Source organism: Bacillus cereus group sp. MYBK79-1 (genome assembly GCF_051915365.1).
In the GTDB taxonomy this organism is placed as follows: domain Bacteria; phylum Bacillota; class Bacilli; order Bacillales; family Bacillaceae_G; genus Bacillus_A.
On sequence record NZ_JBQAEO010000005.1, the window covers coordinates 1 to 56,830 of the forward strand.

Sequence of the window (56,830 nt, forward strand, 5' to 3'; positions counted from 1 at the left end):
CCCATCATAAGAAATCTCTCCTTTTCCTCTTTTTTATCAGTGTTGACACATAAAAAGAGGTTCAGACACAAAAACAGGCTGTGGAGAAGACTTTCTCCACAGCCTGAGAAACGAAGGTAATGAAATTACCTTCGTTTCTTTTTTTCTTGTATTAACGGGCAGTAAGACCCTCACATTGATTAAAGTTTCACTTTATTATTTTGCCCATTCACTCACTTGCTCTACGCTCATTCGTGGTGCAGGGTGACCTTTTAAAGTTGATTCACCAATTGTAATAAGCATAATTGGTACGTAGCGAGATGAAACATTGAATTCTTCTGTAAGTGCTTGTGGGTTGAAACCACCAATAGCGCAAGTATCCCAGCCAGTGGCTTTAGCTGCAAGCATAAGTTGCATTGCTGCTAAAGATGCATTTGAAAAGGCAGCATCTCTTGGGAATTGCTCACGAGCATATGCAGACTCAATATTTTTAGCTAAGCGCTCTTTTGCTTCTTCTTTCATAAATCCTTGTTCTACAATTGGACCATAAACTGGTTCGACGTTTTTATAAGCTTCTAAATCACCTAAAATAGCGACTACAGCAGAAGCATCAAGAATTTGTTGCTGGTTATAAGCAATTGGATGTAATCGTTTCTGTACATCTTCACCTTGGAATACAAGGAATTTCCAGTGTTGCAAGTTCCAAGCAGAAGGTGCTTGAGCAGCTCCCTTTAAAATCTCGTGTAACTCCGTAGATGAAATTTCTTTCTCTGGGTTGAACGCACGTGTAGATGTGCGTTCATATAGAACATTAAAAAAGTTAGCGTTTGTCATTATATATCCTCCAAATTACATATCAAATAATGAAAAAATACATGTAATATATACTACTTACATTTTGTAAGTTATCGAATTTAAGAATATAATATATTGATTTTAATTGTCAAGTTTTAAAGTGGGAGCTAGGGCATTCATACAAACGATACAATTCCTATAATCATACACTAAAAAAGGAATTTATAGAGTGAAAAAGCGAAGATAACATTCTCAATGAGCTTGTTAACATGTATCCCTCACTCATTAAAGTTTTTAAAGAACAGTCTTTTATAAAATGTTTGTGAGGAATTCAGTAGAACAAGATATATGAAGTGAGTGAAGACTAGTGATGAACATACTACATTTTTTATTAGAGAATACGGTTTTCCAAAATGTATTACAAGATCTTCAGTTAAATGTCCTTTATATAGAAAATGGATGTACACATCAACAAACGATAGAAAATATCCATCCAAAATGTATGTTTATAGCAAATAGTTTTGAAGAAGGAGAATTGTTGTTTCAGAGGACTAAACCACATATTGTAATTATGTATGTAACAGATTTTTCTCAAATAAAATATATTAAGAATATGTATAATCCACAGAGTACTTTTATTGTCATTTGGGATCAACAAATAACCAGTGAGTTTACAGAGGTGCTTACGTTAGGGATCCGTAATATTGTGATAGCCCCTGTGACTCCACAAATGGTGTTAGAGGAAGTGAATAAAAGTTTGTATCAGCTTTCTTTAGTGCGACAAGTAAGTTTGCAACAAGAACTACTTCAAACGATGTTTGATTTTCGAAATGATCTATTATTCATAGTAGAAGACGATGAGATTGTTGATTGCAATACAAATTTTTTAGAGTTTTTTGGCTATGAAAATTTGTTCGCCTACCGTGAGCAACATTTAGTATTTGCTGAACATTTTATTAGAGAAAATGGATACTATTCAACAACTCATGATATAACATGGTTAGATGATACATTAGCATATGATAGAAGAATTAAGATGTCCAACTATGAAGGGGAAGTGTCAACTTTTTTATTACGTGCGACACCATTGCCAGAAGATTTATCGAGATTTATTGTAAAGTGTACAGAGATTACAGAATTAGATGAAATCTATCAAGAACAAGAAAGGCTTGCTATGATAGATTCGTTAACGGAGATTTATAATCGTTTGAAATTCCAACAAATACTAGAAGTAGAATGGGATAATGCGATACGTAATAATGAAAACATAGCACTTATTTTATTTGATATAGATAATTTTAAAACAGTAAATGACACATATGGCCATGATTTTGGTGACTTAGCGTTAATTCAGCTTGCAGAGCTTATGAAATCTAAAGTGGAGCAGCAACATGTATTTGCAAGGTGGGGAGGCGAAGAATTTATTATATTAGTAACGAATACAGTAGAAAAAGAAGCATTTCAGGTTGCGGAATCATTACGATTTTTCATTGAAACAAAGCAATTCTCAGGAATTTCGAAATTAACAGCGAGTTTTGGAGTTGCATTATATGAAAAAGGGATTACAAGAGAAGAATTAATGCAACGAGCGGATATTGCATTATATGAAGCGAAAAAAAATGGGAAAAATCAAGTATGCGTATATAGAAAAGAAAAAAAGTGATTTTTCGCAACAAATTGTTGCGATTTTTTTTTATTGTTCGATAATAGAATGTGGGAGGGATTTTGAACGAAGGAATTATGGAGGAGCAATATGATAAAAAAAATAATGACGATAGCTTCGCTGTCTGCTGTAGTTTGTGTTGGAGTATACTATTTTCTCTATAATCCCAATATAAAGGAAAATACTGTATTAACAACTAAGGTAAATCCTACTATTGAATCAGAAGTACAAGAGAATATAGAAGAAAAAGAAGAACAACAAATTGATTATGCTAGTATATCTCAAAAGTTAGATCAATATTTGATAGGAAAGCAATTTAATGGAACGGTTTTAGTAACAGATAAAGAGCATGTTATATTGAATAAAGGATATGGGTATGCTGATGTTCAAAATAAGATAGAGAATACACCTCAAACAAAATATCGTATCGGTTCTATTACGAAAACAGTCGTGGCCACATCTATTTTACAGTTGCAGGAACAAGGGAAGCTAAATATTCAAGACAATGTAAATAAATATATTCCCTCTTTTCCAGTAGATAAAAATATTACTTTATATCATTTGTTAACACACACATCAGGTTTACCGGAAAGCGGAAAAGGGAAAGTGAATGCTGCTTCTCGTATAAACTTAGTAAATTGGATTGGAAGCCAAAAATTAGAATTTCCACCAGGAACAGGTTGGAGATATACAGATTATAATTATATGGTGCTTGCCTATATTATAGAAAGCATATCAAAAAAGCCTTTAGGAGATTACATAAAAGAAAATATATTTACTAAAGCAGAAATGCATGAATCTGGTATGGGCAATATGGTTCAGGGAGATCCGCATTTTACGAAAGGATATGTTAAGAAAGAGAATGTACTTGAACCTGCACAAAAATTGTTAATGGACTGGTTATACGGATGCGGTGAGATGTATACGACAGTTGGTGATATGAAGAAGTTAGACGAAGCGATTATAAATGGGAAACTTCTTTCTGAACAAAGTATACAAGCGATGTTTTCACCTTCAACAGAAGGAAAATATGCATTTAGTTTTTACATATATCCAGATTATTTTCATAATCATGGTGTACTATCTGGTTGGAACACGTTCAATAATTTTAATAAAGAAAAAGGTACTTTTGTTATTTTATTTTCAAATGTGAAAAATAGTATGGATGATGATTTTAATAACGAGTTCCGAAAGATGGTAAGTGATTTATTAGAACAAAGGGGATGAGAAAATGGAATGTAAAAATGTATCAATAGGTTTCATCGGTATTGGTGTAATGGGAAAAAGTATGGTGCGTCATTTAATGCGAGACGGTCATAAAGTATATGTATATAATAGAACAAAAGCGAAAACAGACTCTTTAGTGCAAGATGGTGCAAATTGGTGTGATACACCGAAAGAGTTAGTAAAGCAAGTGGATGTTGTAATGACTATGGTTGGATATCCACATGATGTAGAAGAAGTGTACTTTGGGATAGATGGAATTTTGGAGAATGCAAATGAAGGCACGATAGCAATTGATTTCACGACATCTACACCAACATTGGCAAAACGTATTAATGAAACTGGTAAAAGTAAGAATATATATACGTTAGATGCACCTGTATCTGGAGGAGACGTCGGTGCGAAAGAAGCAAGACTCGCAATTATGGTCGGTGGCGAAAAAGAAATATATGAAAAATGTTTACCGTTATTTGAAAAACTAGGAACAAATATTCAGTTGCAAGGGCCAGCTGGAAGTGGACAACATACAAAAATGTGCAATCAAATTGCGATTGCTTCTAATATGATTGGAGTATGTGAAGCTGTTGCTTATGCGAAAAAGGCCGGATTAGATCCTGATAAAGTATTAGAGAGTATTTCAACGGGAGCAGCAGGTAGCTGGTCATTGAGTAATTTAGCTCCTCGAATGTTAAAGGGAGATTTTGAACCAGGGTTTTATGTAAAGCATTTTATGAAAGATATGAAGATTGCTTTAGATGAGGCTGAAAAATTGCAATTACCAGTACCAGGTTTAAGTTTGGCAAAGGAATTGTATGAAGAGTTAATGAAAGATGGGGAAGAGAATAGCGGAACACAAGTGTTATACAAAAAGTACATAAGGGGGTAAATGAGATGGATCTTCAAAAATTTGATGAGATGATTGATACTGTACAACGAGCAACTTGTATACAAATTAATGAAAAACAAAAAGAAGCTTTTAAACAAAAATATGATTTTGAACCGGAATTCGAATATGGAAGAGATGAGCAAGGGCATTACGTTATTCGAACTTCAAAAAAGATGCTAGAAGAAATGGAGTTTTATTTAGCATTGAAATATGATCGAGATGGAGTTGACCTTTATATGCAAGCAGAGATTGACGGTATATGTCACGTATCTGTTAGCTATAGTGAAGACGTCTTGCATCTACAAGAATTGTTTCAATTTCTAGAAGAAAATAAATAAAAGTCCTCATTTGAGGACTTTTATTTATTTTTAATTTGACAATTATAAGCTAGAAGCCTGGCGGCATCGTTCGATTGGGAATGGAATAACTTGTGCGATATGATTAGGACCGAATTGTTTTGCACGAGCATGGCGTACTATATAAAATGCACACAGAATTGAAACAGGAATAGCACCGAATAAGCCAAAAAATAAAGCGCTTACACAAGATGCGACAAAACCTAAAACACCAACTTCCAACTCTTCCATAATAGCTCCTAGAATAACAGGAAGTGCTCCACACGTAACCCCTAGTATAAGTGCGATAAGTAAACTCATGATTATCCCCCTCTGTTTGCGATATTCTTTTCCTTATTAGTTAATTGTAGTATATCATATACAAAACAGAATTTTCAGAAAAAATTCAAAAAAAGTTCAATAAATGTTCAAAAAGTGTTAAAAAATTCACTTAAAAAATAGAAGGAGAGATTACTTTTGAATAGAAGGGCTCATATGTTTGAGAAAATAAAAAATCAGGCTTATTTCATTTTTTGAAATAAGCCTGTTCCATAGGAGGATGTATATATGTAGAGTGAATAAAAGGTTGGAAAAGGGGGTCCAAGTCCTTTTATTCAACTAACTACCTTAATAGATTGGAACCCAGCCTTCAGTTGTAACAAAAATACGAATAGCTACAACTTGACGATCATCTTGCAAGGTAAAATAATGTCTTGCATTTTCAGGAACAGATATGAGATCGCCTGGTTCAAGTTCAACGTCAAAGAATTTTCCATCTTTTCCTTCAATGGCAAAGATGCCATGCCCACTAACAATAAAGCGAACTTCATCATCAGTATGATGGTGTTCTTTTTGGAAATTAATTAATAATTCGTCAAGGTTAGGTGTGCTATTTGAAAGGGAAATGACATCATGTGCTTCATAACCTCGGCGCGCTGAAACATCAGCGATTTCTTTTGAAAACACAGCTAATATTTCAGCCTTGTTTTCATCTGTTAACGAATAATTTTCATTTAAATGAGTAGGAAGCTTAGAGATGTTCCATTTCTCATATAAAACGCCTTCCTCTTGTAGAAATTTAGATACTTCCACCTCATTTTCAATGCGAGTATTTATTTCATGAATACGAATTTGCGCCATTAGAAACGCCTCCTTGAATTGATAATAGTTTTATATGAAATTGGAATAAAAACTCATAAGCTTCTAATCTTTTCTTTGCATCAAAGCTATCTCGGCCCCATACGGTAATACCGTGATTACGGATTAATACTGCTCCCGAATCGCCTTGTATATGCTTTCGGAAGTTTTCACCAAGCGTTGGGATATGGCCGTGGTTTTCGATAATAGGAATGTGAATTGTTGCACCTTCTTCCCAAATATCAAGAGCTTTAATAATTTCTTGATTTTGAAGGGTGACTGTATCACTATATAAATTTGTGATGACATTGTTATCAGTTGTATGAACGTGAAGTACGCACCCGGCATTCGTATTGTTATAAATATGTGTATGTAATATTGTTTCTGCTGAAGGGCGTAATTCACTCTCTAATACGGGAACACCTAGATGATCTACTAATAGAAAATCATCTGGAGTAGTTTTTGTTTTATCTTTACCACTTGCTGTAATAAGAAAAGTAAGTGGCTCATGACTAACCTTTATAGAAATATTACCACTCGTTGCAGGAAACCAATTTCGTATTGTTAATTCTTTTTTTATCTCGCTTAAGTCATACCATTGACGAAAAAGTTGTTTCATAATTTCACCTCCAACAAATGTTTTAATGCAGCTTGAACATCGTTAAATGTCTCAAAAGGTGTATAAGCAATATGATTCTCTTCACACTTTGTAATAAGGTAGTCGCGTGCAAATACTTTATCCGCTTGTTTTGCAGCTTGTAAATCAGTAATGGAATCTCCAATCACAATATGGAAGTCATTCGTATCACTTAATTTACGGATTAGTGATGATTTGCATAATCCGCAATGATTTTGACAATGATGATCACAAGGATGAGGCCACTTAACGGTAATGTATTCACTTGAAAAATCTGTTTCATTACAGTAAATTTGCTCTTTTGGAATGAGTCCTTGTAAGAGTGGATAGACGAAGAAGTCCATTCCACCTGATATAACGTAAAACGAAATATTATTTTCATTTACAAATTGTATAAATTCATGAAAACCACTACGGATTTCAGCAGTCTCTATTAAAAATTGAATCATATCATCATGTAGATTAGTAGGTATTAATTGAAATAATTGAGAAACACCTTCTTGAATAGATAGCTCTTGTGATAATATTCTATTCTTTACTTCTTCAGCTTCTGGTGGTGCGAATTTTTCCATAATGGACATAATGTTATCATTATTTGTAATCGTGCCATCGAAATCACAAAATACTTGAATACTCATAATTTCACCTCATGAGAGGGATTTCCCCATATTTGTAGTGCACTATGTAAATTTATGTCATCTACTTCATGGAGAGGTTTATTTTGCAACGTAGCATCAATTGCAGTACGGAAAGCTTTACCGCCGCCCTGCGCCCCATTCGGATGTCCGTGTATCCCGCCGCCAGCATTAATAACAACATCTTTACCAAAATCTCGTACAATAAAGGGAACGAAACCAGGGTGAATACCAGCAGACGGAACAGAAAAACTCTTCTTGAAAAATGCATCGTCTTCAGTTAAATATTTTGAGATAGCAAGAGCCTCCTCTTTTTCTAGTGCAACACTTCCGTATGGAGATGGGAATAATGAAAAGTCCGCGCCAGCATAACGTAGTAGCTTTCCGAGTAATAATGGAGAGGAAACTCCATATAACTTGGATGCTGAGTAAGCACCACTTACAGCAGGGTGTGCCATAATAGGAACTGGGATTTCATCATCTTCTGCAAGTGATTGTAGTACATCTAGTCCGTAAGCAAATACGTTAAATAATAGAATATCTGCTCCAGCTTGTACTGCGCGTTTCGCATTTTCTTTTAAATCAAAAGTCCGTCCTGTTAAATTTACGGCATATAACGTTTTATGTCCGTATGTTTCATATACGGATTCTAAAACTTCTTTTCCAGATACAATGCGTTTCGTAAGCGGTGTTAATGTATTCTCAAATAATATTTCATCATCTTTTACTATATCTACACCACCAATTGCTTGATCGCGTAATTGCGTTTTTAAATATCCAATATTTCGTCCAATCATTCCTTTGAAAATGCTCATTAAAAGGGGACGCTCATGCACTTGTAAAAGGTTTCGAATACCATCTATCCCGAACTTTGGACCAGGAAAATACTCTTTTAACTCGTCTGAAAAAGTTAAGTCGATTAATTTCACTTCGCCATCAAGTGATAGCTTTCCGAATGTAGTTGTTAAAATTGCTGGTAAGTCTGGACTGAAGTTTAATAACGGATATTCGATTTTAATAATCCCACGTTTAACTTTTTTACGTAAATAAGAATTGGTATGTTCTTGTTCAGCTAATTCCTCAATATGAATGACGTTGCCTTTATGCTGTTTTAATTGTTCTTGCAATAAGTGTGGCAAATGAGTCCAAGAGCCAATTGTTAAACCGAGTGCAATTTGCTCAGCTTTTTTTTCTAAGTTATGTGAATCATCATGGATTAAATATGTCGCTATAATTCCGCTCATTGTTATAACCTCCTAGTTAAATAAAAAAACCTCTCAGCTAAGGAGAGGTTTTTTTACAACCAGCTCCTTATCTGTCAGCGTAATGCTGCGAGAATTAGCACCGTGTCTACAATTGTAGATCGGTTGCCGGGTTTCGTCGGGCTCGTCCCTCCACCTGCTCTTGATAAGAAGTATTTAGAAATGTTTAAATTTTTAAGATAACTGAATTTTGTCAGATATTTTTCATATTGTCAATTACTTTTTGAAAAAATTTAATTTATCAATTCGATTAATGGCTTCTCGTAATCTATCTTCTGTATGTAAGAGACCAACACGGACATATCCTTCGCCATGTTCACCAAACCCAACACCAGGAGCAACTGCAACGTGTGCTTTTTCTAGTAAAATATTAGAAAATTGCTCAGAGGTATATCCTTCTGGTACAGGAAGCCATGCAAAGAATGAGCCGGTTGGAATGTTTACATTCCAGCCAATTGAGTGACAAGCTGAAACAAGAGCGTTTCTTCGAGATTCGTAATTATTTACAAGATCTATTACGCAAGACTGTGAACTTAATAGTGCTTCGCGGGCAGCATCTTGAACTGCACCAAAAATACTAACATACATATGATCTTGCAATAGGTTAATTGTTTCAATGACACTTTCATTCCCTACTGCAAAAGCGATACGCCATCCAGCCATATTGAAAGTTTTTGATAGAGTGTAAATTTCAATACCTGTATCTTTAGCACCGTCTGCTTGCAAGAAACTAACAGGTTTTTGACCATCGAATCCAATGGCACCGTAAGCAAAATCATGAACGACTAATATATTATGTTCATTAGCAAAATGAATGGTTTCATCAAAGAAATCTTTTGATGCAGTAGCACCAGTAGGATTATTTGGATAGTTTAAAAACATTAACTTTGCACGATCGGCAATAGAGTCATCAACTTTCGTATAATCTGGTAAAAAATTATTTTCTGCAAGTAGCGGCATTGTTTCAAATTGTGCTTTTGCTAAAGCAACTCCTGATAAATAATCTGGATAGCCTGGATCTGGAACGAGAATCGTATCACCAGGGTTTGTAAAACAAAGTGGTAATTCTACTAATCCAGCTTTTCCACCAAACAAAATAGCAACTTCTGTTTTGGGATTTACTACTACATCATATTCACGTTGATAGAATGTTGCCACGGCTTCTTTTAAACTTTCATGTCCGCGAAATGGCGGATATTTATGATGAATGGTCTTTTCTGCAGCATCTTGTAAAGCTTTTACGATATGCTGCGGTGTTGGTTGATCTGGATTACCTTGACCTAGATTAATAACATCGTGACCAGCTGCTACGACTTTGTTAACTTTTGCAACAAGTGAAGCGAAAAATTGTGTAGGCAATGATGTTACTATCTCAGAATGTTGAAATAATTTCATACTTTCCACCTCTTTTGAAAGTTGTTACAATTCTAGTGACAAATGATATAATCTTTCCAGTATTTTGTAAAGAAAAAATTAAGAATGGGGCTGACAAAATGAAAGTCGCATGTATTCAAATGGATATTGTCTTTGGAGATGTAGAAAAAAATATTGAGAATGCTAAAAATAAAATAAGCGAAGCGATGAAGGAAAGACCAGATGTTATTGTCTTACCAGAACTATGGACAACGGGATATGATTTAACGAGGCTTACTGAAATTGCAGATAGGGATGGATTGCAAACGAAAGAAAAGCTGAAAGAATGGTCGAAGCAATATGGTGTACATATTGTCGGTGGGTCTATAGCGAAGCAAACAGAGCAAGGTGTTACAAATACAATGTATGTTGTAACTAATAAAGGAGAACTAATTAATGAATATAGTAAAGTGCACTTATTTCAGCTTATGGATGAACATAAATATTTAATCGCTGGAAATAGTACAGGTGAATTTAAGCTAGATAATGTAGAGTGCGCCGGCACAATTTGTTATGACATTCGTTTTCCGGAGTGGATGCGCGTCCATACCGCTAAAGGTGCAAAAGTTTTATTTGTTGTAGCAGAATGGCCATTAGTTCGGTTAGCACATTGGCGTTTGTTATTGCAAGCAAGAGCAGTTGAAAATCAATGTTATGTTGTTGCATGTAATAGGGCAGGAAAGGATCCGAATAATGAGTTTGCCGGTCATTCTTTAATTGTCGATCCTTGGGGCGAAGTTGTTGTAGAAGCGAATAAAGAAGAATCCATTTTATTTGGAGAGCTTACTTTTGAGAAAATTAAAGAAGTACGCAAAGGAATTCCAGTTTTTGCAGATCGTCGTCCAGAATTATACAAATAAAATGTTGACAAGCGATTTTTATTCTTGGTATAGTCTTCAACATAAAGTTAAAAATTCTAAAAAATTATACAACTCTTATCAAGAGCAGGTGGAGGGATTTGGCCCGATGAAGCCCAGCAACCGACCGTAATACCATTGTGAAATGGGGCGTTTATGACGCCAAAAGGCACGGTGCTAATTCCAGCAGAAAGTAAAACTTTCTGGCAGATAAGAGGGGAGAAGGTAAACTTCAAACCTCTTTCTTAGTGGAAAGAGGTTTTTCTGTGTTAGAAAAACCTCTGAATTTAAAAGGGGGAGAAGACGATGGGATATTATTCATTAACTGAAACAACAGCTATACAATATGCGAAAGAACATGGTTATTTTGAAAAGAAAGCAAATGTAGTTTGTCATGAAATTGGAGATGGAAATTTAAATTACGTGTTCAAATTAGATGACGGAGAGAAGTCTATTATAATAAAACAAGCACTGCCGTATGCGAAAGTAGTTGGTGAGAGCTGGCCATTGTCTATAAAAAGAGCGACGATTGAAAGTAAAGCATTACAAATTTTTGCGAAGTATGTACCGGAATATGTGCCGGTAGTGTACAGTCATGATGAAGAGTTAGCAGTAACAGTCATCGAGGACTTATCAAGGCTAACAATTACAAGAAAAGGATTAATAGATGGAGAGGAGTACCCACTTTTATCCCAACATATTGGTCGTTTTCTAGCGCATGTTTTGTTTTATACTTCAGATTTCGGGTTAGAATCAGAAGAGAAAAGGGTACTAGAAGGTGCATTTGTAAACCCAGACCTTTGTAAGATTACAGAAGATTTAGTGTTTACAGATCCATTTGGTCATTACGATACGAATGATTATGAGCCAGAGTTACAACTAGCGGTTGATGAATTGTGGAGTGACAAAAATTTAAAGTTAAAAGTCGCACAATATAAATATAAATTTTTAACGAGAAAAGAAGCGCTTATTCACGGTGATTTACATACTGGTAGTATTTTTTCATCGCCTTCTGAAACGAAAGTGATTGATCCGGAATTTGCAACATATGGCCCATTTGGATTTGACCTTGGTCAATTTATTGCAAATCTATTATTAAATGCTCTATCTAGGGAAGAAGAACAGAGAAGTGTGCTATTTTTCCATATTGAGAAGACGTGGAGTTATTTTGTAGAAGCTTTTACGAAGTTATGGATTGGAGAAGGTGTAGAAGCATATACGAAAGAGAAACAATGGTTGCCAATTATTTTGCAAAATATTTTTACGGATGCAGTTGGATTCGTCGGATGTGAGCTTATCCGAAGAACAATTGGCTTAGCGCATGTAGCTGATTTAGATGAAATAGCAAATAAAGAAACGAGAATTCAAGCTAAGAAACAAGCGCTATTCTTAGGGAAAGAACTAATAAAATATGAATCTAAGAGCGCGGATATTCAACTGTTCCGAACGTTATTTCAACAGACAGTTTCTAGAGGGGTAAAAGCATGAGTACAATTGTTACTGTCCCGAGGTCTGTCAGTTGGAAAGGTGATGCCATTGCAGTATTAAATCAAACAAAGTTGCCGCATAGCACAGAATACAAAACGTTAACGACGATTGAAGAGGTATGGAAAAGTATTGTCATGCTAGAAGTACGAGGAGCACCTGCAATTGGAATTGTAGCTGCATTTGGTTTGGCGCTTGCATCAAAAAAATATAACACAGTACATATTGAAGAATTTCAAAAGAAATTTAATAGAGATTGCAATTATTTAGGAACGTCACGCCCGACAGCAGTTAATTTATTTTGGGCAATTGATCGTATGAGAGAATCGATTCGAGAAATCACTACAATAAAAGAAGCACACAAAATATTAGAAGAAGAAGCGCTTCGCATTCAAAAAGAAGATGAAACGGTATGCCGAAGTATTGGAGAACATGCATTATCATGTTTTAAAGACGGTGATAATATTTTAACAATTTGTAACGCTGGAAGTATTGCAACTGCTAGATATGGTACTGCATTAGCACCGTTTTATATGGGGAAAGAAAAAGGTGTACGTTTACATGCGTATGCGTGTGAAACGAGACCGGTTTTACAAGGCGGGCGTTTAACGACCTGGGAATTAAAACAGGCAAATATTAATGTAACACTTATTACAGATAATACGGCAGCTCATGCTATTCAAACGAAAGAAATAAACGCGATTATTGTAGGAGCGGACCGAATTGTCGCAAATGGAGATACTGCAAATAAAATCGGAACAATGAATTTAGCTATATTAGCAAAGTATTTCGATATCTCGTTCTATGTTGCAGCTCCGTTATCTACGTTTGATATTACGAAACAAACAGGTGCAGAAATTGTTATTGAAGAAAGGGATGAAACAGAAGTTACGAAAATGTTTGGAAAACAAGTGGCACCAATTGGAACTGATGTTTATAATCCTGCATTTGACGTAACGCCTAATGAATTAATTACAGGTATTATTACTGAAAAAGGGATTATACGCGGGGATTATAAACTGGAAATTGCATCATTATTTGAAAGACAAGCTAATATAAAATAGCTTGTCTTTTATGCCTAAATGTTTTCTTTTCTCTTATTTATAGAATGAAAGGGGGCAAAAAAGATGGAAGAGTGGATCAGGATGGTAGGTAATGTAGGGTTTCCGATTGTTGTAACATTATATTTACTCCATCGTATTGAAAGTAAATTAGATGGAGTAATTGTTGCAATCGAGAAACTCCCTAAACAATTACTAAAGTAGGAAGGTCCTCGCGATAGAAAGTAAAATAAAGTTTGCTCTTCGTGAGCAAACTTTATTTTTTATCCCGCTATTTGCGGGCAGTAAAAGCCTTCGCTTTATTGAGCAGTATAGCCACCATCGATAACAACGGCTTGCCCAGTTATACCCTTTGCTTTTTCGCTCGCTAAAAACATAGTATAATCAGCGATTTCTTGTACTTGTAATAAGCGCTTTTGTGGGACAAGTGGATAAATGACATCCTCTAAAACATTTTCAAGTGGTACATTTCGTGTTGTAGCTAAATCTTGTAGTTGATTACGTACAAGAGGGGTATCGACATAACCAGGACAAAGTGCATTAACGGTAATTCCGTGCGTAGCTCCTTCTAAAGCGGCAACTTTTGTTAATCCAATTACGCCATGCTTGGCGCTATTATAGGCAGCTTTTCCAGCAAATCCAACGAGGCCATTAATGGAAGCTACATTAATAATACGACCATACTTTTGCTTTTTCATGATCGGGAAGGCATGTTTAATTGCGATAAAAGGAGCGATTTGCATAATTTTAATAAGTAATTCGAACTTCTCGGTTGGAAAATCTTCAATTGGTGAAACGTGTTGCATTCCTGCGTTGTTAATTAATATATGTAATGAACCGAAATGAGTAACTGTTTGAGAAATTGCAGCTGTAATTTCTTCTTCAGATGTAACATCACATTTTAAACCGATAGCTTGATAGCCTTCTTTTTGTAATTGTTCAGCAGCTTCTTTTGCCCGTTCTTCAAGACGATCGGTAATAACAACTTTTGCACCTTCTTTTGCAAAAGCGTTTCCCATTTCATAACCAATACCACTTGCAGCACCTGTTAAAAAGACAACTCGATTTGTAACCATGATGAAAAACATCCCTTCGTAATAAAGTTCTCATATTGCTCTATTTAGAGAGGGGATAATAAAAATCCTGCAAAGATTTGGAAAAATATTGTTAGCTATCTTGCTTTACAAAATAGTCTCTGCTATACTATTTTGTAAAGCAAGATACTTACGCTTATCTATCTTGTAAAACAAGATAGTGGGAGGATTTGAATTATGTCGACAAGTCAAATGCTGAAAGGGATTTTAGAAGGATGCTTACTTGCTATTATTTCTGAAGGTGAAATATACGGTTATGAAATGAGTGAAAAGCTAGCGAAGTATGGCTTTACAATGGCGAGTGAGGGAAGTATTTATCCGTTATTAATACGAATGCAAAAGGAAGGATTAATAACAAGTGTAATGAAGGAATCTCCATCTGGCCCAAAGCGAAAATATTATACATTAACAGAAAAAGGCGAGGAAGCGCTTAATGAATTTATGGATCGCTGGGAAGCGATGCAAAGTAGTGTAGAGCGTCTACTTGAGGGGAAGGGGAGAAAAAAATAATGCTATCAAGTGAAGCACGAAAGTTTTTATTAGAAATGAGATTATTTTTAGCGGCAAAGGGTGTGAAAGAAAGAGATATTGAAAATTTTATAGAAGATGCAGAACTCCATTTAATCGAGGGTGATGGGAAAAGTGTAGAAGATATTTTCGGAAGCTCACCGAAAGAATATGCAAATGAACTTGTAAAAGTAATGGAAAAGGATAGACAGGAAACGTGGAAGCAAATTGGTTTTACAGTAATGAATATCGTATCGTTTTGGATTATTGCTTCTATCCTAATAGTAAATAACGGATTATTACAGATGTCACTTATTCAATGTGTTGGATATAGTTTGTCATTGATTTTAGTTGTTATGGGTCCAAATTTTCTACTTCGCAAAATGACCTTCGTAACAAGTTTTACAAAAACGTGGTTTTTTATGTGGTTTTTAGTTATGATTGCGCCAATGTTTTTAATAGGAGTTGTTACGATATTAGATGTAATATATCCTACAAAAATGTTTACATTCACCCAAACGCAAAGTTATATATTAGCTGGAGCTATTTTTATTATCACAGTAGCGATAAATATGTATTTTGAAGGATGGTTTAAAAACTTATATTTAATCATTCCGCTTTCTATTATGTTAGTGTTTAAAACATTTACATCAGAAGATCTTATGCCAATGTTATTTCAAATTATATGTTTATACGGAAGTTTGTTTATTTTAATTTTCCTTGAAATTATGCTGAAGACGAATAGAAGAGAATCGGTTAAATAAGGGAGGGGCTATCATGCAGATTTCTAAAGAAGGAGAAAAGTTTTTAATTGATACGAAAGTGTATTTAATAACAAAAGGAATTAAAGAAGAAGATGTGGATGCCTTTTTAGAAGATGCAGAACTTCATTTAATAGAAGGTGAGAAAGAAGGAAAGACGGTAAAGGATATATTTGGTGATTCACCAAAAGAGTATGCGAAAGAGTTGGCGAAAGAGATGGAGAAGGATAAAAGCGGGAGTATAAAGAGCATTTTAGGAATGATAATTGGGATAGGTGGATATTGGTTACTTACAAATATTTTATTTGAAAGTCCTAATCATGAATTTGTATTAACGAATGTGCAGTTGATTGGATATCCAATTGTATTAATGGTTACTGTTGCAGGAATTATATTTGCTTTTAAAATTTCATCATTTAAGAGCAAAATAAAAGAATTTAGCATTATTTATATAGCAGCTTTGCTACCGATTTTATTACTAGTATTATTAATGTTTATGAATAAATGGTACGGGACACCTGTATTACAATTAACTACTATGCAAAGTTTTATATTAGCTGGAACTATCTTAATTGTGCTGTTAGTTGCTGAAGCATTTATACTTGGATGGATTGGAATATTAGCTGTTATCATACCGCTATTAATTATGTTTGTATTTAAGGAATTAGGGGAACAAAACCCATATTGGGGAATGCTAGAGCCTTTACTTCTGTACGGAAGTTTATATGTATTAATGCGATGGTCTTTCAAAAATGAAGAACGAAAAAGTGTAAACTAGGAGTTACATAGAAAAAAAGGCTGCCTTGAATATACAAAAATTATTTCCAAAGAAATACTATATTTTGATTTTTAGAAGGATTACATTTATGTTTAGTTGATTATTTGTATTTCTAGCAGCCAGGAATGGGTTTATTAATTAAATAAGGTGTTTTAAACAGTAACATGACAGTTACTGTTTTTTTCTTTGTAATAAAGAGCTTTGTAAAGAGAGCTCTTTTTGTTCGTTTGTTAATAAGGAATGAATATGGACATTTTCAGGGCGCGGGACTATCGGATACATAAGATTTGTTGGAGAAGGATGGTGCTCTGAGCCAGTTGGGGAATGAGGATCTGCGTGAGTAAGCTTTCCGTGAACACGTCTTGTAAATAATATATGACCGATTTCGTGAGCGAGCGTATATATATTTTTCATAGGAGCAGCTGAATTTGTTAACACGATATAACCAGTAAGTTGCTGTTGTTTTGCTAAAGAGTAAGCGCAGGCAATTACGGCTGTTTCTTTGAAATAATCACTGCCAATATAACAAATATAAAGGTCGCATTCAGGAGCTTCATTTACACATGTTTGGAAAAAGGATGATAATTTTTCCTGACTTTGAATAGAGTTTTTATAACTAATTTCACGGTCAGAAAAACGGAAAAGTTCATTTAAAATAATTACTTCTTTAATTTGAAATGTAATCGGGTGCCAAATTGACTCTGCAACTGCTATATCTTTTGCGATACGGTCATTAGAAATATCGGCGCCTGGAGTAATGCAAATGCATATATTGACGTATGGATCCATAAGGAACACCTCAACTGAAAAAATTCTTCCTATAATATATGTTGGGAAAAGGTGCTATGTATGGATAAATGCCTTCTTTATTACATGAATATATAGATGACAAGTCGAAAAAATTTCATAGTTCGATAACATGGTGTGGTCATCTTTTTGATATAGTAAAGAAAAGGGGGAGAATATATGTATACATTAAAAATCGTTTCAGACAGAGAAGCTCTTTATCAATTTGCAAGTTATGTAAGAGTTGTGCAAGGGGTTGAAGATGTATATGTAGAGGTGGGAGAACCTTTATACGAACATCCATTAATGAAATTTTATGTACATATTAAGTTGCAAGAAACATATGAGCAACATAAAGCGTTACAAGAAATAGCAAGATTAGTAGAATTAGGGCGTTTTACATACGTCCATTATCGTAATGATGAAATTGAAGAAGCTTTTGAAGCTGTAAAATATGAAAGTTTTAAGAAATAGAAATGAAAAAAAGGAAGCGAGAGCTTCCTTTTTTTTCTTGGAAATTACATCAACAAAAGGAGAAAAATTTTGTTATGATAAGGGAGGGTGAGGAAAGGAGAGTTTACATATTGGGGTATATTGAAGAGTTACGCAAAGTCGTTGGTACGAGACCACTTATTTTAGTAGGATCAGCAATTATTATATTAAATGAAAATCAAGAAGTATTGCTTCAGTATCGTTCAGATACATATGATTGGGGTGTGCCTGGCGGTGCGATGGAACTAGGGGAAACGACAGAAGAAACTGCTCGTAGAGAATTATTCGAGGAAACGGGGCTAAGTGCAAAAATCATGCAATTTCTTGGTGTTCTTTCAGGAAAGGAAGTATATTTCCGTTATCCAAATGGAGATGAAATTTTTAATGTTATTCATCTGTATCAGGGACATCATGTGAGTGGAGAATTAAAACTCGATCATGAAGGATTACAGCTTCAATATTTTCCGGTAGATAAGTTACCGAAATTGAATGAAACGACAGAGAAAATTTTACAAAAATTTTTATATGCATTAACAGAATAGAAGGTTAATTCCTTCTATTTTTATTATATTAAATATTTTGATTTTTTAGTATGTTTATAGTATGATAGAGGTAGACATACATCTTATGGAATTTCACCTAAAAACTGACTAGGGTACATAAGAGAGGGGCAAGTAAAAAATGCATAATGTTGTTATTACAGCTGCAGTTCGTTCACCAATTGGAACTTTTGGGGGAGCGCTAAAAAATGTAACGCCAGTAGAATTAGCTGTTCCTGTACTTCAGGAAGCTGTAAAACGAGGCGGGGTAGAACCACACGAAGTAGATGAAGTAATTTTAGGTCATTGTATTCAAAGAACTGATGAAGCAAATACGGCAAGAACAGCTGCATTAGCGGCAGGATTCCCTGACACAGTTACAGGTTATACAATCCAACGCCAATGTTCTTCAGGTATGCAAGCAATTATGTCAGCTGCAATGCAAATTCAATTAGGTGTAAGTGATGTTGTTATTGCAGGTGGAGTAGAAGCAATGAGTTCAAGCCCTTATGCATTAAAACAGCACCGCTGGGGACAACGTCTACAGCACGGAGAGATTCGTGATACGGTGTGGGAAGTACTAGAAGATCCAATCCACCATATTATGATGGGTGAAACAGCTGAAAATCTAGTTGACCAATATGAAATTACAAGAGAGGAACAAGATGAAGTTGCGCTTCGCAGTCATACATTGGCACTGCAAGCAATCGAGTCTGGATATTTTGACGAGCAAATTGTTCCTATTACGATAAAAGAACGTAGAAAAGAAATAGTATTTTCGAAGGATGAACATCCACGTGCAGATATTACAGCGGAAAAACTAGCAGGATTAAAACCAGCTTTCCGTAAAGATGGATCTGTAACGGCAGGGAATGCATCTGGCCTGAATGACGGAAGTGCTGTTCTAGTATTAATGAGCGAAGAAAAAGCGAAAGAAAAAGGCTTACAACCGTTAGCTAGAATTGTTGGATATTCAGTAGCTGGAGTAGATCCGAAAATTATGGGTATTGGACCAGCACCAGCAATTCGTAAAGGGTTAGAAAAAGTAGATTGGTCATTAGAAGATGCTGATTTACTGGAAATTAATGAAGCTTTCGCGGCTCAATACCTAGCTGTAGAGAAAGAATTAGGTTTAGACCGTGAAAAAGTGAATGTAAACGGTAGTGGTGTAGGTCTTGGACATCCAATCGGTTGTACAGGAGCTCGTATTACGGTAAGTTTAATTCATGAATTGAAGAGACGCGGGTTAGAAAAAGGAATTGCCTCTCTATGCGTCGGCGGCGGTATTGGGGTAGCATTATTTATAGAAGCACTATAAAAAAGAAGCAGCAATCGCTGCTTCTTTTTTTTTAAGAATCAAATAAATGATGAAATAATCGATCACGATTTTCAAAGAAAAGTTTCGTCGTTTGGTAATGCTCGGTTTCTTCTAATGTAGATTCGTGAATCCCTTCTTGTGTTAAAGAGTATATTGTGGATTCAGGGTAAGCCATTAAAATAGGAGAATGCGTCGCGATAACAAATTGTGAACCTTGTTCCGCTAGTTCGTGCATTCGAATGAGCATGGAAAGTTGCCTCATTGGTGATAGAGCTGCCTCAGGCTCATCTAAAATGTATAAACCTTGTCCTGAAAAACGATTCATAAATAAGGAGAAGAATGATTCACCGTGTGATTGGTTGTGTAGCGAGGTACCGCCATATGAGTCAATAACTGGATTTCCACGTGCTGCTGGATCGGCATCCATTTCATCAATATAAGAAGCAACGTTATAAAATGATTCAGCGCGAAGAAAGAACCCATCGTTTGGCGTATTGAAACTTTTAGAAATTCGAAGGTATTCATGTAAAGATGAATGTGAATCGTTTGTGCTAAAGCGGAAATTCTTCGTTCCACCTTCTGCATTAAATCCTAAAGCGATTGCAATTCCTTCGAGTAATGTTGATTTTCCCGTTCCGTTTTCGCCAATAATGAATGTTACATTTGGGTGGAAAGCTAATGATTGTAATGTTCGGATAGCGGGTAGACAGTAAGGATATGCGGAAAAACTAGGGATATTTTCTTTTTTTAATGTGACATTTTTTAAAAAGGGTACGTCAATCAATATATAAACCTCAATTCATAACGGATTTTGATTCTAAAAAAGCAGCAAACACAAGGGTAAGACAACTTGCAAATAGTATTGTATATTGGAGTGCGCCAAAGCCAAGACCTTCCCAGCCGAAAGTCATTCTCTTCCATATGAAAATAAAAAGAACACTTATAAAACCAACGAGAGCAGGCATATATTTTATAATTTTTAAGTGCTTCCACAGAAAAAAGCCGATGTATGTAAGTACAAAGAAGATAAGTAGAATGAGAAAAAAGGCAAGTGTTAATGACACGTGAACCCCTCCTTATTTTCTGAATATTTCATGTGGATTATAACATGTAAACTACCATATTCCAATGTGAAAATAAATGTTGCATCAAGATCAATTCTCTCGTTATGATAGATGGTATTCTATTGAAAAGATGAAAAGGAGTTAACATATGCCGTTTACATTTGCACATCCAGCAGCAGTTCTCCCTTTTGTGAAGAAGCGTTCTCAATATATTTCAGTAACGGCTCTTATATTAGGGAGTATGGCGCCTGATTTAGAATATTTTTTACACTTTAGACCGTATGGTGTTATTGGGCATACATGGCTGGGGTTCTTATATTTAAATTTACCACTTGTATTTCTGTTAGCATATATGTATCATTACATTTTAAAAAATCCGTTTATAACAAATTTACCTAAACCATTTGCAGGCTACTATACATATGCAGTAGATGAGAGGTGGGGGCTTCATACATGGAAGGATTTCTTTGTATTTTGCTACTCTGCTTTATTTGGTATGTTAACGCATGTCGTTTGGGATGCGTTTACTCATCATACAGGCTATTTCGTTATGAAAATACCATTTTTACAAAGAGAATTATATAGTATTCCAGTGTATAAATATATGCAACACGGGAGTACATGTGTTGGTTTCTTATTACTATTATACGTACTATGGAAGTATAGAGATGAAACAGGAAAAGATATTATGATAGCTTCAGAAAAAAGGAAGTATTGGATTTCGGCAATCATTGTGGCAGCTCTTATATTTATCGTTCACGCGTTCGTAGATCCCTATTTTCATATTTTCCAAATAGGGGGTATAATAGTATCTGGACTGACAAGTTCGTTTTGTGGACTTCTCATTGTTTCTATAGTTTACAAAGCAAGGGACTAATTTATATTAATGAATGATAGTGTTAGGAGAAATTTAATGATGAAAGCATGGAAAAGTATTTTTGTTTTATGTAGTTTTCTTCTTATGTTAAGTGGTTGCTTCCATCAAGAAGAAAAGAAAGCTGAACCAAAGAAGAAAGAATCTATTCCTGAAACGAAAGAATATGGCGGGCGTGAGCTGAAAAAAGTAGGACAAAAAGTGAAAGAAACAGGGTGGGGTACTTTTAAATTAGAACAGATTCATTCTGTGAATCAAACATTTGAAGCAGCACCAATGAAAATTCACGTACAAGATGTGAAAGTAATCTCTTTATCGCAGATGAGTAAAGATGCAAAAAATACATTAAAAGTATATACGGCATTAACTACTGAAGAAGTAAAGCGTAGATTAGGAGATAAAGTAAGTCAAGAAGATGCGGAGTTATATGCATCGCTAAGTGGAACAGAGATTAGTGATACAATTCGTTACGTTGAAATTACATATAAGGTGGAAAATAGCGGGAATAAAAATATGCAATTTTTCTCTATGAATGATGTTGCGATTAATGATAAGCAACATTTTAAAGTAGCAACTCAAAACTTTTTATATGATGAAGATACGCTCGTTGGTACAAAAAATGTATCAAGAGAAGACTACAAGCCAGGTGAAACAAGAGATGGTATTATCGGCTTAATACTTGATGATGGAAAAGAAAAGGTAAAGGATATTAAGTTTACAACAGATAATGTAATCGCAGCAGATACAGAAACGCAAGATGTTGTAACAGAGCCACAAACTTTTAACATCTCACTTTCTGAGTAAGAAGTTTTTAAAAACATGCAAGAAAAAACAGTCAGCACTTAAAATATTATGCTGACTGTTTTTTCTGTTCTTCTATGTATGAATCTACACTTTGAAAAGGCACCTTAATTTTAAACGCATCTTTTTGTTCATTAAATTGCTTTTCATTATAGGGGCCAAAACGTTTATTATGCTTTACGTCAATAATCCAATAATGCTCACTTTTTTTATTTGCAATTGCTGCGTCAGGGTTATTCGGATCTGACTTTTCCTCAGTTTGTTTTGCGATAATGTATTTATCATCCCAACCAATGTCTGTAATTTTTGCAGGGATGTATTGTGTGGCATATACAGCATCTTGCGAAGGAAAAAGCTCAAATGCATTTCCAGAAGTACGTATGAGTTCGTATTCATCGTTAATCGTATACGTTATATGATTTGTATTTCCAGCACAACCGGCTAATAGGAATGCGACGAATAGGATTATCCATTTTTTCAATATGGGAACCTCCTTTACAATGCTGTTGTAACACATTGTACAAGAAAAGTAAGAGAAACGCTAGTTTACAATGTTTTTTAGAAGTGGTACGATGAGACGGGTAAAGAAGGATATGAAGGAGTCGACATAAAAATGAAGTTAAAGATGCATCGTCCAGCGCTTGTAATGAATCGCATAGGTGCTTCCCTAATTGACATGTTTTTAATCTCGGTTATGTATGGTGCAGTAGTAGCTGTTATGACTGGAAATTATAGTGCTATTTTTGATCGCTTTAATATTAGTTTTGGTGATTATAGATATGATCTCGCAGTAGTTTTTATATTAATGGCGATATATTTTATTTTGGTACCCTTTATTTGGAACGGTGTAACACTTGGTAAAAAGGTAACAAGAATAAAATTAATTTCATTGAAGAGTGAAAAGTTAACATTACAAACATTAACGATACGATTTTTTGTATTGTTATTACCGAACATATTACTACTTGGAATTCCGATATTATGTAACGTATATATGATGTTATTCCGCAAAGATAATTGTGGTTTTCAGGATTTAATTACAAAAACGAAAGTAATAAGTCTTGTATAATGAAAAAAGACCTTCTGATTTTATGTATAAAATCAGAAGGTCTTTTTTGTTATACAAATACATTTATATAATAATATCATTTTTGGTTTTAATAGATTGAAAATTAAGAAAATGTTATAATAATTAAAATAATATCTTTATATAATAAGGGGGAAATTGAAATGACTGGAGGTAGTGTAATCTTTTGGGGGATTTTAATTTTCATCGGTTTAGTTTTTGATCAGCGTAATAGTAAGAAAAAAGAAGGAGTAAAAAAGTAACCGTTTACAAATGAATAAGCAACTTTTCTTGCTTGCAGACCAATCTCATAAAGGAGTATACTGAATGACGGTAAGACTTATAGAAGGGGTAATGAAAATGAAGCTTGCAGGAAAAGTTGCTATCGTAACTGGCGGTGGCATCGGTATTGGACGTAATACAGCTCTTTTGTTGGCTAAACAAGGCGCAAAAGTAATTGTGACGGACATTGATCAAGAAAGTGGACAAGCAACAGTGGAGGAAATTACGAATCTAGGCAGAGAAGCACTTTTTGTATCCTATGATATGGAAAAGCAAGGTGATTGGCAACGCGTAATCAGCATTACTTTGAATGCATTCAGTCGCATTGATATGCTTTTTCAAAATGCTGGTTTATATAAAATAGATTCTATTTTTCCACGCCAACAAGAGAACGATTCCAATGTACTTTGTATTAATGACGTTTGGATAGAGATAAAACAATTAACGTCATCTTTTATGAAACAGCAAGAAGAAGTGGTGCTGAGTGACTTACCGATTTTTGGTATTATTGGCACGAAAGGACAATCATTTCATACAGTAGAAGCCCTCGTATAATAATGAAAACCGCCCTCAAAATATGTGGACGGTTTTTTTTGTATGTGATATAGGAAAAATTATTTTTTAACGAATACGTTGTTCAGTTTGACTATCAAAGAAATGCGCTTTATTCATATCAAATGCTAGTTTAATTTGATCTCCAGGTGAAAATGTATGTCTTGCATCAACACGTGCTGCAAAATCTTGATCTCCAAGTTTCATATATAAAATAGATTCAGCACCTAGTAATTCAGCAACTTCGATTTTTGTTGTGAAGGCAGTAGATTGTGAAGCTTCTAAAAATAATAGTTCATCATGCATGTCCTCAGGGCGAATACCTAAAACAATTTCCTTATTTACATAGCCTTGTTCACGTAACATCTTCATTTTTCCTTCAGTTACTTTAATTTTTATTGCATTGTCTATAACGAAATCGGTTTCAGTTAATTTACCACGGAAGAAATTCATCGCTGGAGAGCCAATAAATCCACCAACGAAAATGTTTTCAGGTGTTTCATATACTTCTTTTGGAGTTCCGATTTGTTGAATCTTTCCGTCTTTCATAACAACGAGACGTGAAGCCATTGTCATTGCTTCTGTTTGATCATGTGTTACGTAAATTGTTGTTGTTCCAAGACGGTGGTGTAATTTAGAAATTTCTGAGCGCATTGCAACACGTAATTTAGCGTCTAAGTTAGATAAAGGCTCATCCATTAAGAACACTTTCGCGTCTCGAACGATTGCTCTACCTAACGCAACACGTTGACGTTGTCCACCGGATAATGCTTTCGGCTTTCTATCTAAATATTGTTCCAGTCCTAAAATTTTTGCTGCATCTTTCACACGACGATCGATTTCATCTTTTGGTATTTTTCTAAGTTTTAATCCAAATGCCATATTATCATACACACTCATATGTGGATATAGAGCATAGTTTTGGAAGACCATTGCGATATCGCGATCTTTTGGAGGGACATCGTTCATTAGCTTACCATCAATTGAAAACTCTCCTTTTGAAATATCTTCAAGTCCAGCAACCATTCGTAATGTTGTAGACTTTCCGCATCCAGAAGGACCGACAAATACGATAAACTCTTTATCTTGAATGTGTAAATTGAAGTCTGTTACAGCTGTTACGTTATTATCATATATTTTATAAATGTTTTCTAATTTCAGTTCTGCCATGGTATTTCCTCCTAGAAATAATTATGCAAACGTTTTCTTTGAGTTCATTATAAACTAATAGATTCAAAAAATAAACAAAAAAATAAAACGTTTTCATAAAGGGGAGGAATATTAGTAATTTTCGTATGTTTTCTTAGAAAAATAAGAATAAAAGTTGTAAGCGCTATTTTAAATTAAGATAGAATCTGTTATCATTCATTAATGAAAACGTTTGCGCCTTAAAAAAGAAAATCGAATTATTAATGAAATGGGGTAGCATAATGGAAAAACAGTGGTGGAAAGAAAGTGTAGTATATCAAATTTATCCTCGTAGCTTTATGGATAGTAACGGTGATGGTATTGGGGATCTTCGTGGTATTATTTCGAAGTTAGATTACTTAAAAGAATTAGGGATTGATGTCATTTGGTTATCGCCAGTCTATGAATCTCCAAATGACGATAATGGTTATGATATAAGTGATTATTGTAAAATAATGAATGAGTTCGGAACAATGGAAGATTGGGATGAGCTATTACATGAAATGCATGAACGTAATATGAAACTTATGATGGACTTAGTTGTTAACCATACTTCTGATGAACATAATTGGTTTATTGAATCACGTAAATCAAAAGATAATAAATATAGAGATTACTATATATGGCGTCCTGGAAAAGAAGGCAAAGAGCCGAATAACTGGGGAGCTGCTTTTAGTGGATCAGCGTGGCAGTACGATGAAATAACAGAGGAATATTATTTACATCTGTTTTCTAAAAAACAGCCAGATTTAAACTGGGATAATGAAAAGGTAAGACAAGATGTTTATGAAATGATGAAGTTTTGGTTAGAAAAAGGAATTGATGGCTTCCGTATGGATGTTATTAATTTTATTTCTAAAGAAGAGGGATTACCAGCTGTTGAAACAGAAGAAGAGGGGTATGTTTCAGGTCATAAGCATTTTATGAACGGTCCAAACATTCATAAATATTTACATGAAATGAATGAAGAAGTATTGTCTCATTATGATATTATGACGGTCGGTGAAATGCCTGGTGTAACGACAGAAGAAGCAAAAATGTATACTGGGGAAGAACGAAAAGAACTGCAGATGGTATTCCAATTTGAACATATGGATTTAGATTCAGGAGAAGGTGGGAAATGGGATGTAAAACCATGTTCACTCCTTACTTTAAAAGAGAATTTAACGAAGTGGCAAAAAGCATTGGAGTATACGGGATGGAATAGTCTGTATTGGAATAACCATGATCAGCCGCGCGTTGTATCTCGTTTTGGTAATGATGAAACGTATCGCATTGAATCTGCGAAAATGTTAGCAACAGTGCTTCATATGATGAAAGGAACACCGTATATTTATCAAGGAGAAGAAATCGGAATGACGAACGTTCGATTCGAATCAATTGATGAATATCGAGATATTGAAACATTAAATATGTATAAGGAAAAAGTTATAGATCACGGTGAAGATATAGAGAAAGTGATGCAGTCTATCTATATAAAAGGACGAGATAATGCTAGAACACCGATGCAGTGGGATGATGAAGATCATGCTGGATTCACAACAGGTGAGCCTTGGATTACAGTAAACCCTAACTATAAAGAAATTAATGTGAAACAAGCAATCCAAAATAAAGATTCAATTTTTTATTACTATAAAAAATTAATTGAGTTACGTAAAAATAATGAGATCATTGTGTATGGATCATATGATTTAATATTAGAGAATAATCCTTCTATTTTCGCATACGTAAGAACATATGGAGAAGAAAAACTTCTTATTATTGCAAACTTTACGGCGGATGATAGTGTATTTGAAATGCCTGAGGATATTAGTTATAGTGAATCAGAGTTATTAATACACAATTACGACGTAGAGAGTGAATCGGTAGATAACATTACATTGCGTCCGTATGAAGCGATGGTATTAAAATTGAAATAAGAAAAATCCTTATACCACTTCGGTATAAGGATTTTTTGATTACCATTTTAATATGGAGAATCCATATGGAGGAAGTGTAACTTGTAATACACTTGCTTCCGCTGAAAATTCTTCGTTTGTATAAATATTAATGATTTTCCTTCCAGTAACATGGAGAGGGAGTGAAGCTGTAATGTCACTATTAGTCGGATTTAAAACGAAAAAGATCGTTTCATCTTCATACGTTTTCGTATAAGAAATATAATTATGTTCATCGTTTGCTTCAATGAATTGGAAAGTACCATGTCCTCCAAATGCTTTATACTGCTTTCGTAATGAAATTAATGTTTGTACATGTGTAAATAATAGATGATCTTGTTCTTTCGTATCCCAAACCATACATTTGCGGCAAGCTGGGTCCATACCACCGTCTATACCAATTTCGTCTCCATAATAAATACAAGGAGAGCCGATGAAAGAAAGGTGGAATACATAAAGTAACTGTAACTTATTTTTATCTCCGTTACATGTTGTCAATATTCTTGGTGTATCATGGCTGTCTAATAAATGAAACGCTGCTTCATTTACATTCATAGAGTAGGAATGTAGAGACTCTGTAATTTGTTTCATAAATTCATTTGCCTTAATGGAATCGTTAGCAAAGTAAGACAGTAGAGCGTTTGTAACAGGATAGCTCATTACAGCATCAAATTGATCTCCTTGTAACCATGGTAGTGCATCGTGCCAAATTTCTCCTAAAATATATACTTCAGGATTTAATGCCTTTATCTCGCTTCGGAATTCTCTCCAAAAGCTATGATCGACTTCATTTGCTACATCAAGGCGCCAACCGTCTATGTTGAATTCTCTTACCCAATAACGCCCTACTTCCAGTAAGTATTCTTTTACATCTGGGTGTGCTGTATTTAATTTAGGCATAAATGGTGTAAACGCGAAAGTATCATAATTTGGAAGTGGCTCAGTTCTAATTGGGAACTCATGAATATGGAACCACTCTTTATATGCTGATTGCTCACCATTTTCTAGTACGTCTTGAAATTTATCAAAAAAGTATCCGCTATGATTAAATACGGCATCGAGCATTACTTTTATACCGTGTGTATGACATGCCTGAACGAGTTCTTTGAAAGTTTCTTTTGTGCCAAATTGCGGATCGATTTCCATGTAGTCAATTGTGTCATATTTATGGTTTGAATGTGCTTTGAAAATAGGTGTGAAATATATTCCTGAAATTCCAAGCTTCACAAGGTAATCAAGGTTTTGAATAATCCCAGCAAAATCTCCGCCGAAAAAATTAGTTGGAGTTGGCTCAGCGCTGCCCCAAGGAAGAGTGTTTTCTGGATTTAGTGCACGATCTCCATTAGCGAACCGTTCTGGGAAAATTTGATACCAAACGGTGTCTTTAATCCAAGAAGGTGCTTTGAATACATCATTTGCATGGATAAATGGAAAACAGAAAAAGTTACCAACGTCATCATTTGGAATGGTAGAGAAAAATCCTCGCTCTGCATAAATAAGAGTTTCTGTATCATTTTTTAATTCGAATCCATAACGTAAGCGCTTAAATTTTGGTTCGATGGAAATAGACCAATAATCAAATAATGCAGTAGAACCAGTTTTTTTCATCGATGTACTTGATGAAATCCATTTCCCATCTTTCCATTCGTAAGGATCACCGTAAATAAGAGTGGCGCTTTGTACATCGTCTCTTTTCGTACGTATTCGGATATGAATCGTTTTTTCATTGTAAGCGTATGCGTAATTATCTTTTGGCCTATGATAAATGGCTTCTTTAAGCATATAGAAAATCCCCCTTTAATATCTCCATACTTATTCTTCCCTTACGTATAATAATAAAGCATAAGTTGCAAACGATTTCCTTTTGCATAGCTTTAATATTGCTTATAAGAGTAGTATTCATTTCATATAAAGTCAATGTATAAGGAGTGTAGTAATAATATTTTAAAAATTAATATTTGCAAAATGATTAAAAGAATGTATAATGATAGACAAATAGCGCAAACGTTTTCATAGATTAAGATAATGTTTGCGCTTCTATTAAACTATTCAATGCAAACGTTTTCAATTAGTGAGGTACATATACAACTTAGGGAGGTTTTTGGGATGAAGAAAGCATTATCATTATTAACGGTTTCAGCATTATCAATTGGTATGTTATCTGCATGTGGGCCGAAAGATTCAGGGAAGAAAGAAGAAAGTAAAGCAAAGAAAGATTATGATCTTCTCGTTTGGGAAGATGATAAAAAAGGTGTTGGTTTAGAACCAGCAGTGAAAAGCTTTGAGGAAAAATATAAAGTAAAAGTAAAAGTTGTTGAAATGCAAATGACAGATCAAGTGAAGAAGTTACGCCTTGATGGACCAGCGGGGACTGGACCAGATGTTGTAACATTGCCACATGATCAAATCGGAAACGCAGTAACAGAAGGGTTACTTTCTGAAGTGAAAGCTGACGATGCTTTAAAGAGTAAATTTACTGAGTCATCAATACAAGCACAGACATATAACGGAAAACTATATGGTTTACCAAAAGCAATTGAGACACCAATCTTTATTTACAATAAAAAATTAATGCCAAAAGCACCAGAAACGATGGACGAGCTATTTAACTTCTCAAAAGAATTTACGAAAGATGGCAAGTACGGATTTTTAACATTAGGAGATAACTTCTACTTTGCTAATGCATTCATGGCAGGTATGGGTGGTTATGTATTTGGTGAAAAAGATGGAAAGCCAAATGCAAGTGATGTTGGATTAAATAATAGCGGAGCAGTACAAGGTGCGGAATACCTTCAAAAATGGTACAAAGAAAAGTTATTCCCGAAAGGTATTATCGGTGAATCTGGTGGACCTGCTGCTGATGGACTATTTAACGAAGGAAAAGCAGCATCTATTATGAATGGTCCATGGGCGTTCCAAGCAATGGAAAAGAACGGAATTGATTATGGCGTTGCTCCAATGCCAAAATTACCAAACGGTCAACCAATGAAAACATTTGTTGGGGTTAAAGGATGGCATGTAACAAGTTTCTCTAAACAAAATGATTTAGCTACAAAGTTCACTGAATGGGTAACAAATGAAGAGAACGCAAAAATTCGATTTGAGAAAACAAAAGAAATTCCTCCAGTAAAAGCAGTAATGGAAGATCCAATCATTAAAGATAATGAAGCTGCAAAAGCCGTTGCGACACAATCTGAAAATGGAATTCCAATGCCAAACATTCCAGAAATGCAAGAAGTATGGAAACCAGCTGGAGATGCGCTTCAATTAGTTGTTACGGAAAAAGAGGCACCAAAAGCAGCACTTGATAATGCAGTGAAGCAAATTAAAGGTAATATTGAGGCAAATCATAGTAAGAAAAAATAAGGTGAAATTCGTGCCTCTCATATGAGGGGCACGAATTCTCTCCCAGAAAAAAGGGGGAAGGGACATGCAAACATCTATGGAACCAGCAAACGGTTTAAACGGTTCAAAGCATAGGAAAATGGCAACCATGTTATCTATCATTCCAGGCGTGGGCCAAATGTATAATAAGCAATTTGTAAAAGGTCTTATTTTTCTAGTATTAACAGGTTCATTTATTGTAGCCTTTGCTGATTTATTAAATATGGGATTATGGGGAATTGTAACGCTTGGTACAGAAGTTCCACGTGACCATTCTGTCTTTCTATTAGTAGAAGGAATCTTGGCACTCATCGTCATCGTGTTTGGACTCGGAATATATGCATTTAATTTATATGATGCATACCAAAACGGGAAGAAACGTGATGTAGGAACACCGTTAAACTCTGTAAAAGAGCAATACCGTAATTTACTAGATCAAGGTTTTCCATATTTAATGGTTTCACCAGGTTTTCTATTACTTATCTTTGTGGTTGTATTTCCAATCATCTTCGTAATTTTAATTGGATTTACGAATTATGATTTATATCACTCTCCTCCAGCTAAATTAGTAGATTGGGTGGGCTTCAAAAACTTTATTGATATCTTTACATTACCGATGTGGAGAGAGACATTTTTAAGTGTATTTTCTTGGACTGTCATTTGGACATTCGTTGCAACGACATTACAAGTTGCGCTTGGTATTTTCTTAGCGATTATCGTAAACCAGCCTGGTATTAAAGGGAAGGCAATTATCCGAACAATCTTCATTTTACCGTGGGCGGTCCCAGCATTCGTATCTATTCTTGTTTTCTCAGGTATGTTTAATGAAACATTTGGAGCAATTAACAATCAAGTGTTGGCTTTATTCGGAATCGAAAAGATTGCTTGGATGACAGATCCGTTTTGGGCAAAAATCGCTTTAATTATGATTCAAACGTGGCTTGGATTCCCATTCGTCTTTGCAATGACAACAGGTATACTGCAATCGATTCCAGGGGAGTTATATGAAGCTGCTACAGTAGATGGAGCTACAGCTTGGCAACAGTTTCGTAAAATTACATTGCCACTTGTTCTATATGCAACAGCACCAATATTAATTACGCAATATACGTTTAACTTTAATAACTTTAGTATCATCTATCTATTTAACGGCGGAGGTCCTGCTGTAGCTGGACAAGACGCAGGTGGAACAGATATTTTAATTTCATGGATTTATAAGTTAACGATGACTTCAGCGCAGTACGGGAAAGCAGCAGCTCTTACAATGATATTATCGTTAATCGTTATTACAGTTGCGTTATGGCAATTTAAGAGAACAAAATCATTCCAAGAAGAGGATATGATGTAAATGAATATTAAAAGACAAAAGATGTTACGTCTCTCATTAAGTTATTTCGTTATTTTCGTAATGTGTGCCATCATTTTCTATCCATTATTATGGATTATTGGCTCATCGTTTAATCCGGGTGATAGTTTATCTGGATCCAGTATTATTCCACAAAATGCAACGTTAGATCATTATCGTAAGTTATTAGATTTAGAGAATAGTAATTATTTACTATGGTATAAAAATACGTTAAAAGTAAGTGTTATAACGATGATTTTCTCAGTGTTAGCAATTAGTTTTACTGCTTATGCATTTTCAAGATACCGTTTTGTTGGAAGAAAAAATGGTTTATTAACATTTTTAATTCTGCAAATGATTCCGAACTTTGCAGCACTAATCGCTCTATACGTATTAGCACAGTTAACAGGGTTAATCGATACGCACCTTGCATTAATTTTAATTTATGTAGGCGGGGCAATTCCAATGAATACATGGCTTATGAAAGGATATTTTGATACGATTCCGAAAGAATTGGATGAGTCAGCTCGTATGGATGGGGCAGGACATTTCCGTATTTTTTGGCAAATCATTATGCCACTTGCAAAGCCAATCGTAGCGGTTGTGGCGTTATTCACTTTCATTGGTCCATTTACAGATTTCATTTTAGCGAGTGTTATTTTGCGCACACCAGAAAATTATACGTTAGCAGTTGGGTTATATGAAATGGTAGCGAAGAAATTTGGTAATGAATTCACAACGTTTGCAGCGGGTTCAGTATTGATTGCAATCCCAATTTCAATTTTATTCCTATCACTACAAAAATACTTTATCTCTGGTTTAACTGCGGGAGGTACGAAAGGATGAAAAATGGGACATTACGTCCCATTTTTCTTTTCATCTCCCTATAAAAAGCTTTATAGGGAGATGAAAAGAGATTTGACATCACATATGAAAAGAAGTGAAATAAATAGTATATTATAGTATAGGAAAAAAGAGCTATATCCCTTACAATACATGGAGAGGGAGAATATGATAGGTTTTACAAGACAGAATCAATGAAAGTTTATAACTTCTCCTATTACTTGCAACGGGTGCAAGATAAAAATATATATAAAATGGCAGAGAAGTGAGAGGAGGGGGATTTTTATGACAGTTACAATTAAAGATGTGGCGAAGAAGGCGAATGTAGCACCATCTACCGTTTCTCGTGTAATTGCTGATAATCCAAGTATAAGTGAAAAAACAAAGCGCCGTGTTCGGAAAGTAATGAGTGAACTAGGGTATCATCCCAATTTAAACGCAAGAAACCTAGCTAACCAAACAACCAAAACACTTGGTCTTGTTATGCCAAGTTCTGCAAGTAAAGCTTTTCAAAATCCGTTTTTCCCAGAAGTTATAAGAGGGATTAGTTCATTTGCACATGTGGAAGGGTATGCACTTTATATGTCGACAGGTGAGACGGAAGATGAAATTTTTAATGGTGTTGTAAAGATGGTACAGGGGCGCCAAATTGGTGGCATTATTCTTTTATATTCAAGAGAGAATGATCGGATTATTCAATATTTGCATAAACAAAATTTCCCGTTTGTTTTAATTGGGAAACCATATGATCGAAAAGATGAAATTACATATGTAGATAATGACAATTATACAGCTGCAAGAGAAGTGGCAGAATATTTAATTTCATTAGGTCATAAACAAATCGCGTTTATCGGCGGTGGATCAGATTTACTTGTAACGAGAGATCGTTTGGCTGGTATGAGTGATGCTTTAAAATTAGCAGACATTGTATTACCGAAAGAGTATATTTTACATTTTGATTTTTCGAGGGAAAGTGGTCAACAAGCCGTTGAGGAGTTAATGGGACTACAGCAACCACCGACAGCAATTGTGGCAACGGATGATTTAATTGGACTTGGTGTGTTAAGTGCTCTTTCTAAAAAAGGATTTGTTGTACCGAAGGATGTTTCAATTGTAAGCTTTAATAATGCTTTATTATCAGAAATTGCGAGTCCGCCACTTTCAACAGTTGATGTGAATATATATCAGCTAGGATATGAAGCTGCAAAAGCTTTAGTTGATAAAGTAGAGAATGCGGAATCTACTGCAAAGTGTATCATTATTCCTCATAAATTACTAAAGCGTCAAACTTGCGACCATTATGCATAACAAAAAGCTAAGAGTTTAACTCTTAGCTTTTTGTTGTAGAAAGGCTTCTAAACGGTCACAGCCTTCTTTTAAAGTTTCGATGCTGTATGCATAGGATAAGCGAAGGTAGCCTTCACCATATTCAGAAAATGCTGTTCCAGGAACGACGGCAAGTCCAGCTTCTTTCACAAGATTAAGTGCAAAATCAAATGATGACGATGTTAAATGGCCAACATATGGGAATAAGTAAAATGCACCTGTGGGCTTCTCAACTGTTAAGCCCATTTGAATGAGCCTATTATATACGTAATCACGGCGTTTTTTGTATTGATGACGCATCATTTTTGGTGCATCTTTAGCAGCTGTTAATGCTTCAATTGCAGCGTATTGAGCGATTGAAGTAGCGCAAGTTACGTTATATTGATGAACTTTTAATATATGTCCTGCTAAATAGCTCGGTGCGAACAATAGACCGATACGCCAGCCAGTCATAGAATGAGATTTTGATAAACCATTAATGACGATTGTCTTTTCACGCATTTCTGGGAAATGAGCGATCGATGTATGCGTTTGCTCATAGACAAGTTCGCTATAAATTTCATCAGAAAGAACGAAAATGTTTTTATCTTTTAAAACATCTACAATATTCTGTAGTTCTTCTTTTGATAAAGTTACACCAGTTGGATTAGAAGGATACGGCAGTACGACGCATCTTGTTTTTTCAGTAATGGCATTTTCTAGTGCTTCGACTGTTAAACGGAAGCCAGTTTCACGAACATCAATAAAAATAGGTGTTGCGCCGCATAATCGAATAATCGGCTCGTATCCTGGATAAATAGGGGCAGGTAAAATGACTTCTGTTCCTGGCTCTAAAATCGTTCGGAATGCAACATCAATTGCTTCACTGGCACCGATTGTAACGATGGTTTCGTTTTCAGGTGAATAATGTAAATCGTAGTTATCTTTTACAAAGTTACAAGCTGCCTTGCGTAATTCTAGTAAACCAGCGTTATGTGTATAGCTTGTATAATTTTCTGTAATAGCCCGTTTTGCCGCTTCTTTTACGAGAGAAGGTGTAGGAAAATCAGGTTGTCCAATTGTTAAAGAGATAAGATTATCATATTTTTGAATCATGTTAGAGAATTGACGGATTCCAGAAATTTGGATGTCCTTTACTCTAGGATTAATGAATTGTTCCATTGTATCTCCCTTTCTTCCGTTTGAAAATTAAGTTCATTTTAACATATTTTCTATGATTTCGCTTGCGTATATGTTATGTAGAAAGGGAGAGATAATAGAAAAAAAGCCGCTGTATGCGACTTTTAATATCCGTATTCCCAATCTATTTCATCTTCATTCCAAAGTACAGAGGATACTTTGCCAAGGTGAACAACTGATTCATTCACAGCACATGTGCAATTTTCATCTCCTGTTTTATGCTGCAACTCTTCATATACTGATTTTTCAACATTCTCTAGAACGACCAAATTTTCTTCTTTTAAAACAAGCGTAGTACCCGCCATATTTATCTTCCTCCTACTAAAATGATGATCACTTATTTGTAAACATAGATAGTATGGATTATATGCTGTATTTTGCTATAGTTGTCCGTCTCATGAAGTATTTTTTATTTTCTTTGTAATCCGTATTCATTGTATACTGCCCGGCAGAAATTTGGTACAGGGTTTACATTCATTTCGAAAATCTGTAACAATTATTATGAGTTGTTAACAAAGAATTAACAAATATGTTAAGAAAAATCAAAATCTTACAACAAATACGTCTGTAAAATGATATAATCATATCAAAATACATATAGGGGATGAGAGGCTATGGAGCTTATCCGTGATTTAATGATCCAAATTGCCATCATAATTTTGCCACTATTTTTATATGAAGCGATTCGTTTAAATCGTTATCAAGAAATGCCTCCGAAGCCGAACCGCTACTTTATTATGTTCTTATCTAGCATTACACTCGTTCTCTCCATGACATACTCTATTTGTTTTGGTGACGTTTGTGGGTATAATTTTCACCCAATCCCGATTGTTAGTGGTTTCCTATATGGTGGAATTGTTGGTTTAATCCCGGCCGTTATTTTTGTTGCATATGAATGGGCGCTAAAGGGAATAAACCTCCTTCCAGTCATAGAAGTAATATTTCTATTAATAGTTCCATTATTTTTATCAAAGAAATGGTCTCTATTTTCAAGGGATAAGAAGCTAATTTTGGCATTTATGATTTCATCATTGTACGTACTTGTTACTTTAGTGATCGGGATGATTAACGTTCTGTTAGAAACGGGGTTTACACCGTATGTTTCCCACCTATATAGCGGATATATATTTGCTTCGCTTATTATGGTTATGACAATGGTATTTCAGGTGTACTTAACAGAATATTTAAATGAAAATGCAATACTGCGTACAGAGATGCAAAAGTCCGAAAAGCTTAATATTGTAAGTGAATTAGCAGCAAGTGTTGCACATGAGGTTCGAAATCCGCTCACTGTTGTTCGTGGCTTTATTCAATTGCTAGAAAGTACGGAAGATGTAAAGAATAAGGATTATATGCGTCTCGTATTAGCCGAATTGGACCGGGCAGAACAAATTATTTCAGATTATTTGAATTTAGCAAGGCCACAAATTGAGAAGAAAGAACATATTTGCCTATCAGCTCAATTAATAGAAATGACAACTCTTATGTCATCATTTGCAGCGATGCAAGGTGTATATTTGCAAGTTGAGATTTCTGAAAGTCTTTATACGATCGGTGATAAGACGAAATTGAAGCAAGCGATTATGAATGTTGTTAAAAATGGTATTGAAGCAATTCAAGGGAATAAAGGATATTTAAAAGTAACGGCTATGCAAAAAGATGAAACGATTGTAATAAGAGTTAAAGATAGTGGTGTTGGAATGACGAAAGAACAGTTAGCAAGGCTAGGACAACCGTATTATTCTTTAAAAGAAAAAGGGACAGGATTAGGTCTTATGGTAACATTTAGCATTTTACAAGCGCATAATGGTACACTGGAATATAAAAGTGAAAGTGGGAAAGGGACTGAAGCGATTATTATATTGCCAGCTGTAAGAAATAAGGAATAAAAGTTACCGATGGAAGGTAACTTTTTATTTTATATTGTTTATTCATTTGTTTTTTCTTGTTTTGTTCGGCTAAATAAACTTTTAAATGATTGCAAGAATCCTTGCTCTTTCGAGGCAGCAACCATTCTTTTTGTTTCTTGAATTTCACGAATTACTTGCATAAGTTGTGTATCACGATTACTGTCTTTATTATAAATTTGATTTACGAGTTTATTCATTTTTTCTTCTTGCTTAGATTCTCGTTTATACATATGATTCATTAATAAGTCCATCTTTTCTTTTTGCAGGGCATCTGTTTGAGCGGCATGATCCACTAACTCTTGTAGCATTTTTTCTTGAGAGCCTTCTTTTACATAAACTTGTTGCATCAATTCATCTAGCTTTTCATCTTTTAAACGATTTTGGGTAATAAGGGTCGAATTTTGATGAATGATTGCTTCATTTAATTGAGCGAGCATTTCAAGTTTTAACATGAACTCCTCAAAGTTACGCCCATCTTCTTTTTCTTTCGGTTGTATTTCTTGCTTATCTTGTATAGCGGGTACAGGTGGGGCCTCTTTTTCTTTTAAAATAATAGGTATCGTTTCTGAAATATCTTCTTGTAATGTAGCAGCTCTTTCATGTATAGATTTCAATAGTTTTAAATCATCCAGTTTATAAATACGAGCATCAGCTGTTTTTGAAATCATATAACCATGTTCCTCTAACAGTTGACTATATTTACGGACTATATGTTTTGGGATGCCTGTTTTATTCGTGACATCTTTCGTTTTATAGATAGCTTCCATGTTATTTCCTCCCCAAAAAGTATCGTATATATCATTTCAATCTTTTATAAGGACTTCCTTTGAAAAAGAATGTCGGAAGGTTATTAGTTTTCTACAGCATTAGTGAAAAGATGAAGAAAAATGAGAGTTTTTGGCGGAATGGCGAAGAAGAGCTAAAATAATGTCTGAAAACATATACAGGAGAAGTTTGTTATAATAACTGAGGAAAAGAAACTGGTAGAATTATGGAGGTATACATGAAGCAATTAAAAGGTATTATCATTTCAATTATTGCAATCCTTTCTATTGTAGTAGCGGTTTATGAAGTACTTGTTCCAGAGGAAACAAGTATCAAAAAAGCAAATGCGTATGATCAAGTTCTAGAATTTCCGAAAGAGCGATATCCAGAGACAGGGAAACATATTACGGATGCTATAAAAGAAGGACATTCAGAAGTTTGTACAATAGACCGTGGTGGTGCTGCGGATAGAAGAAAATTATCGTTAGCTCCATACCCATCAAAAAAAGGGTATGATCGTGATGAATGGCCAATGGCGATGTGTAAAGAAGGCGGGAAAGGAGCACATATTGAATATATAAGTCCGGCAGATAACCGCGGGGCAGGGTCTTGGGTAGGAAATAAGTTAGATAAATACCCAGATGGTACGCGTGTGAAATTTGACGTAAAGTAGTAGTTGCATATTTCATAATGAAGGAGAAGGGGAACGATGGAGTTAACAATTTCGTATTCGCAATTAATGTTGATGAACTATGACGGTGAGCAGCCTTATGTTGACTGGACAGATGAAGATTTTGAAAGAGGTTATGCGAAGGCGGATGGAACTGTTATTTTTGAAGCACTCTCTGATTATATTTGTGAAGTAAAAGTAACCCCAGGGAAACATATTGAGAAAGAAGAAGTGGTTAGAACGGTTACAGTTCCTTTCACAGTTGAAAATGAATGTATCGTTGTAACAAGTATTCTTTCAAATAAATTTCAAATCCCTATTCCGAATGGTGAGTATACAGTTGTATTACAGGCAACTCCTCTTGAAGAACCAACGGATGATGAATTATATAAAATACAATACGAATTCTTTTTTGAAAGTAAAGAATAAAAATGGGTTATCCTCAAAAAGGATAACCCATTTTTGTTATGCGTTTGTTTTTAGCAGGGAACGAGCATCTTTTGCTGCTTGCACCATGTGTTCTAAAGCCGGGATAACTTCTTCCGTTCTTCTCGTTTTTAAACCACAATCAGGATTAATCCAGAAATATTTAGGATCGCATACTTCTAAAGATTGTTCTACGATTTTATACATTTCATCTTTACTCGGTACACGTGGGCTATGAATATCATATACACCTAGACCGATGCCTTTTTCATATGTTGTATGTTTTAATGTGTCAATAAATTCTCCATGACTTCTTGATGTTTCAATAGAAATCACATCTGCATCTAATGCGCGAATCGCGTCAACAATATCTTCGAAGTTACTGTAACACATATGAGTATGAATTTGTGTTTCATTTGCTACAGAAGAAGTTGCTAAAAGGAAGGATTGTACTGCCCATGTAATATAAGCATCCCAATCTTTTTCTTTTAGTGGCATTCCTTCACGAAGTGCTGGCTCATCGACTTGGATTACTCGAATTCCGGAAGATTCAAGTAGTTCAATTTCGTGACGAAGAGCTAATGCAATTTGATATGAAACTTCTTTTCTTGGAATGTCATTTCGAACGAAGGACCAATTTAAAATCGTAACAGGTCCAGTTAACATTCCTTTTACAACTTTCTCTGTTAAACTTTGTGCATAAACAGTTTCCTTAATAGTCATTCCGCTAATAAAGGCTACATCACCATAAATAACAGGTGGTTTTACGCAGCGGGAACCGTATGATTGAACCCAACCGTTTTTAGTGAATGAGAAACCAGCAAGGCGCTCACCAAAATATTCGACCATGTCAGTTCTTTCAAATTCACCATGTACAAGGACATCAAGACCAATTTCTTCTTGGTAACGAATCCATTTTTCTGTCTCTTTTTCAATAAATTGTTCATATTGTTCATTTGAAATAACACCGTTACGCCATTCTTTTCGCGTTTGACGAACTTCAGTTGTTTGCGGGAAGCTACCGATTGTTGTTGTTGGTAATAATGGTAACTCCAGGGCAACTTGTTGTAATTCGTATCGTTTTTCAAATGGAAGAGGGCGTGAAAAATCTTCTTCTTTTAGTGCTGTTCGTGTTGCTTTAACATCTTCTCGGTTACGTGCAGCAGATGAACGAATTGTATGATGTACATTTCGGTATGTTTCCAGCTCATTACTAATGCTTTCTGTACCTTGAGTCAGAGCGGAATGAATAAGAACTAACTCTTCTAATTTTTGATTTGCAAATGCTAACGCATCAAATAGCTCAGTCGATAAGTGAGTTTCTTCTGTTTTATCGATTGGTGTATGCAATAAGCTACAAGAAGGCTGAACGATGAAATCTTCCGTTTGGACTTGTTTTTGTAACGTTGTAAATAACGTAAGAACTTCATCAAGGTCAGCTCTCCAAATGTTACGGCCATCTATACAACCGACAGCTAAAGTTTTATCAGCTGGGAATCCATATTTTGAAATAGCATGTAGATTACCTTCTTTACCATGAACGAAATCTAAGCCAATACCGGATACAGGGAATGTAATAATTTCTTCATAGTTTTCTTCTACACTATCAAAATATGTTTGTAAAAGAAGATTCGCATTTGGAACTTCTTTACGAATAGCTTCATAAATTTCTTTTGCTTGTTGAATTTCTTCGTTTGTTAGAGAAGCGAAAATCGGTTCATCGACTTGAATAACTTGTGCACCAGCTGCATGTAGTTCTGAAAGCAGTTGTACGTAAGGTGCAACTAACTCTTTTAAAATAGTAGTAAATTGCTCCTTTGTATAGCCTTTAGCTAATTTCAAGAAAGTATATGGTCCTAAAATAACAGGTTTTCCATCTACTCCTAATTCTTGTTTCGCCTCTTCATATAAGCGAAGAGGACGATTATCTTTTAAAGAGATTTGTAATCCCTCTTCATATTCAGGAACGATATAATGATAGTTTGTGTTAAACCATTTTGTCATTTCGGAAGCTACGTGATCTTTAGAGCCACGCGCCATTGCAAAATATACATCAAGGTAAGATGTAAACTCAGAAAAACGTGATGGGATAAATCCTAGCATATAAGCAGTATCCAAAACGTGATCATAATATGTAAAGTCGCCAACTGGGATGAGTTCAATCCCTTTTTCTTGCTGTACTTTAACGTGTTGAAGGCGAATTTCTTTCATCGTAGTTAAAAATTGTTTTTCATCGATTTTATTGGACCAAAAAGCTTCCAATGTTTTTTTCCACTCTCTTTGTAGTCCGATACGTGGATAACCTAAATTACTTGTTTGAATTGCCATTTCAAATTCCTCCCTAATTGAAAGTAAGCATTTCCGTTTACTAGGAAATACCTATAACAAAAAGTATAAAGGCATAGAGAATAAGCCTTCCTTTTTGTTTTAACACCTCATCATCATCCGTGAATCTATCAGTGTTGTTAAAACAGGCAGGTCTCCTGACTTATGCTTCATATAATTTCTTTCACCTTCCCGTTTTCACAGTGGCGCTAAAAAGAAATCTCAGCATTTACAGTGGCGGGACCGTGTTGGAGTTTCACCAAGCTTCCCTTTTAAACACGAAACGAAATTTTCGTGTACCTATTTTCCTTTTGAAAGGAAGTTAACAAGCGATATGATATTGAAACAAATTCTAACACAATTTTTGGAATTTTGTCTACTGTTTTAAAATAAGAAAATTCTAAAGTTTTTCATTACAATAATTTAGAATTTTCTGATTTAAAAGAAGGTGAAGAGTGGTGGGGAAATTGAAATGAAGTACGATTAAACTTATAAAGAAGTGGGTATCTGTACAGAGAGAAGACGTCAGTTGTGTTATTTAACAATCGGTTCATGTTATATCAAAAACTAAACAACTATACGATACCCCCGTCCTAAATTAGAACGGGGGTATGCTTGTGTTAGGTTTTAAAATGAAATAACTTTATCGCCTTTTTACAGTTTCTTCTTTATAAGTTTAACCTTCATCTATATCAATTTCTGAAAGTCGCCCTGCAATTGCATCTGTGAGGAGGGTGTTTAACCACTGTAATTCAACTGTAATATGTTCAATAACACTTTGTAAAATATATAGTTGTGCACGTGGAATTTGTCCTTTGCTACAATCATAAATAGCTTGCATTTTATGTAAATATTGAACGGTATCATTTTTCTTTTTTTCTAAAATCGGAACTAACTCTCGATCATCACCAAACTGAGCGAAAGAGAGTGCCGAATAAATCGGTTTATATATTTGATTTTTTGCCTCGAATTGTTTTAATAGTAACTTGTGAAATAATTGTTTACCTTCTTCAGTTATATGAAAGATTGTTTTATCTGGTCTATTCGTATCTCGAACAATCGTGGTAATACAAATTGCACCTTGCTTTTCTAATTGCTCAAAGGCGTAGTAAAGTGATCCTTTTGCATATTTAATATAACAATCCATTTGTCTTTCTTTCATGATGTGTTGCACTTCATATGGATGTTTATCCCCTTCGAGTAGCAAGCCGAGAATGACTAATTTCATGCTCATGCTGTTTCAACTCCTATAAATAAAAACTTTATACATATTATAAACGGCATATCCATTTTCATAAAGGGATATGCCGTTTCTTTTCTCTATACTAACTTACTTGCTTTTGTTTTTGTTTCGTTTTTGGTCCTGTAAAGAGGCGTTCATTTCCCATAAGTAAAATACAAATAATACTTAGTACAGCCGGGATCAGTGCCCAGAAGAATGTACTGGCAATAGATGTAGCGAGAGCCTCTTTTATACCAGTTAATATTTCAGCTGGAATCTTCTCGGTAGCACCTTGTGATAATAAGAAACTTGTGTCTCCGCCTTGTGGAGCTAATTTAGCTAGTTCAGGAGGGAACACCGTGCTTAATTTAGTAGTAAAAATATGATTTTGAATGGTACCGAAAATTGTTACACCAAGAGTCATACCGAGTGAACGGAAGAATGAGTTTGTTGATGTAGCAGAACCACGGTCTCGCATTTCTAACTTGTGGATAGAAGACATACTTAAAACTGAGAACGAGAAACCAACTCCAAGTCCAGTGAGAACCATAAATAGTGTTACAAGTAGACGAGGTGTATCCATTGTTAAAGTGCTTAGTAAATAAATACCAATTACAAAGAAAACGCCAGATACGATCATGATGTTACGATAACTTGTTCGAGAAGCTAACTGTCCACCTGTTTGACTTCCAATTACAGAGCCAACCATCATAGGTGTTAAAATTAATCCAGCATTTGAGGCTGAACCGCCGAGAACACCTTGAACGAAGATAGGGATATAAACTGTACAGATAATAAAAGCGGCACCATAGAAGAAGGCAACGCCTTGGCTAGCTGCGAATAAAGGTTTTTTAAATAGATGGAAAGAAATGATAGGCTCGGTTGCTTTTCGTTCTACGAAGAAGAAAATAATGAGCATAATAACAACTGTTGTAAATAAACCGATAATTACAGTGGAATTCCATGCGTATTCTTTACCACCAAGTTCTAAGGCGAACATTAAGCAAACGATACTAATAACAAGTGTAATAGCGCCAGCCCAATCAATTTTTTGTTTTCTAAATTCTAGAGATTCACTGTAGTATTTAGTAATGAAGAAGAAGGAGATAAGCCCTAATGGAATATTAATATAGAAGACCCAATGCCAACTTATATAATCTGTAATATAAGCACCTAATAAAGGACCGAATACACTAGATGTCCCGAAAACCGCACCGAATAGTCCTGTCATTTTTCCGCGCTTTTCTGGTGGGAATATATCGTACATAATTGTGAAGGCAATAGGCATAAGAGCACCGCCCCCGATTCCTTGAATTGCTCTATAAATACTTAGCTGCTCAATACTAGATGCTGTTCCGCAAAGTGCGGAACCGAATAAGAAAAGAATGAGACCACCGATATAAAAACGTTTCCGTCCGTACATATCGGAAAGTTTTCCGAAGATAGGCATGCCTGCCATTGTTGCTACCATATATGCAGACGTGACCCAAACGAACTTGTCAAATCCTCCTAGGTCTCCAACGATCGTTGCCATTGCTGTTGCAACGATTGTATTATCCATTGCCGCCATTAAAATACCAAGTAGTAAACCAGCAACAACAAATTTTGTCTTGTTGGAGTCTTTTTTTGATAATTGAGATTCCAAATATAACCCTCCTTTAAAAATAAGTAAACTATATTAAGTTTTGAGTGCAGCGCATAAAAATGTAAAGGATAGTTCTTTCAAATCAATTTACACAAGTGCACAAGCCATAAAGAATATTATAGTCAAATTTGACTAAAAGGCAAACTTTTTCATCCGTCAAAATATTCTGTTGTATGGACTGCGAAAGAGTGAGTAATACTTAATGTTGGTATAAAGTCAATGAAGGAAATTGTAAAAAAATATTTCAGCAAGAATACTTTCAGTTAACAGAGGAAAAATGGTTTTTTCTTTATATTGTCGAATAGGATAAAAGGAAGAGTAATAACTATATATCGTTTGTAGCAAGCTTTATTAATATTGTGTAGAGAGGCAGAATAAGGTCGTATGAATGATGCATCTGAAATGGGGTGAATATTATTGTGGAAATATGGAAACGAATTTCGGATCAAGGAAGGCGTTCAATACCGCTACAACCGGTATTATGGATTGATGGCTCAAAAAAGGAAAACGAATGTCCTAATGTAGCAGTTACATTGCAAATCCGTAGTATGTATAAAGAAAAATTTTTATATGAACTGACCTATGATGCAAACGACATACTTATTATTCGAATTGAAGTTGAAAATAAAGGAATAGAAATGATTTCACGAGTTGTAGTAAGTCATATGATTCGAGATTATTTTGCATACATCCCAAATTCATTAAAGGCAGATAAGGGGATAAGTGAGTTTCTATTCCAGCTTGTAAGGTGGCGAATCGATAATTTATTACCGAATGAAAAGGTAGAATTAATTTGTAAAATAAAAGCAAATAAAGATAAAGCACTCAAAAACGCATTATTTCAGGCTACATATACATTTCAATATAACGGAGTATCATATGGTCCACTGCAAACAAATGAAGTTGTTGTGCGGCAATGATAAAAAGGAACCTGTATGAAAGGTTCCTTTTTTAATGAAGGTTGTGTTTTTTGAGTACTTTTTTTTGCTCGATTCCTTTTTTTCCTACATAATTATTTTTATAAACAAAATATAAAATGAAAAGAAAGGAAGCAACATTTACAATAGCATCAATTTGATCGTTTGTAATAAAGTTCACTCCGAAAGAATTAAACAGTAATTTTAATGATAATAGAAAACCTGCTAGTAAACGTATAATATCTGATAGATTCTCTTTTTGTAGCATATAAGTCACCTCTTTCTAAAACGATATATAGTATATATATGAAATAGAATAGAAATGGTAGACAAGCTTAAGCGGAAATGTACACTCAATATGTACATTTTTTATTTTGTAGAAAAACATAATTGTTATAGAAACATATATTGGTATAGAAAGGAGGAGAAGTATGAAACATAAAGGGAAAATTAGTGGGTTATTACTTGGGAATACAGTGGCAGTTACAGAATGGATTGCGCTTCAGGATGTAATTACAAAACTGGATTCGCGATCATTTTATACCGTCTTTATTATTTATATATTGCAAATGATACTCAGCTATTATTTTGGACATTGGTATGATAAAAGAGCGAGTGGGCGTATGGATACGGAAGTAGGGGGAATGGCAAGTAATGATTTTGTAGTTGATTTCTTTGAGAAAGTAGCTGCTTTATCAGAACGGGATTCTCATAATATTACAGTGTACATTCTTTCTGTGAAAGAATGGAAAGAACTAAAAGAAACAGTGCAAGAAAAAAAATTGGAGGTGTTAGTACAAAAATTGGAGAGTACGATTGTAAAGACAATTCGTAAAGGAGATGTCGTTACTAGGTGGGATGAAAATAAGTATGTTATTGTGGCGATTGATAAGGGACATGAAAAGTCGACAATAACAAATCGATTAATGAAAAATATTGAAAGTGAAATAGAAAATGGTTTGTTAAGTATGACGCTATTATTTGGAGCTGCTAGTTATCCAATAGAAGGAAAAACTTTTGAAGAATTGTTAAGAAAGGCACAAAATCAATTGTACCAGCATAGGGATTTGTAAGAAAATGAGTGAAACTTTGATTTGAAGAAATATGATATGAAGAAGTTTTGAATGTAACATTTTTTTGACTTTTATTACAAAAAGAACTTTTATTGTAATAAAAGTCTTTAAAAATATATGGAATAAGCATATAATTATGATGGATGTGTCAATGCATTTTGCACAATGTGTTTCATTTTAAAAGTGTAGAGGAAAGCATGCTCTACACTTTTCCTTTTTAGGGAATGACAAGAATAATTGTAAGTTGTTGCAAGATAGCATTTATACTGTGTAAAATGAACAAATAGATTATTTGATAGAAAGCCGGAAAGGGAATGATAGAATGATAGACGTGAGAGAACAACGATCATCTTTTATCAGGTGAATTATTATTACTGTTGTTCTTCAAATTATTATGGCTGTGATGAATTCCGTTGTACTTTTATGTAATACATAGTATGAACAGGCTTTAGAAAGTGTTAAGTAAAAGATGGATATGAAACTGCTAATTGGTTCAAAAAAGTAAAATGTAATTTTAAGTAATACAATTTGTACAAGCATTATAAACAATATCAATGATTTTCGTAGAAAAGGTGCGAGTATGGAGTTTATAGAAGGATATATAATTTTCATAGCTTTTTACACGATGATCGTATATAAGTAGGAGGAAGAAGATGTTGAAATATAGTAAATTAGCAATTGTAACTGCATTATCAATGACTTTATTAGCCGGTTGTTTCGGACCGAAACCAGAAGAGGAATTATATGTTGCATTTGAAAATGCTGCAAAGCAAGAAAAAACAATGTTTGAAGATGCAAAGAAACTTGAAACTTTAGAAAAAGAGGGACAAGAATTATATAACCAGATTGTTCAAGAAGGAAAAGATAATAATCAAGTTGTTAAGGAAAAATTGAACCAAGCAGTGAAAAATACAGATGAACGAGACAAAGTGCTTAAAAAAGAAAAAGAATCTTTAAGTAAGGCACAAGAAGAAGTAAAATCAGCAGATAAATATGTGAAGAAAATTGAAGATAAGAAATTGAAAGATCAAGCGGATAAAGTGAAAAGCACATATGAGAAACGACAAGATTCATTTAACAAGATGTATGATAGCTATAATAAATCGTTAAAACAAGAAAAAGAATTATATACAATGTTACAAGATAAAGGTACAAAATTAAAAGATATTAGTGAAAAAGTAAAAGTAGTGAATCAATCTTATAAGGATATTGAATCAGAAAAAGACAAGTTTAATGAATTTACAAAATCTTACAATACAGAAAAAATAGCTTTTTATAAACAAGCAAATATTAAAATTAAAGAAGAGAAAAAATAAAACAGTTTGGCCTACAATTGGCCAAACTGTTTTATTTTTTTGTATACGTACGACTATACCATGGGACAGGTTCACTTAATTTTTTTTCTTGTTTCAGTGCTTCAGGACCAATATAATCTTGAAGTGTTTTTTTTGCTACTGTTAAAGATAAGGTTGTTTTCGGATTTCGATAGGAGGATTCAAGATGACCAAGATGTGGTAGGATTCGAAAATCTTCTTTGGTAGGAGGAATATGGAAAAAATAATCACCTAAACGTATAAGAACATCAGATTGTTGTTGGCTAAAACGTGGATTTCTAGAAAAATGTAATCCTTCTTTAATAGCTTTTTTTTCAGCAATTAAGCGTTCTAAAGCCGTCTTTTTTAACCAGTATAAATACTTCGGATTAGTTGCAGCTTTAGCATGACGATTCACAACGAAAATAGATTGAGCTAGTCGATTAATAGAATGTTGGTTTTGTAATTGAGATTGTGGTTGTGAAGGTTTCATATTGAATCTCCTTTCAATTTTTCATTATTATAACATAAATAAAAGAGGTTTTTATTATATGCAAAAAGTGATTGTATATATTTTCAATATTAAAGCAATATTGTTACAAAAAACAACTATTTTGTATAATAGTAATAGAATGTGCTTTAGAAATTTGATAATGAAAGAGTGAGAAGTTTGAAAGAAATATTAAAACAGCAATATGCCATTATAGATATTGGATCTAATACAATGCGTTTAGTTATTTATGAAAAGCAAAACGGAGGTTTTTATAAGGAGATTGAAAATACGAAAGTGGTTGCTCGGTTAAGGAATTACTTAATTGATGGTGTGTTGATTGAAGAAGGAATAGAGGTATTGTTACAAACATTATTTCAATTTCAAGAAAGTACGCGATTCCACCAGTTGCATCATGTACTTTGTGTTGCAACAGCAACAATTAGACAGGCTGAGAATCAAGAGGCAGTTAAAAAACTGGTTGAAGGACAAACAGACTTTACTCTTAGAGTATTATCAGAATATGAGGAAGCACGTTACGGCTATTTAGCAGTTATGAATTCAACTTCGTTCTCTGAAGGAATTACAGTAGATATTGGTGGAGGAAGTACAGAAGTTACATACTTTCGAAATAGAGAGATTCTAGAGTACCATAGCTTTCCTTTTGGAGCACTTTCTTTAAAGCAACAATTTATTAAAGAGGATATACCTACTGAAGACGAGTTGGAAAAGATTCAAACGTACTTAGAATATCAATTTCAAACATTACCATGGTTAATTGATAAGAAATTGCCTCTTATTGCAATTGGTGGTAGTGCGAGGAACTTAGTGAAAATCCATCAAAATTTAATTTGTTATCCTATAGCAGGGGTACATTTATATAAAATGAAAGAAGAAGATATTAAAAATGTGAAAGAAGAATTGGAAGCATTGTCGTTCATAGAACTTCAAAAATTGGAAGGATTGGCAAAAGATCGAGCAGATACAATTATTCCAGCAGTCGAAGTTTTTCATACGCTTGTTAATGTTATAGAGGCACCAGCATTTGTGTTAAGTAGAAAAGGGTTACGAGAAGGTGTTTTCTATGAAGAGTTAACAAAAGATTTAGGGATTTCATATTATCCGAACGTAGTCGAAGAAAGTTTACATTTATTATCACATGAATATGAAGTGGATATGGAATTTGTAATTCAGCTTATTAAACATGGAAGAGTGATTTGTCAACAGCTTGAAGAAACAGGGCTAATTACTATGTCAGTAAACGACTGGGCAATATTCCATCAAGCAGCGAAAGTATTTAATATAGGCAAATATATAGACGAAGAAGCGAGCCGCCTACATACGTTTTATTTATTAGCGAATAAAACAATTGATGGTATGATGCATAAAGAGCGAGTTAGATTAGCGCTTATTGCGTCTTATAAATCAAAAATGTTATTCAAACAACATTTGTCTCCATTTGAAGGATGGTTTGATAAAAACGAACAAAAAAAAATTCGCCTATTAGGCGCTGTTTTACAATTTTCAGCAGCTCTAAATATAAGACAAAGATCGCTTGTTGAATCGATATCTATAACAGAAAGTAAAGAAGGATTAACATGTAAAATTGTATGTGAGCAATCGGCATTAGCGGAAAAAGTGCAAGCTGAAAAACAAAAAAAGCAGCTGGAAAGAGTATTGAAAACGCCTATCCATTTATCCTTTGAATCAAAATGTTAAGTTGTACGGATGTCTTTACAAAAAATTAACACTTTGGAATATTGTAATTTGCTAAAATGAAAGTAACTAAATTATAGTAAAAAAGTTTCAAGGGAAGTGTGAAGAGGATGGAAATGTTGAAGGGGAATATAGTTAATTTAAATGATACAGCTTATTACAACAATAGAGAACTAAGTTGGTTAGCATTTAATGAACGTGTACTACAAGAAGCACAGGATGAAACGAATCCGCTCTTGGAAAGATTAAAGTTTATTAGCATTTTCAGCTCGAATTTGGATGAATTCTTTATGGTACGCGTGGCAGGATTGAAGGATCAAGTGAGTGCGGGGTTTAACCAACCAGAAAATAAGGCTGGATTAACACCAAAAAAGCAATTAAATAAAATTGCGATAAAGGCTCATGAACTAATGACTGTACAATATGATACGTTTAAAAATTATGTATTGCCAGCACTGGAGCTAGAGGGGATTGAGCGTTTAACGTTCCATGATTTGACGAAAGAACAGAGAGAATTCATAGAAGAGTACTTTGATGAGCAAATTTTCCCAGTCTTAACACCTGTAGCTATCGATGCATATCGTCCATTTCCGATGTTATTAAATAAAAGTTTGAATTTAGCTACTCTTTTATATGATGAGAAACAAGTGGAGGAAGAAAACCGTACGAAGTTAGGGATTGTACAAGTTCCTTCATTACTTGAACGTTTCATATTTTTGCCGAGTGAAGGGCAAAAGCATAAATTTATTTTATTAGAAGATATAATTAGTGGTTTTACTCATAAATTATTTACAGGATATAAAGTGTCGTCTGTTACTCGTTTCCGTATTACACGTAATGCGGATTTAACGATTCATGAAGAAGGTGCGAGGGATTTATTAAAGGTAATTGAAAAGGAATTAAAGAAGCGTAAGTGGGGAGCTGCTGTACGTTTAGAAGTTGGCAAAGAGCATATTGATGAAAGAGTGTTAGCATTATTATATGAGGTGTTGGAAGTAAAAGATGAAGATGTATATATAATGGATGGACCGTTAGATTTAACATGTCTATTTTCCTTATATAAAAAACTAGCTCCTTTATATGAACATCTAGTATATCCGGCTCTTATTCCGCAACGCCCTCAAGACTTAGGGGATGCGGAAGATGTTTTTGAAAAAGTAATTGAGCATGATATTTTATTACACCATCCATTTGAATCGTTTCAGCCAGTAGTTGATTTTGTACGTGATGCGGCAGACGATCCGAATGTACTTGCAATCAAACAAACGTTATACCGAGTAAGTGGAGATTCACCGATTATTCAGGCATTAAAGGTAGCCGCTGAAAAAGGAAAACAAGTGACGGTATTAGTTGAATTAAAGGCAAGATTTGACGAAGAAAATAATGTGAATTGGGCTAAAGAATTGGAACAGGCAGGCTGTCACGTTATTTACGGTGTAAGTCATTTGAAAACACATAGTAAAATTACGCTAGTTGTAAGAAGAAAAAATGGAAAAATCGAAAGGTTCGTACATCTCGGGACTGGAAATTATAATGATGCAACAGCAAAGTTATATACTGATTTCGGGTATATTACATCACGAAAAGACTTTGGGGTTGATGCAACAAATTTCTTTAACTATTTAAGTGGTTATACAACAAAGCCACATTTTCATCACTTATCGGTTGCACCATTTGATATAAGAGAGCAATTTATCGATTTAATAGATGAAGAAATTCGTTATCATAGGCAATATGGAAATGGATATATTATCGCCAAGATGAATTCATTAACAGACAAACCATTAATAAAAAAAATGTATGAAGCATCACAAGCTGGAGTAAAGGTAGAGCTTATCGTTCGAGGAACATGTTGTTTAAGGCCTGGTATTCCAAATGTAAGTGAAAATATTCGTGTAGTTAGTGTTGTCGGGAGATATTTAGAACATAGTAGAATTTATTATTTCCATCATAATGGAGAAGAGAAAATATACTTATCTTCAGCTGACTGGATGACACGAAATATGGAGAAGCGAGTAGAAATATCTTTCCCAATATTAGATATTGAAATGAAGGCGAGAATTAAGGCGATTTTACAACTTACATTAGCTGATAATGTGAAAACACGTGAACAAAATAAATCTGGTGACTACTACTATGTTATTAATAGTAGTACAGAAGAAATTGATAGCCAAGTGAAGTTGTTTAAGATGGCGTATCAAAACACGGATGCTGAATAATGAGAACAAAGTAAAAAAACCTCTTAAAAAAGAGGTTTTTTTACTTTGTTCTCTACTTATTATACGTTCTCTAAATAGAAGGATGCGTAGAGAGAATAGTTTTTATTGTAAGCATGTTAATGGATCATGAATCGGTTAAGAAAGGAAATAACATTGGTAGAATTGTTGCGGTACATTAATAATAGTATGGTTGTTGACAAGGTCCACCATAACAAGGATAAGGTGTTGGCGGTGGGAAAGGTGGTGGATATGGTGGGTAATACGGTCTAGGACCGAAAGCTAATGCTCCGCCGAGCAGTCCACCGGCAATACCAGCTAGAAATGGGACGCCAAAAAACGGCAAAAAGCGTGAGTCGCCTACTGGACCAATAGGTGCTGAACGGACTGGGATTGGTTGATAATATGGATACATGAAAAAACCTCCTTTATTGGACTCACTTTTATCATATGGTAAATGAAACATGGATGAGCGCGTACAAGAAAGGTTATGTAAGAAAATAGGCGAATTATTACGAATGTTGGAGCGTGAAAATCGTAATTTCAGGTTTTGACATAAATCGGAATGGGACACGTGTTCTTCCAAGGCCTCGATTGACATAGAGAGCTAAATCTTGAATCGTATAGAAACCTTCTACATAGTTTTTAGCGAGTGATGGGGTAATAATTGCGCCTAAAAAGGGAAGTTGTACTTGTCCACCATGGCTATGACCAGAAAGCTGTAAGTTAACTGGATATTGAGCAATTTTGGGTGCAATATCTGGCTCGTGAACAAGAACAATGTTATAAGTGTTTTGCTTCGCGTGATGTAATGTCTCCTCTATTTTTGGTTTGCCTAGTAGTATATCATCAAGACCGAAAATTGAAATTTCACTATTATCCAGTAGACGAATTTTCTTTTCACTATTTAGTAACAGTTCAAATCCCGATTCGCGCATGATGTGTTCGTAGTACTCTGTTCCATATCCGCCGTGATCATGGTTACCATAAATAGAAAATTTGCCGAAGGGTGCTTGTATATTTTTTAAAATAGATGCAACGAAAGGTGTGTCAGTATACGTTTGATAATTATCAATGAGATCGCCAGTAAAAAGAACAATATCAGGTTTTACAGCATTAATTTTAGAAACGATTTGAGATAAATGTTGAAGAGAGAAATAGTATCCGAGATGTAAATCGCTAAATTGAAGAATCTTCATACCATTGAAACTTTTTGGTATGAGTTGTGATGTAAGTGTACGTTCTGTAAAAGAAAGTAGATGAGGCTCAATATACTTAGCGTAATAGTATCCGATGCTAGTGGTTATAAATGAATATAGACAAGTGCGCATGCCAGTTTTTAAAAAATCTCTTCTTGTAATTTTCTTCATAAAAATATGAGTATACCTATTTGACTTGTATTACATGTGTTCGTTATATACAGGTTACTCAAATCTCCTTTCAGTTTATTTAAAATATATTTTAAATAATACAAAAGTAGTATAGATTACGAAAAAAACGAATGAAAAGAAACCTCTTTACGTTAAAATATCAGAAAAGTTTAAAAATATAAAGATTTCTATTAAATAAAATGATAAAATGAATGTGTATTCATTTTTTGGAGGGGATGTATGTGAAAGAAAAGGTAGTTATTATAACAGGTGGATCGAGCGGAATGGGGAAAGGAATGGCAACTCGTTTTGCAAAAGAAGGGGCACGAGTTGTTATTACAGGACGTACAAAGGCAAAGCTAGAGGAAACAAAGTTGGAAATTGAACAATTTCCAGGGCAAATATTACCTGTGCAAATGGATGTAAGAAATACGGATGACATTCAGAAAATGATTGAACAGATTGATGAGAAGTTTGGACGAATTGATGTTTTAATAAACAATGCAGCTGGAAACTTTATTTGTCCAGCAGAAGATTTGTCCGTGAATGGCTGGAATTCAGTCATTAATATAGTGTTAAACGGTACATTTTACTGTAGCCATGCTGTCGGGAAATATTGGATTGAAAAAGGTATAAAGGGGAACATCATTAACATGGTAGCAACATATGCATGGGATGCAGGTCCGGGCGTTATTCATTCGGCTGCAGCGAAGGCTGGAGTATTAGCAATGACGAAGACACTCGCTGTTGAGTGGGGACGTAAATATGGAATACGAGTCAACGCTATCGCGCCAGGACCTATTGAACGTACGGGCGGTGCTGATAAATTATGGATTTCAGAAGAAATGGCTAAACGTACGATACAAAGTGTTCCGCTTGGAAGACTGGGTACGCCAGAAGAAATTGCAGGTCTAGCTTATTATTTATGTTCAGATGAAGCTGCGTACATAAATGGAACTTGCATGACAATGGATGGAGGACAACATTTACATCAATATCCATTTTAAAAGGGATGAGAAAATGAATGTTTGATTCATTTTTTACGGTTAAATGTGACGGAATTGTGACATATGAAAGAAAAGTGTTTACAAGAGGTCATATATACGTTATATTTAAGACCTCTTTTTTCTTCATAGTAGAATTGCTAATTCCCCTTAGCATTTTACCCCTCTAATCCCTTCAGGAAAACTGAAGGGATTTTTTATTATTTTTCCGTAAATATCATGTTATAATTTTGAAAAGTAAAGGGAGGGAAGCATGTTGATAGATGCATTAGATGTAATGAGTAACTTGGATAAAGTCCTTCCTTATTATCAAGCTATTTTTAGTGCTGATGAGCATACTGTAATTGGATATGAAGTAGTAGGACGTATTCAAACAGAAGAGGGCATACAAAGTTTAGCTTCTTTCTTTCATGATGATTCTATTCCAAGTGAGTTTCAACTGGAAGCGGATAACATTATAGTAGAAAAAGCTTTAAATCGCTATTTAGAAAGTGATCAAAAACTATTATTATTTATACATCGGAATGCGAACGTATTAATGAACGATGATGATGAAAGTTTACTTCAACTTTTATTGATGTATGAAGAACAAGGTTTAAATTTGAAACACATTGTTTTAGAAATTACAGAACATGAATGTAAAGAAGATATAGAGCAATTTAATCATTTGCTTATGTATTATCGTACATATGGTATTCAAATTTCGATTAATAAAGTCGGAACGGGTACAAGTAATTTAGAACGTATTAGCGTGTTAGCACCGGATATTTTAAAAGTAGATTTAACAAACTTAAGGCAAACTGCACTTTTACAATCTTATCAAGATATTTTATATTCTTTATCATTACTTGCTAGAAGAATTGGTGCGACATTGTTATATGAAGAAATAGATGCTTTTTATCAACTACAATATGCTTGGAAAAACGGTGGTAGATATTATCAAGGTAATTATTTGAAAGAGTGCTTACCTGATTTTATTGAAACGAACGTTTTGAAAGAACGACTTGGTAATGAGTGTCATCAATTTATTCAACATGAGAAGAAGAAATTACAAAAAATTTATAATTTAACAGAAATGTTACGTGATCGAATTGGTGATGTTCTAGCCAAACAGAAAAAGAATGAAGATATAAATGATTGGTTATTACAATTTAGCCAAAGTGTATCACAGTGTAGTTTCCGCATATTTATTTGTAACGAAGATGGTTTCCAACAATCAGGAAACGTTATGAAAAAAGATGGGGAATGGATTGTGATGCCTGAGTATTATATGAAGAACTGGAGTTGGCGTCCGTATTTTCTAGAAAATATTATGAAAATGCGTTTTGAGAATAAGGCAAGACTTTCAGATTTATATGCTGATATTGAAACCGGTGAGATGGTACGAACATTTTCCTTCCCAATTGATGATGAAAACTTTTTATTTATAGATTTATCGTATGAATATTTATATGAAGAAGATGTTTTATTTTAATGCACGAAGAGATTCGTGCATTTTTTGTTTATTTTTATCATAAATTGGTAATAGTGAAAATGGTGATGAAAATGCTGTCTATCGTTGTAAAGATTTTACGAACGAAACCACCCCTGTCTTTGCATAATCATTGTTACAATGAATACTACAAAGACAAGTTTTCTTAAAAGGAAGGTGAAAAAATGAGGAAATATGGAATATGGTTAGTTCTATTTGTATGCGTTGCCTTTCTAGTTGGTTATAGTGTCACAACTGTTTTAGGAAAAGAGGAAGTGAAAGTCGATCGGGAAGAAGTGTTTACAACGATACAAAAGGGCTATGAAACCCAATTTTCACTTCGTGGGAAGCATTTGCCGATGAATAAGATGATAGAAACGTTATCACCGTATTTTACAGAGAATTTCCTTCAAGTATTTACAGATGAAAATAGTAGAAGTGATAAACAAAGTGGTGAATATTTACTTCCAGCAAAAGAAGCGCCATTTTCTTTTCATTCAGAAACGAAAATGTCATATGATGAAGAGCATAAAATTTTATATGTATATGAACGGGCGAAAAGTGGACAATATCAAATTGTAACATTGCAAAGAGATCAAGGGAAATGGAAATTGGCAGGATATCATGAAAGCCAAGAACTTTTAACTGAAATAAAAAGGTTACAACAATTATAAAGTGAAACTTTAATTAGTAGGGGACATTCCTGCTGAGTATTAACCCGCCACAATTGGATGTTTATTTCCAGAAAATAGCGGGATAAGAATAGGAATAGGTCTTTACCTATCCCTATTCTAGATTGAGAAGTTGTTGTA

General features: G+C 34.5%; 60 protein-coding genes and 3 riboswitches (1 of these 63 cut by a window edge). Of the genes, 35 read left to right on the forward strand and 25 right to left on the reverse strand.

Annotated features, from left to right (window positions below; translation table 11 throughout):
• Positions 1 to 195 precede the first annotated feature (195 nt).
• A complete protein-coding gene (locus ACTFOB_RS10395; protein ID WP_151632907.1) occupies positions 196 to 813 on the reverse strand; it encodes a nitroreductase family protein in 618 nt (205 codons plus the stop codon).
• 331 nt (positions 814 to 1,144) lie between these two features.
• On the opposite strand from ACTFOB_RS10395, the gene ACTFOB_RS10400 reads away from it, so the two are divergent.
• The 4 genes from ACTFOB_RS10400 (at position 1,145) to ACTFOB_RS10415 (ending at position 4,885) form a co-directional block, all read left to right on the forward strand.
• Complete coding sequence (locus ACTFOB_RS10400) at positions 1,145 to 2,437, forward strand: GGDEF domain-containing protein (RefSeq protein WP_151632905.1); 1,293 nt, start codon at positions 1,145 to 1,147, stop codon at positions 2,435 to 2,437.
• A 90-nt stretch (positions 2,438 to 2,527) separates the two neighbouring features.
• Entirely contained in the window at positions 2,528 to 3,664 is a 1,137-nt protein-coding gene (locus ACTFOB_RS10405; RefSeq protein WP_440025860.1) for a serine hydrolase, read from the forward strand.
• 4 nt (positions 3,665 to 3,668) lie between these two features.
• Positions 3,669 to 4,547: an NAD(P)-dependent oxidoreductase gene (locus ACTFOB_RS10410; RefSeq protein WP_440025861.1), complete on the forward strand. Its 879-nt coding sequence runs from the start codon at positions 3,669 to 3,671 to the stop codon at positions 4,545 to 4,547.
• A 5-nt stretch (positions 4,548 to 4,552) separates the two neighbouring features.
• Entirely contained in the window at positions 4,553 to 4,885 is a 333-nt protein-coding gene (locus ACTFOB_RS10415; protein ID WP_440025862.1) for a DUF3909 family protein, read from the forward strand.
• 42 nt (positions 4,886 to 4,927) lie between these two features.
• Here the strand turns inward: ACTFOB_RS10415 and ACTFOB_RS10420 are convergent, their stop codons facing one another.
• From ACTFOB_RS10420 to ACTFOB_RS10445, 6 genes are all read right to left on the reverse strand, one after another.
• The gene (locus ACTFOB_RS10420; RefSeq protein ID WP_440025864.1) at positions 4,928 to 5,203 is read right to left on the reverse strand and encodes a hypothetical protein; all 276 of its coding nucleotides are present in this window, start codon (positions 5,201 to 5,203) and stop codon (positions 4,928 to 4,930) included.
• A gap of 306 nt (positions 5,204 to 5,509) precedes the next feature.
• Complete coding sequence (locus ACTFOB_RS10425; protein WP_440025865.1) at positions 5,510 to 6,022, reverse strand: 1,2-dihydroxy-3-keto-5-methylthiopentene dioxygenase; 513 nt, start codon at positions 6,020 to 6,022, stop codon at positions 5,510 to 5,512.
• On the reverse strand, positions 6,000 to 6,638 hold the full coding sequence (locus ACTFOB_RS10430; protein ID WP_440025867.1) for a methylthioribulose 1-phosphate dehydratase: 639 nt from the start codon (positions 6,636 to 6,638) through the stop codon (positions 6,000 to 6,002). Before ACTFOB_RS10430 ends, ACTFOB_RS10425 begins: the two co-directional genes overlap by 23 nt.
• On the reverse strand, positions 6,635 to 7,294 hold the full coding sequence (gene mtnX / locus ACTFOB_RS10435) for a 2-hydroxy-3-keto-5-methylthiopentenyl-1-phosphate phosphatase (protein WP_440025869.1): 660 nt from the start codon (positions 7,292 to 7,294) through the stop codon (positions 6,635 to 6,637). Before mtnX ends, ACTFOB_RS10430 begins: the two co-directional genes overlap by 4 nt.
• Positions 7,291 to 8,535, reverse strand: a complete 1,245-nt coding sequence (mtnW, locus tag ACTFOB_RS10440) for a 2,3-diketo-5-methylthiopentyl-1-phosphate enolase (RefSeq protein ID WP_440025871.1) — start codon at positions 8,533 to 8,535, stop codon at positions 7,291 to 7,293. Before mtnW ends, mtnX begins: the two co-directional genes overlap by 4 nt.
• Before the next feature lie 64 nt (positions 8,536 to 8,599).
• Positions 8,600 to 8,705: riboswitch (SAM riboswitch) on the reverse strand.
• A 64-nt stretch (positions 8,706 to 8,769) separates the two neighbouring features.
• A complete protein-coding gene (locus tag ACTFOB_RS10445) occupies positions 8,770 to 9,948 on the reverse strand; it encodes a pyridoxal phosphate-dependent aminotransferase (protein ID WP_440025873.1) in 1,179 nt (392 codons plus the stop codon).
• Between the two features lie 14 nt (positions 9,949 to 9,962).
• Between ACTFOB_RS10445 and ACTFOB_RS10450 the strand changes: the two genes are divergently transcribed.
• The 4 genes from ACTFOB_RS10450 (at position 9,963) to ACTFOB_RS10465 (ending at position 13,573) form a co-directional block, all read left to right on the forward strand.
• Positions 9,963 to 10,826 (forward strand): carbon-nitrogen family hydrolase, encoded by an 864-nt coding sequence (locus ACTFOB_RS10450; protein ID WP_440025874.1) that lies wholly within the window; start codon positions 9,963 to 9,965, stop codon positions 10,824 to 10,826.
• 72 nt (positions 10,827 to 10,898) lie between these two features.
• Positions 10,899 to 11,040, forward strand: a riboswitch (SAM riboswitch).
• An 89-nt stretch (positions 11,041 to 11,129) separates the two neighbouring features.
• Entirely contained in the window at positions 11,130 to 12,311 is a 1,182-nt protein-coding gene (mtnK, locus tag ACTFOB_RS10455; RefSeq protein ID WP_440025876.1) for an S-methyl-5-thioribose kinase, read from the forward strand.
• A complete protein-coding gene (gene mtnA / locus ACTFOB_RS10460; protein WP_440025878.1) occupies positions 12,308 to 13,372 on the forward strand; it encodes an S-methyl-5-thioribose-1-phosphate isomerase in 1,065 nt (354 codons plus the stop codon). The genes mtnK and mtnA overlap by 4 nt, the downstream gene beginning before the upstream one ends.
• A gap of 63 nt (positions 13,373 to 13,435) precedes the next feature.
• Positions 13,436 to 13,573 (forward strand): YvrJ family protein, encoded by a 138-nt coding sequence (locus ACTFOB_RS10465; RefSeq protein ID WP_000393345.1) that lies wholly within the window; start codon positions 13,436 to 13,438, stop codon positions 13,571 to 13,573.
• Between the two features lie 95 nt (positions 13,574 to 13,668).
• Here ACTFOB_RS10465 and ACTFOB_RS10470 read toward each other — a convergent pair whose 3' ends face one another.
• A complete protein-coding gene (locus ACTFOB_RS10470) occupies positions 13,669 to 14,445 on the reverse strand; it encodes a 3-hydroxybutyrate dehydrogenase (protein ID WP_440025879.1) in 777 nt (258 codons plus the stop codon).
• A gap of 195 nt (positions 14,446 to 14,640) precedes the next feature.
• On the opposite strand from ACTFOB_RS10470, the gene ACTFOB_RS10475 reads away from it, so the two are divergent.
• From ACTFOB_RS10475 to ACTFOB_RS10485, 3 genes are read left to right on the forward strand one after another with little or no spacing between them, the layout of a single operon-like run.
• Positions 14,641 to 14,973, forward strand: coding sequence for a PadR family transcriptional regulator (locus ACTFOB_RS10475; protein ID WP_000107987.1), 333 nt, complete (start codon positions 14,641 to 14,643; stop codon positions 14,971 to 14,973).
• On the forward strand, positions 14,973 to 15,734 hold the full coding sequence (locus ACTFOB_RS10480) for a DUF1129 domain-containing protein (protein ID WP_440025880.1): 762 nt from the start codon (positions 14,973 to 14,975) through the stop codon (positions 15,732 to 15,734). Before ACTFOB_RS10475 ends, ACTFOB_RS10480 begins: the two co-directional genes overlap by 1 nt.
• A gap of 13 nt (positions 15,735 to 15,747) precedes the next feature.
• Positions 15,748 to 16,509, forward strand: coding sequence for a DUF1129 domain-containing protein (locus ACTFOB_RS10485; RefSeq protein ID WP_440025882.1), 762 nt, complete (start codon positions 15,748 to 15,750; stop codon positions 16,507 to 16,509).
• 171 nt (positions 16,510 to 16,680) lie between these two features.
• On the opposite strand, the gene ACTFOB_RS10490 is transcribed toward ACTFOB_RS10485, so the two are convergent.
• Positions 16,681 to 17,298 carry an ImmA/IrrE family metallo-endopeptidase gene (locus tag ACTFOB_RS10490; protein WP_440025883.1) on the reverse strand — a complete coding sequence of 206 codons (618 nt, stop codon included), beginning with the start codon at positions 17,296 to 17,298 and terminating at the stop codon, positions 16,681 to 16,683.
• Positions 17,299 to 17,475: 177 nt separating this feature from the next.
• Between ACTFOB_RS10490 and ACTFOB_RS10495 the strand changes: the two genes are divergently transcribed.
• The 3 genes from ACTFOB_RS10495 to ACTFOB_RS10505 all read left to right on the forward strand — a co-directional run bounded on the left by ACTFOB_RS10495 (position 17,476) and on the right by ACTFOB_RS10505 (position 19,644).
• A complete protein-coding gene (locus ACTFOB_RS10495; RefSeq protein ID WP_440025884.1) occupies positions 17,476 to 17,769 on the forward strand; it encodes a DUF3928 family protein in 294 nt (97 codons plus the stop codon).
• A 110-nt stretch (positions 17,770 to 17,879) separates the two neighbouring features.
• The gene (locus ACTFOB_RS10500; protein WP_151632869.1) at positions 17,880 to 18,329 is read left to right on the forward strand and encodes an NUDIX hydrolase; all 450 of its coding nucleotides are present in this window, start codon (positions 17,880 to 17,882) and stop codon (positions 18,327 to 18,329) included.
• A gap of 139 nt (positions 18,330 to 18,468) precedes the next feature.
• The gene (locus ACTFOB_RS10505) at positions 18,469 to 19,644 is read left to right on the forward strand and encodes an acetyl-CoA C-acetyltransferase (RefSeq protein ID WP_000552069.1); all 1,176 of its coding nucleotides are present in this window, start codon (positions 18,469 to 18,471) and stop codon (positions 19,642 to 19,644) included.
• A gap of 31 nt (positions 19,645 to 19,675) precedes the next feature.
• On the opposite strand, the gene ACTFOB_RS10510 is transcribed toward ACTFOB_RS10505, so the two are convergent.
• Positions 19,676 to 20,428: an AAA family ATPase gene (locus tag ACTFOB_RS10510; protein ID WP_440025885.1), complete on the reverse strand. Its 753-nt coding sequence runs from the start codon at positions 20,426 to 20,428 to the stop codon at positions 19,676 to 19,678.
• Between the two features lie 10 nt (positions 20,429 to 20,438).
• Positions 20,439 to 20,708 (reverse strand): hypothetical protein, encoded by a 270-nt coding sequence (locus ACTFOB_RS10515; RefSeq protein WP_440025886.1) that lies wholly within the window; start codon positions 20,706 to 20,708, stop codon positions 20,439 to 20,441.
• 148 nt (positions 20,709 to 20,856) lie between these two features.
• Here ACTFOB_RS10515 and ACTFOB_RS10520 point away from each other — a divergent pair, with 148 nt between their 5' ends.
• Both ACTFOB_RS10520 and ACTFOB_RS10525 read left to right on the forward strand, forming a co-directional pair.
• Positions 20,857 to 21,585 carry a DUF4184 family protein gene (locus ACTFOB_RS10520; protein WP_440025887.1) on the forward strand — a complete coding sequence of 243 codons (729 nt, stop codon included), beginning with the start codon at positions 20,857 to 20,859 and terminating at the stop codon, positions 21,583 to 21,585.
• 36 nt (positions 21,586 to 21,621) lie between these two features.
• Positions 21,622 to 22,386: a hypothetical protein gene (locus ACTFOB_RS10525; protein WP_440025888.1), complete on the forward strand. Its 765-nt coding sequence runs from the start codon at positions 21,622 to 21,624 to the stop codon at positions 22,384 to 22,386.
• Between the two features lie 46 nt (positions 22,387 to 22,432).
• Here the strand turns inward: ACTFOB_RS10525 and ACTFOB_RS10530 are convergent, their stop codons facing one another.
• Positions 22,433 to 22,864 (reverse strand): DUF3997 domain-containing protein, encoded by a 432-nt coding sequence (locus tag ACTFOB_RS10530; protein WP_151632861.1) that lies wholly within the window; start codon positions 22,862 to 22,864, stop codon positions 22,433 to 22,435.
• A 132-nt stretch (positions 22,865 to 22,996) separates the two neighbouring features.
• On the opposite strand from ACTFOB_RS10530, the gene ACTFOB_RS10535 reads away from it, so the two are divergent.
• The 3 genes from ACTFOB_RS10535 to ACTFOB_RS10545 all read left to right on the forward strand — a co-directional run bounded on the left by ACTFOB_RS10535 (position 22,997) and on the right by ACTFOB_RS10545 (position 24,286).
• Positions 22,997 to 23,452, forward strand: a complete 456-nt coding sequence (locus ACTFOB_RS10535; RefSeq protein ID WP_151632859.1) for an RDD family protein — start codon at positions 22,997 to 22,999, stop codon at positions 23,450 to 23,452.
• A 161-nt stretch (positions 23,453 to 23,613) separates the two neighbouring features.
• Entirely contained in the window at positions 23,614 to 23,712 is a 99-nt protein-coding gene (locus tag ACTFOB_RS10540) for a hypothetical protein (protein WP_000145657.1), read from the forward strand.
• 64 nt (positions 23,713 to 23,776) lie between these two features.
• Complete coding sequence (locus ACTFOB_RS10545; protein WP_440025889.1) at positions 23,777 to 24,286, forward strand: SDR family NAD(P)-dependent oxidoreductase; 510 nt, start codon at positions 23,777 to 23,779, stop codon at positions 24,284 to 24,286.
• Between the two features lie 66 nt (positions 24,287 to 24,352).
• Here the strand turns inward: ACTFOB_RS10545 and ACTFOB_RS10550 are convergent, their stop codons facing one another.
• The gene (locus tag ACTFOB_RS10550; protein ID WP_151632857.1) at positions 24,353 to 25,453 is read right to left on the reverse strand and encodes an ABC transporter ATP-binding protein; all 1,101 of its coding nucleotides are present in this window, start codon (positions 25,451 to 25,453) and stop codon (positions 24,353 to 24,355) included.
• 260 nt (positions 25,454 to 25,713) lie between these two features.
• Here ACTFOB_RS10550 and malL point away from each other — a divergent pair, with 260 nt between their 5' ends.
• Positions 25,714 to 27,390 (forward strand): oligo-1,6-glucosidase, encoded by a 1,677-nt coding sequence (gene malL, locus ACTFOB_RS10555; RefSeq protein ID WP_440025890.1) that lies wholly within the window; start codon positions 25,714 to 25,716, stop codon positions 27,388 to 27,390.
• Between the two features lie 39 nt (positions 27,391 to 27,429).
• Here the strand turns inward: malL and ACTFOB_RS10560 are convergent, their stop codons facing one another.
• The gene (locus ACTFOB_RS10560; RefSeq protein ID WP_440025891.1) at positions 27,430 to 29,190 is read right to left on the reverse strand and encodes an alpha-glycosidase; all 1,761 of its coding nucleotides are present in this window, start codon (positions 29,188 to 29,190) and stop codon (positions 27,430 to 27,432) included.
• 324 nt (positions 29,191 to 29,514) lie between these two features.
• Between ACTFOB_RS10560 and ACTFOB_RS10565 the strand changes: the two genes are divergently transcribed.
• From ACTFOB_RS10565 to malR, 4 genes are all read left to right on the forward strand, one after another.
• Complete coding sequence (locus ACTFOB_RS10565) at positions 29,515 to 30,774, forward strand: extracellular solute-binding protein (protein WP_429606895.1); 1,260 nt, start codon at positions 29,515 to 29,517, stop codon at positions 30,772 to 30,774.
• A gap of 64 nt (positions 30,775 to 30,838) precedes the next feature.
• Positions 30,839 to 32,140: a maltosaccharide ABC transporter permease MalC gene (malC, locus tag ACTFOB_RS10570; RefSeq protein WP_429606894.1), complete on the forward strand. Its 1,302-nt coding sequence runs from the start codon at positions 30,839 to 30,841 to the stop codon at positions 32,138 to 32,140.
• Entirely contained in the window at positions 32,141 to 32,983 is an 843-nt protein-coding gene (gene malD / locus ACTFOB_RS10575; RefSeq protein ID WP_001022594.1) for a maltosaccharide ABC transporter permease MalD, read from the forward strand.
• 282 nt (positions 32,984 to 33,265) lie between these two features.
• Entirely contained in the window at positions 33,266 to 34,288 is a 1,023-nt protein-coding gene (gene malR / locus ACTFOB_RS10580) for a maltose operon transcriptional repressor MalR (protein WP_151632849.1), read from the forward strand.
• 15 nt (positions 34,289 to 34,303) lie between these two features.
• On the opposite strand, the gene ACTFOB_RS10585 is transcribed toward malR, so the two are convergent.
• Positions 34,304 to 35,467: an aminotransferase A gene (locus ACTFOB_RS10585; protein ID WP_440025892.1), complete on the reverse strand. Its 1,164-nt coding sequence runs from the start codon at positions 35,465 to 35,467 to the stop codon at positions 34,304 to 34,306.
• A gap of 122 nt (positions 35,468 to 35,589) precedes the next feature.
• Positions 35,590 to 35,790, reverse strand: a complete 201-nt coding sequence (locus ACTFOB_RS10590; RefSeq protein ID WP_000929281.1) for a hypothetical protein — start codon at positions 35,788 to 35,790, stop codon at positions 35,590 to 35,592.
• Positions 35,791 to 36,099: 309 nt separating this feature from the next.
• Between ACTFOB_RS10590 and kinB the strand changes: the two genes are divergently transcribed.
• Positions 36,100 to 37,374 carry a sporulation sensor histidine kinase KinB gene (gene kinB, locus ACTFOB_RS10595; RefSeq protein ID WP_440025893.1) on the forward strand — a complete coding sequence of 425 codons (1,275 nt, stop codon included), beginning with the start codon at positions 36,100 to 36,102 and terminating at the stop codon, positions 37,372 to 37,374.
• A gap of 38 nt (positions 37,375 to 37,412) precedes the next feature.
• Here the strand turns inward: kinB and ACTFOB_RS10600 are convergent, their stop codons facing one another.
• A complete protein-coding gene (locus ACTFOB_RS10600) occupies positions 37,413 to 38,162 on the reverse strand; it encodes a DUF3967 domain-containing protein (RefSeq protein WP_151632842.1) in 750 nt (249 codons plus the stop codon).
• A 236-nt stretch (positions 38,163 to 38,398) separates the two neighbouring features.
• On the opposite strand from ACTFOB_RS10600, the gene nucA reads away from it, so the two are divergent.
• Positions 38,399 to 38,833 (forward strand): DNA-entry nuclease, encoded by a 435-nt coding sequence (gene nucA, locus ACTFOB_RS10605; RefSeq protein ID WP_440025894.1) that lies wholly within the window; start codon positions 38,399 to 38,401, stop codon positions 38,831 to 38,833.
• A gap of 36 nt (positions 38,834 to 38,869) precedes the next feature.
• Positions 38,870 to 39,259 (forward strand): competence protein ComJ, encoded by a 390-nt coding sequence (gene comJ / locus ACTFOB_RS10610; RefSeq protein ID WP_440025895.1) that lies wholly within the window; start codon positions 38,870 to 38,872, stop codon positions 39,257 to 39,259.
• A 36-nt stretch (positions 39,260 to 39,295) separates the two neighbouring features.
• Here comJ and metE read toward each other — a convergent pair whose 3' ends face one another.
• The 3 genes from metE to ACTFOB_RS10625 form a co-directional block, all read right to left on the reverse strand.
• Positions 39,296 to 41,584, reverse strand: a complete 2,289-nt coding sequence (metE, locus tag ACTFOB_RS10615; RefSeq protein WP_440025896.1) for a 5-methyltetrahydropteroyltriglutamate--homocysteine S-methyltransferase — start codon at positions 41,582 to 41,584, stop codon at positions 39,296 to 39,298.
• 128 nt (positions 41,585 to 41,712) lie between these two features.
• Positions 41,713 to 41,900, reverse strand: a riboswitch (cobalamin riboswitch).
• A gap of 357 nt (positions 41,901 to 42,257) precedes the next feature.
• Positions 42,258 to 42,815, reverse strand: coding sequence for a PadR family transcriptional regulator (locus ACTFOB_RS10620; RefSeq protein ID WP_212955702.1), 558 nt, complete (start codon positions 42,813 to 42,815; stop codon positions 42,258 to 42,260).
• Between the two features lie 91 nt (positions 42,816 to 42,906).
• A complete protein-coding gene (locus ACTFOB_RS10625; RefSeq protein ID WP_440025897.1) occupies positions 42,907 to 44,448 on the reverse strand; it encodes an MDR family MFS transporter in 1,542 nt (513 codons plus the stop codon).
• A gap of 419 nt (positions 44,449 to 44,867) precedes the next feature.
• On the opposite strand from ACTFOB_RS10625, the gene ACTFOB_RS10630 reads away from it, so the two are divergent.
• The gene (locus ACTFOB_RS10630; protein ID WP_440025898.1) at positions 44,868 to 45,368 is read left to right on the forward strand and encodes a hypothetical protein; all 501 of its coding nucleotides are present in this window, start codon (positions 44,868 to 44,870) and stop codon (positions 45,366 to 45,368) included.
• A 31-nt stretch (positions 45,369 to 45,399) separates the two neighbouring features.
• On the opposite strand, the gene ACTFOB_RS10635 is transcribed toward ACTFOB_RS10630, so the two are convergent.
• Positions 45,400 to 45,633, reverse strand: coding sequence for an SPP1 phage holin family protein (locus ACTFOB_RS10635; protein ID WP_440025899.1), 234 nt, complete (start codon positions 45,631 to 45,633; stop codon positions 45,400 to 45,402).
• A 163-nt stretch (positions 45,634 to 45,796) separates the two neighbouring features.
• Here ACTFOB_RS10635 and ACTFOB_RS10640 point away from each other — a divergent pair, with 163 nt between their 5' ends.
• Positions 45,797 to 46,438 (forward strand): diguanylate cyclase domain-containing protein, encoded by a 642-nt coding sequence (locus ACTFOB_RS10640; RefSeq protein ID WP_440025900.1) that lies wholly within the window; start codon positions 45,797 to 45,799, stop codon positions 46,436 to 46,438.
• A gap of 653 nt (positions 46,439 to 47,091) precedes the next feature.
• Positions 47,092 to 47,754 (forward strand): YkyA family protein, encoded by a 663-nt coding sequence (locus ACTFOB_RS10645; protein WP_151632819.1) that lies wholly within the window; start codon positions 47,092 to 47,094, stop codon positions 47,752 to 47,754.
• A gap of 31 nt (positions 47,755 to 47,785) precedes the next feature.
• On the opposite strand, the gene ACTFOB_RS10650 is transcribed toward ACTFOB_RS10645, so the two are convergent.
• Positions 47,786 to 48,244, reverse strand: a complete 459-nt coding sequence (locus ACTFOB_RS10650) for a YkyB family protein (protein WP_000804864.1) — start codon at positions 48,242 to 48,244, stop codon at positions 47,786 to 47,788.
• Positions 48,245 to 48,421: 177 nt separating this feature from the next.
• Between ACTFOB_RS10650 and ppx the strand changes: the two genes are divergently transcribed.
• Together ppx and ACTFOB_RS10660 are read left to right on the forward strand one after the other, a co-directional pair.
• A complete protein-coding gene (ppx, locus tag ACTFOB_RS10655; protein WP_440025901.1) occupies positions 48,422 to 49,960 on the forward strand; it encodes an exopolyphosphatase in 1,539 nt (512 codons plus the stop codon).
• A gap of 107 nt (positions 49,961 to 50,067) precedes the next feature.
• Complete coding sequence (locus ACTFOB_RS10660) at positions 50,068 to 52,176, forward strand: polyphosphate kinase (protein WP_440025902.1); 2,109 nt, start codon at positions 50,068 to 50,070, stop codon at positions 52,174 to 52,176.
• A gap of 175 nt (positions 52,177 to 52,351) precedes the next feature.
• On the opposite strand, the gene ACTFOB_RS10665 is transcribed toward ACTFOB_RS10660, so the two are convergent.
• Together ACTFOB_RS10665 and ACTFOB_RS10670 are read right to left on the reverse strand one after the other, a co-directional pair.
• The gene (locus ACTFOB_RS10665; RefSeq protein WP_076539903.1) at positions 52,352 to 52,588 is read right to left on the reverse strand and encodes a hypothetical protein; all 237 of its coding nucleotides are present in this window, start codon (positions 52,586 to 52,588) and stop codon (positions 52,352 to 52,354) included.
• Positions 52,589 to 52,685: 97 nt separating this feature from the next.
• The gene (locus ACTFOB_RS10670; RefSeq protein ID WP_440025903.1) at positions 52,686 to 53,543 is read right to left on the reverse strand and encodes a metallophosphoesterase; all 858 of its coding nucleotides are present in this window, start codon (positions 53,541 to 53,543) and stop codon (positions 52,686 to 52,688) included.
• Between the two features lie 242 nt (positions 53,544 to 53,785).
• Here ACTFOB_RS10670 and fadH point away from each other — a divergent pair, with 242 nt between their 5' ends.
• The 3 genes from fadH (at position 53,786) to ACTFOB_RS10685 (ending at position 56,692) form a co-directional block, all read left to right on the forward strand.
• Positions 53,786 to 54,550 (forward strand): 2,4-dienoyl-CoA reductase, encoded by a 765-nt coding sequence (gene fadH, locus ACTFOB_RS10675; RefSeq protein WP_440025904.1) that lies wholly within the window; start codon positions 53,786 to 53,788, stop codon positions 54,548 to 54,550.
• A 253-nt stretch (positions 54,551 to 54,803) separates the two neighbouring features.
• Positions 54,804 to 56,021: an EAL domain-containing protein gene (locus ACTFOB_RS10680; RefSeq protein ID WP_000564300.1), complete on the forward strand. Its 1,218-nt coding sequence runs from the start codon at positions 54,804 to 54,806 to the stop codon at positions 56,019 to 56,021.
• A 182-nt stretch (positions 56,022 to 56,203) separates the two neighbouring features.
• The gene (locus ACTFOB_RS10685) at positions 56,204 to 56,692 is read left to right on the forward strand and encodes a DUF3993 domain-containing protein (protein WP_151632807.1); all 489 of its coding nucleotides are present in this window, start codon (positions 56,204 to 56,206) and stop codon (positions 56,690 to 56,692) included.
• A 112-nt stretch (positions 56,693 to 56,804) separates the two neighbouring features.
• Here the strand turns inward: ACTFOB_RS10685 and ACTFOB_RS10690 are convergent, their stop codons facing one another.
• Positions 56,805 to 56,830, reverse strand: the 3' end of a protein-coding gene (locus tag ACTFOB_RS10690; protein WP_048530732.1) for a glutaredoxin family protein. Its footprint extends 211 nt past the window's final position; the window shows 26 of its 237 coding nt (coding positions 212-237); the start codon falls outside the window, past its right edge — the gene reads right to left on this strand; the stop codon is at positions 56,805 to 56,807.

What these genes read in the sequence shown, in the direction of transcription:
- ACTFOB_RS10395 (WP_151632907.1), bottom strand. Translation starts at nt 813, where the DNA reads ATGACAAACGCTAACTTTTTTAATGTTCTATATGAACGCACATCTACA.
- ACTFOB_RS10400 (WP_151632905.1), top strand. Translation starts at nt 1,145, where the DNA reads ATGAACATACTACATTTTTTATTAGAGAATACGGTTTTCCAAAATGTA.
- ACTFOB_RS10405 (WP_440025860.1), top strand. Translation starts at nt 2,528, where the DNA reads ATGATAAAAAAAATAATGACGATAGCTTCGCTGTCTGCTGTAGTTTGT.
- ACTFOB_RS10410 (WP_440025861.1), top strand. Translation starts at nt 3,669, where the DNA reads ATGGAATGTAAAAATGTATCAATAGGTTTCATCGGTATTGGTGTAATG.
- ACTFOB_RS10415 (WP_440025862.1), top strand. Translation starts at nt 4,553, where the DNA reads ATGGATCTTCAAAAATTTGATGAGATGATTGATACTGTACAACGAGCA.
- ACTFOB_RS10420 (WP_440025864.1), bottom strand. Translation starts at nt 5,203, where the DNA reads ATGAGTTTACTTATCGCACTTATACTAGGGGTTACGTGTGGAGCACTT.
- ACTFOB_RS10425 (WP_440025865.1), bottom strand. Translation starts at nt 6,022, where the DNA reads ATGGCGCAAATTCGTATTCATGAAATAAATACTCGCATTGAAAATGAG.
- ACTFOB_RS10430 (WP_440025867.1), bottom strand. Translation starts at nt 6,638, where the DNA reads ATGAAACAACTTTTTCGTCAATGGTATGACTTAAGCGAGATAAAAAAA.
- mtnX (WP_440025869.1), bottom strand. Translation starts at nt 7,294, where the DNA reads ATGAGTATTCAAGTATTTTGTGATTTCGATGGCACGATTACAAATAAT.
- mtnW (WP_440025871.1), bottom strand. Translation starts at nt 8,535, where the DNA reads ATGAGCGGAATTATAGCGACATATTTAATCCATGATGATTCACATAAC.
- ACTFOB_RS10445 (WP_440025873.1), bottom strand. Translation starts at nt 9,948, where the DNA reads ATGAAATTATTTCAACATTCTGAGATAGTAACATCATTGCCTACACAA.
- mtnK (WP_440025876.1), top strand. Translation starts at nt 11,130, where the DNA reads ATGGGATATTATTCATTAACTGAAACAACAGCTATACAATATGCGAAA.
- mtnA (WP_440025878.1), top strand. Translation starts at nt 12,308, where the DNA reads ATGAGTACAATTGTTACTGTCCCGAGGTCTGTCAGTTGGAAAGGTGAT.
- ACTFOB_RS10465 (WP_000393345.1), top strand. Translation starts at nt 13,436, where the DNA reads ATGGAAGAGTGGATCAGGATGGTAGGTAATGTAGGGTTTCCGATTGTT.
- ACTFOB_RS10470 (WP_440025879.1), bottom strand. Translation starts at nt 14,445, where the DNA reads ATGGTTACAAATCGAGTTGTCTTTTTAACAGGTGCTGCAAGTGGTATT.
- ACTFOB_RS10475 (WP_000107987.1), top strand. Translation starts at nt 14,641, where the DNA reads ATGTCGACAAGTCAAATGCTGAAAGGGATTTTAGAAGGATGCTTACTT.
- ACTFOB_RS10480 (WP_440025880.1), top strand. Translation starts at nt 14,973, where the DNA reads ATGCTATCAAGTGAAGCACGAAAGTTTTTATTAGAAATGAGATTATTT.
- ACTFOB_RS10485 (WP_440025882.1), top strand. Translation starts at nt 15,748, where the DNA reads ATGCAGATTTCTAAAGAAGGAGAAAAGTTTTTAATTGATACGAAAGTG.
- ACTFOB_RS10490 (WP_440025883.1), bottom strand. Translation starts at nt 17,298, where the DNA reads ATGGATCCATACGTCAATATATGCATTTGCATTACTCCAGGCGCCGAT.
- ACTFOB_RS10495 (WP_440025884.1), top strand. Translation starts at nt 17,476, where the DNA reads ATGTATACATTAAAAATCGTTTCAGACAGAGAAGCTCTTTATCAATTT.
- ACTFOB_RS10505 (WP_000552069.1), top strand. Translation starts at nt 18,469, where the DNA reads ATGCATAATGTTGTTATTACAGCTGCAGTTCGTTCACCAATTGGAACT.
- ACTFOB_RS10520 (WP_440025887.1), top strand. Translation starts at nt 20,857, where the DNA reads ATGCCGTTTACATTTGCACATCCAGCAGCAGTTCTCCCTTTTGTGAAG.
- ACTFOB_RS10525 (WP_440025888.1), top strand. Translation starts at nt 21,622, where the DNA reads ATGATGAAAGCATGGAAAAGTATTTTTGTTTTATGTAGTTTTCTTCTT.
- ACTFOB_RS10535 (WP_151632859.1), top strand. Translation starts at nt 22,997, where the DNA reads ATGAAGTTAAAGATGCATCGTCCAGCGCTTGTAATGAATCGCATAGGT.
- ACTFOB_RS10540 (WP_000145657.1), top strand. Translation starts at nt 23,614, where the DNA reads ATGACTGGAGGTAGTGTAATCTTTTGGGGGATTTTAATTTTCATCGGT.
- ACTFOB_RS10545 (WP_440025889.1), top strand. Translation starts at nt 23,777, where the DNA reads ATGACGGTAAGACTTATAGAAGGGGTAATGAAAATGAAGCTTGCAGGA.
- ACTFOB_RS10550 (WP_151632857.1), bottom strand. Translation starts at nt 25,453, where the DNA reads ATGGCAGAACTGAAATTAGAAAACATTTATAAAATATATGATAATAAC.
- malL (WP_440025890.1), top strand. Translation starts at nt 25,714, where the DNA reads ATGGAAAAACAGTGGTGGAAAGAAAGTGTAGTATATCAAATTTATCCT.
- ACTFOB_RS10560 (WP_440025891.1), bottom strand. Translation starts at nt 29,190, where the DNA reads ATGCTTAAAGAAGCCATTTATCATAGGCCAAAAGATAATTACGCATAC.
- ACTFOB_RS10565 (WP_429606895.1), top strand. Translation starts at nt 29,515, where the DNA reads ATGAAGAAAGCATTATCATTATTAACGGTTTCAGCATTATCAATTGGT.
- malC (WP_429606894.1), top strand. Translation starts at nt 30,839, where the DNA reads ATGCAAACATCTATGGAACCAGCAAACGGTTTAAACGGTTCAAAGCAT.
- malD (WP_001022594.1), top strand. Translation starts at nt 32,141, where the DNA reads ATGAATATTAAAAGACAAAAGATGTTACGTCTCTCATTAAGTTATTTC.
- malR (WP_151632849.1), top strand. Translation starts at nt 33,266, where the DNA reads ATGACAGTTACAATTAAAGATGTGGCGAAGAAGGCGAATGTAGCACCA.
- ACTFOB_RS10585 (WP_440025892.1), bottom strand. Translation starts at nt 35,467, where the DNA reads ATGGAACAATTCATTAATCCTAGAGTAAAGGACATCCAAATTTCTGGA.
- ACTFOB_RS10590 (WP_000929281.1), bottom strand. Translation starts at nt 35,790, where the DNA reads ATGGCGGGTACTACGCTTGTTTTAAAAGAAGAAAATTTGGTCGTTCTA.
- kinB (WP_440025893.1), top strand. Translation starts at nt 36,100, where the DNA reads ATGGAGCTTATCCGTGATTTAATGATCCAAATTGCCATCATAATTTTG.
- ACTFOB_RS10600 (WP_151632842.1), bottom strand. Translation starts at nt 38,162, where the DNA reads ATGGAAGCTATCTATAAAACGAAAGATGTCACGAATAAAACAGGCATC.
- nucA (WP_440025894.1), top strand. Translation starts at nt 38,399, where the DNA reads ATGAAGCAATTAAAAGGTATTATCATTTCAATTATTGCAATCCTTTCT.
- comJ (WP_440025895.1), top strand. Translation starts at nt 38,870, where the DNA reads ATGGAGTTAACAATTTCGTATTCGCAATTAATGTTGATGAACTATGAC.
- metE (WP_440025896.1), bottom strand. Translation starts at nt 41,584, where the DNA reads ATGGCAATTCAAACAAGTAATTTAGGTTATCCACGTATCGGACTACAA.
- ACTFOB_RS10620 (WP_212955702.1), bottom strand. Translation starts at nt 42,815, where the DNA reads ATGAGCATGAAATTAGTCATTCTCGGCTTGCTACTCGAAGGGGATAAA.
- ACTFOB_RS10635 (WP_440025899.1), bottom strand. Translation starts at nt 45,633, where the DNA reads ATGCTACAAAAAGAGAATCTATCAGATATTATACGTTTACTAGCAGGT.
- ACTFOB_RS10640 (WP_440025900.1), top strand. Translation starts at nt 45,797, where the DNA reads ATGAAACATAAAGGGAAAATTAGTGGGTTATTACTTGGGAATACAGTG.
- ACTFOB_RS10645 (WP_151632819.1), top strand. Translation starts at nt 47,092, where the DNA reads ATGTTGAAATATAGTAAATTAGCAATTGTAACTGCATTATCAATGACT.
- ACTFOB_RS10650 (WP_000804864.1), bottom strand. Translation starts at nt 48,244, where the DNA reads ATGAAACCTTCACAACCACAATCTCAATTACAAAACCAACATTCTATT.
- ACTFOB_RS10660 (WP_440025902.1), top strand. Translation starts at nt 50,068, where the DNA reads ATGGAAATGTTGAAGGGGAATATAGTTAATTTAAATGATACAGCTTAT.
- ACTFOB_RS10665 (WP_076539903.1), bottom strand. Translation starts at nt 52,588, where the DNA reads ATGTATCCATATTATCAACCAATCCCAGTCCGTTCAGCACCTATTGGT.
- ACTFOB_RS10670 (WP_440025903.1), bottom strand. Translation starts at nt 53,543, where the DNA reads ATGAAGAAAATTACAAGAAGAGATTTTTTAAAAACTGGCATGCGCACT.
- ACTFOB_RS10685 (WP_151632807.1), top strand. Translation starts at nt 56,204, where the DNA reads ATGAGGAAATATGGAATATGGTTAGTTCTATTTGTATGCGTTGCCTTT.